Source organism: Actinocrinis sp., from assembly GCF_035650855.1.
Classification (GTDB): Bacteria; Actinomycetota; Actinomycetes; order Streptomycetales; family Catenulisporaceae; genus Actinocrinis.
The window spans coordinates 1-51,445 of record NZ_DASRGV010000288.1 but is presented as its reverse complement, the minus strand read 5'-3'; the positions used below and the strand labels follow the sequence as shown (position 1 = coordinate 51,445).

42 protein-coding genes and 1 pseudogene are annotated in these 51,445 nt (G+C 70.0%); 17 read left to right on the top strand and 26 right to left on the bottom strand.

All coding sequences use genetic code 11. The features are described from left to right. The 4 genes and pseudogenes from VFB40_RS20640 to VFB40_RS20625 form a co-directional block, all read left to right on the top strand. Positions 1 to 200 (top strand): annotated as a pseudogene (locus VFB40_RS20640) (protocatechuate 3,4-dioxygenase subunit alpha); the annotation flags it as partial. After that, a complete protein-coding gene (locus VFB40_RS20635; RefSeq protein WP_324853142.1) occupies positions 154 to 1,185 on the top strand; it encodes a lyase family protein in 1,032 nt (343 codons plus the stop codon). The pseudogene VFB40_RS20640 and the gene VFB40_RS20635, both read left to right, overlap by 47 nt. Then, positions 1,178 to 2,428: a bifunctional 3-oxoadipate enol-lactonase/4-carboxymuconolactone decarboxylase PcaDC gene (gene pcaDC / locus VFB40_RS20630; RefSeq protein WP_324853140.1), complete on the top strand. Its 1,251-nt coding sequence runs from the start codon at positions 1,178 to 1,180 to the stop codon at positions 2,426 to 2,428. The genes VFB40_RS20635 and pcaDC overlap by 8 nt, the downstream gene beginning before the upstream one ends. Positions 2,429 to 2,448: 20 nt before the next feature. Continuing rightward, positions 2,449 to 3,621, top strand: a complete 1,173-nt coding sequence (locus VFB40_RS20625; RefSeq protein ID WP_324853138.1) for a 4-hydroxybenzoate 3-monooxygenase — start codon at positions 2,449 to 2,451, stop codon at positions 3,619 to 3,621. Positions 3,622 to 3,634: 13 nt separating this feature from the next. On the opposite strand, the gene VFB40_RS20620 is transcribed toward VFB40_RS20625, so the two are convergent. From VFB40_RS20620 to VFB40_RS20610, 3 genes are all read right to left on the bottom strand, one after another. Beyond that, complete coding sequence (locus tag VFB40_RS20620; protein WP_324853136.1) at positions 3,635 to 4,465, bottom strand: alpha/beta fold hydrolase; 831 nt, start codon at positions 4,463 to 4,465, stop codon at positions 3,635 to 3,637. 223 nt (positions 4,466 to 4,688) lie between these two features. After that, the gene (locus tag VFB40_RS20615) at positions 4,689 to 5,462 is read right to left on the bottom strand and encodes a TetR/AcrR family transcriptional regulator (RefSeq protein ID WP_324853134.1); all 774 of its coding nucleotides are present in this window, start codon (positions 5,460 to 5,462) and stop codon (positions 4,689 to 4,691) included. Further along, positions 5,459 to 6,202: a 4'-phosphopantetheinyl transferase family protein gene (locus VFB40_RS20610; protein ID WP_324853132.1), complete on the bottom strand. Its 744-nt coding sequence runs from the start codon at positions 6,200 to 6,202 to the stop codon at positions 5,459 to 5,461. The genes VFB40_RS20615 and VFB40_RS20610 overlap by 4 nt, the downstream gene beginning before the upstream one ends. 192 nt (positions 6,203 to 6,394) lie before the next feature. Here VFB40_RS20610 and VFB40_RS20605 point away from each other — a divergent pair, with 192 nt between their 5' ends. Beyond that, positions 6,395 to 8,044 carry an FAD-binding dehydrogenase gene (locus VFB40_RS20605; protein ID WP_324853130.1) on the top strand — a complete coding sequence of 550 codons (1,650 nt, stop codon included), beginning with the start codon at positions 6,395 to 6,397 and terminating at the stop codon, positions 8,042 to 8,044. A gap of 132 nt (positions 8,045 to 8,176) precedes the next feature. Here the strand turns inward: VFB40_RS20605 and VFB40_RS20600 are convergent, their stop codons facing one another. The 4 genes from VFB40_RS20600 to VFB40_RS20585 all read right to left on the bottom strand — a co-directional run bounded on the left by VFB40_RS20600 (position 8,177) and on the right by VFB40_RS20585 (position 12,153). Next, positions 8,177 to 9,112, bottom strand: coding sequence for a hypothetical protein (locus VFB40_RS20600; protein ID WP_324853128.1), 936 nt, complete (start codon positions 9,110 to 9,112; stop codon positions 8,177 to 8,179). After that, on the bottom strand, positions 9,109 to 9,681 hold the full coding sequence (locus VFB40_RS20595) for a SigE family RNA polymerase sigma factor (protein ID WP_324853126.1): 573 nt from the start codon (positions 9,679 to 9,681) through the stop codon (positions 9,109 to 9,111). The genes VFB40_RS20600 and VFB40_RS20595 overlap by 4 nt, the downstream gene beginning before the upstream one ends. A 228-nt stretch (positions 9,682 to 9,909) precedes the next feature. Beyond that, the gene (locus tag VFB40_RS20590; RefSeq protein ID WP_324853124.1) at positions 9,910 to 10,815 is read right to left on the bottom strand and encodes an alanyl-tRNA editing protein; all 906 of its coding nucleotides are present in this window, start codon (positions 10,813 to 10,815) and stop codon (positions 9,910 to 9,912) included. Positions 10,816 to 10,848: 33 nt separating this feature from the next. Further along, a complete protein-coding gene (locus VFB40_RS20585; protein ID WP_324853121.1) occupies positions 10,849 to 12,153 on the bottom strand; it encodes a cytochrome P450 family protein in 1,305 nt (434 codons plus the stop codon). A 142-nt stretch (positions 12,154 to 12,295) separates the two neighbouring features. Between VFB40_RS20585 and VFB40_RS20580 the strand changes: the two genes are divergently transcribed. From VFB40_RS20580 to VFB40_RS20570, 3 genes are read left to right on the top strand one after another with little or no spacing between them, the layout of a single operon-like run. Beyond that, positions 12,296 to 12,832: an NUDIX hydrolase gene (locus VFB40_RS20580; RefSeq protein ID WP_324853119.1), complete on the top strand. Its 537-nt coding sequence runs from the start codon at positions 12,296 to 12,298 to the stop codon at positions 12,830 to 12,832. A 40-nt stretch (positions 12,833 to 12,872) separates the two neighbouring features. Beyond that, a complete protein-coding gene (locus VFB40_RS20575) occupies positions 12,873 to 13,673 on the top strand; it encodes a LamB/YcsF family protein (protein ID WP_324853117.1) in 801 nt (266 codons plus the stop codon). Between the two features lie 13 nt (positions 13,674 to 13,686). Beyond that, a complete protein-coding gene (locus tag VFB40_RS20570; protein ID WP_324853115.1) occupies positions 13,687 to 15,267 on the top strand; it encodes a 5-oxoprolinase subunit B/C family protein in 1,581 nt (526 codons plus the stop codon). An 82-nt stretch (positions 15,268 to 15,349) separates the two neighbouring features. Here VFB40_RS20570 and galK read toward each other — a convergent pair whose 3' ends face one another. The 3 genes from galK to galT all read right to left on the bottom strand — a co-directional run bounded on the left by galK (position 15,350) and on the right by galT (position 18,763). After that, positions 15,350 to 16,528 (bottom strand): galactokinase, encoded by a 1,179-nt coding sequence (gene galK / locus VFB40_RS20565; RefSeq protein WP_324853113.1) that lies wholly within the window; start codon positions 16,526 to 16,528, stop codon positions 15,350 to 15,352. Between the two features lie 151 nt (positions 16,529 to 16,679). Continuing rightward, entirely contained in the window at positions 16,680 to 17,669 is a 990-nt protein-coding gene (galE, locus tag VFB40_RS20560; RefSeq protein ID WP_324853111.1) for a UDP-glucose 4-epimerase GalE, read from the bottom strand. After that, positions 17,666 to 18,763 carry a galactose-1-phosphate uridylyltransferase gene (gene galT, locus VFB40_RS20555; RefSeq protein WP_324853109.1) on the bottom strand — a complete coding sequence of 366 codons (1,098 nt, stop codon included), beginning with the start codon at positions 18,761 to 18,763 and terminating at the stop codon, positions 17,666 to 17,668. The genes galE and galT overlap by 4 nt, the downstream gene beginning before the upstream one ends. 169 nt (positions 18,764 to 18,932) lie before the next feature. Between galT and VFB40_RS20550 the strand changes: the two genes are divergently transcribed. Then, the gene (locus tag VFB40_RS20550) at positions 18,933 to 19,748 is read left to right on the top strand and encodes a DeoR/GlpR family DNA-binding transcription regulator (protein ID WP_324853107.1); all 816 of its coding nucleotides are present in this window, start codon (positions 18,933 to 18,935) and stop codon (positions 19,746 to 19,748) included. Between the two features lie 96 nt (positions 19,749 to 19,844). Here VFB40_RS20550 and VFB40_RS20545 read toward each other — a convergent pair whose 3' ends face one another. Both VFB40_RS20545 and VFB40_RS20540 read right to left on the bottom strand, forming a co-directional pair. Next, positions 19,845 to 21,824: a beta-galactosidase gene (locus tag VFB40_RS20545; protein ID WP_324853105.1), complete on the bottom strand. Its 1,980-nt coding sequence runs from the start codon at positions 21,822 to 21,824 to the stop codon at positions 19,845 to 19,847. A gap of 54 nt (positions 21,825 to 21,878) precedes the next feature. Next, positions 21,879 to 23,987 carry a beta-galactosidase gene (locus VFB40_RS20540; RefSeq protein WP_324853103.1) on the bottom strand — a complete coding sequence of 703 codons (2,109 nt, stop codon included), beginning with the start codon at positions 23,985 to 23,987 and terminating at the stop codon, positions 21,879 to 21,881. 216 nt (positions 23,988 to 24,203) lie between these two features. On the opposite strand from VFB40_RS20540, the gene VFB40_RS20535 reads away from it, so the two are divergent. The 4 genes from VFB40_RS20535 to VFB40_RS20520 all read left to right on the top strand — a co-directional run bounded on the left by VFB40_RS20535 (position 24,204) and on the right by VFB40_RS20520 (position 28,588). Then, complete coding sequence (locus VFB40_RS20535) at positions 24,204 to 25,517, top strand: ABC transporter substrate-binding protein (RefSeq protein ID WP_324853101.1); 1,314 nt, start codon at positions 24,204 to 24,206, stop codon at positions 25,515 to 25,517. A gap of 124 nt (positions 25,518 to 25,641) precedes the next feature. Next, entirely contained in the window at positions 25,642 to 26,616 is a 975-nt protein-coding gene (locus VFB40_RS20530) for a carbohydrate ABC transporter permease (RefSeq protein WP_324853099.1), read from the top strand. After that, a complete protein-coding gene (locus VFB40_RS20525; RefSeq protein ID WP_324853097.1) occupies positions 26,613 to 27,494 on the top strand; it encodes a carbohydrate ABC transporter permease in 882 nt (293 codons plus the stop codon). Before VFB40_RS20530 ends, VFB40_RS20525 begins: the two co-directional genes overlap by 4 nt. A gap of 50 nt (positions 27,495 to 27,544) precedes the next feature. Continuing rightward, a complete protein-coding gene (locus VFB40_RS20520; RefSeq protein ID WP_324853095.1) occupies positions 27,545 to 28,588 on the top strand; it encodes a LacI family DNA-binding transcriptional regulator in 1,044 nt (347 codons plus the stop codon). Between the two features lie 253 nt (positions 28,589 to 28,841). Here VFB40_RS20520 and VFB40_RS20515 read toward each other — a convergent pair whose 3' ends face one another. From VFB40_RS20515 to VFB40_RS20480, 8 genes are all read right to left on the bottom strand, one after another. Then, positions 28,842 to 29,396 (bottom strand): GNAT family N-acetyltransferase, encoded by a 555-nt coding sequence (locus tag VFB40_RS20515; RefSeq protein ID WP_324853094.1) that lies wholly within the window; start codon positions 29,394 to 29,396, stop codon positions 28,842 to 28,844. Between the two features lie 494 nt (positions 29,397 to 29,890). Then, complete coding sequence (locus VFB40_RS20510; RefSeq protein ID WP_324853092.1) at positions 29,891 to 30,289, bottom strand: hypothetical protein; 399 nt, start codon at positions 30,287 to 30,289, stop codon at positions 29,891 to 29,893. A gap of 31 nt (positions 30,290 to 30,320) precedes the next feature. Next, entirely contained in the window at positions 30,321 to 30,686 is a 366-nt protein-coding gene (locus VFB40_RS20505) for a hypothetical protein (RefSeq protein WP_324853090.1), read from the bottom strand. A gap of 20 nt (positions 30,687 to 30,706) precedes the next feature. After that, positions 30,707 to 31,666 carry a carbohydrate ABC transporter permease gene (locus VFB40_RS20500; protein WP_324853088.1) on the bottom strand — a complete coding sequence of 320 codons (960 nt, stop codon included), beginning with the start codon at positions 31,664 to 31,666 and terminating at the stop codon, positions 30,707 to 30,709. Further along, a complete protein-coding gene (locus VFB40_RS20495) occupies positions 31,663 to 32,670 on the bottom strand; it encodes a carbohydrate ABC transporter permease (protein WP_324853086.1) in 1,008 nt (335 codons plus the stop codon). The genes VFB40_RS20500 and VFB40_RS20495 overlap by 4 nt, the downstream gene beginning before the upstream one ends. A 55-nt stretch (positions 32,671 to 32,725) precedes the next feature. After that, positions 32,726 to 34,021, bottom strand: coding sequence for an ABC transporter substrate-binding protein (locus VFB40_RS20490; RefSeq protein ID WP_324853084.1), 1,296 nt, complete (start codon positions 34,019 to 34,021; stop codon positions 32,726 to 32,728). 397 nt (positions 34,022 to 34,418) lie between these two features. Continuing rightward, positions 34,419 to 36,260, bottom strand: a complete 1,842-nt coding sequence (locus VFB40_RS20485) for an ABC transporter ATP-binding protein (protein WP_324853082.1) — start codon at positions 36,258 to 36,260, stop codon at positions 34,419 to 34,421. Then, complete coding sequence (locus tag VFB40_RS20480) at positions 36,257 to 38,146, bottom strand: ABC transporter ATP-binding protein (protein WP_324853080.1); 1,890 nt, start codon at positions 38,144 to 38,146, stop codon at positions 36,257 to 36,259. The genes VFB40_RS20485 and VFB40_RS20480 overlap by 4 nt, the downstream gene beginning before the upstream one ends. A gap of 145 nt (positions 38,147 to 38,291) precedes the next feature. Between VFB40_RS20480 and VFB40_RS20475 the strand changes: the two genes are divergently transcribed. Together VFB40_RS20475 and recD2 are read left to right on the top strand one after the other, a co-directional pair. Beyond that, positions 38,292 to 40,385 (top strand): ArnT family glycosyltransferase, encoded by a 2,094-nt coding sequence (locus tag VFB40_RS20475; protein WP_324853078.1) that lies wholly within the window; start codon positions 38,292 to 38,294, stop codon positions 40,383 to 40,385. An 87-nt stretch (positions 40,386 to 40,472) separates the two neighbouring features. Continuing rightward, complete coding sequence (gene recD2, locus VFB40_RS20470; protein ID WP_324853076.1) at positions 40,473 to 42,755, top strand: SF1B family DNA helicase RecD2; 2,283 nt, start codon at positions 40,473 to 40,475, stop codon at positions 42,753 to 42,755. 46 nt (positions 42,756 to 42,801) lie between these two features. Here recD2 and VFB40_RS20465 read toward each other — a convergent pair whose 3' ends face one another. The 6 genes from VFB40_RS20465 to srmL all read right to left on the bottom strand — a co-directional run bounded on the left by VFB40_RS20465 (position 42,802) and on the right by srmL (position 49,767). Then, positions 42,802 to 43,563, bottom strand: coding sequence for a hypothetical protein (locus VFB40_RS20465; RefSeq protein WP_324853074.1), 762 nt, complete (start codon positions 43,561 to 43,563; stop codon positions 42,802 to 42,804). Between the two features lie 130 nt (positions 43,564 to 43,693). Continuing rightward, a complete protein-coding gene (locus tag VFB40_RS20460) occupies positions 43,694 to 45,166 on the bottom strand; it encodes a sensor histidine kinase (RefSeq protein ID WP_324853072.1) in 1,473 nt (490 codons plus the stop codon). After that, complete coding sequence (locus tag VFB40_RS20455) at positions 45,163 to 45,933, bottom strand: response regulator transcription factor (RefSeq protein WP_324853070.1); 771 nt, start codon at positions 45,931 to 45,933, stop codon at positions 45,163 to 45,165. The genes VFB40_RS20460 and VFB40_RS20455 overlap by 4 nt, the downstream gene beginning before the upstream one ends. A gap of 291 nt (positions 45,934 to 46,224) precedes the next feature. Continuing rightward, entirely contained in the window at positions 46,225 to 46,920 is a 696-nt protein-coding gene (locus VFB40_RS20450) for an ABC transporter ATP-binding protein (protein ID WP_324853068.1), read from the bottom strand. 23 nt (positions 46,921 to 46,943) lie between these two features. After that, entirely contained in the window at positions 46,944 to 48,419 is a 1,476-nt protein-coding gene (locus VFB40_RS20445) for an ABC transporter permease (RefSeq protein ID WP_324853066.1), read from the bottom strand. 178 nt (positions 48,420 to 48,597) lie between these two features. Continuing rightward, positions 48,598 to 49,767, bottom strand: a complete 1,170-nt coding sequence (gene srmL, locus VFB40_RS20440; RefSeq protein ID WP_324853064.1) for a PheS-related mystery ligase SrmL — start codon at positions 49,765 to 49,767, stop codon at positions 48,598 to 48,600. 333 nt (positions 49,768 to 50,100) lie between these two features. Here srmL and VFB40_RS20435 point away from each other — a divergent pair, with 333 nt between their 5' ends. Both VFB40_RS20435 and VFB40_RS20430 read left to right on the top strand, forming a co-directional pair. Further along, a complete protein-coding gene (locus VFB40_RS20435; protein ID WP_324853061.1) occupies positions 50,101 to 50,457 on the top strand; it encodes a YciI family protein in 357 nt (118 codons plus the stop codon). A 76-nt stretch (positions 50,458 to 50,533) separates the two neighbouring features. Next, positions 50,534 to 51,445: RNA polymerase sigma factor (locus VFB40_RS20430; RefSeq protein ID WP_324853059.1), on the top strand; the 912-nt coding region annotated here is incomplete at its 3' end.

Sequence of the window (51,445 nt, the reverse complement as noted above, 5' to 3'; positions counted from 1 at the left end):
ACAGCCGCGTCTACTTCTCCGACCTGGAAAGCGCGAACGCCGCCGATCCGCTGCTGGCATCGCTGGAACCGCGCCGTCGCGCAACGCTGATTTCGCAGGCGGAGGGGACGGGCACGTACCGCTTCGACGTGCGTATTCAGGGAGGTGATGGTGATGACGCCGACGCCGAGACGGTATTCCTCGCCTTCTCCGTGGGATGACGATCCGCTGGGCACGCTGCTGGAAACCGAGGCCGCGCTGGCCAAGGCCAAGGCCGAGCTCGGCCGGATCCCGCAGGCCGCCGCCGACGCGATCGTGCGCGCGACCCAGCAGGGATACGACTACAACGAAATGCGCGATTTCGGCGAGGAGCACGCCACCATCGTCGTGCCCTTAGTCGAGCGTCTGCGTTCGCATCTGTCCGAGGAGTACCACGAGTACCTGCACAAGCCCGCGACCAGCCAGGACATCATCGACACGGCGCTGATGCTCCAGGCCTCGCGGAACATCGGCCTCACGATGCCCCTCCTTGATCGATGCATCGCGGCCGTCCGCGGCTTGGCGAGCGACTTCGGCGAGACGCCGCAGCGCGCCCGCACACTGCTCCAACCCGCCCTGCCCAGCACCTTCGGCAATCTCCTGGCTTCCTGGCAATCAGCCATCGAAGACGCCCGCGCGCGCATGGCGACCGTTCACGAGCAATCTCTCGCGGTGCAGCTCGGCGGACCGATCGGCGACCTCGACGATCCCGAACTGGTTCGCGCCTTTGCCGCCGAACTCGGGCTCACGGCTCCGGAACGCCCCTGGCACACCGTGCGTACACGCATCGTCGACCTGGCCACCGCGCTCGGCCTCACCACCGGCGCGCTGGCCAAGATCGGCGTCGACGTGATCATGCTGTCGCAGCCCGAGATCGGCGAGCTGGAAGAGGGCGCCGCGGGCTCCTCCTCATCGATGCCTGACAAGCGCAATCCGGCCCGTTCCGTCCAGCTGGCCGCGCTCGCCCAGCGCAGCCCCGGCCTGGTCGCGACCGTCTTCTCCGCGCTGCCGCAGGAACTGCACCGCGCCGCCGGACGCTGGCAGTCCGAAGACGCCGCTGTCAGGGAACTGCTGGCCCTCACCGGCAAGGCCGCACATCACGCGGTCAGGTTGCTCGAAGGCCTCAACGTCGCTGCGGACCGAATGAAGGCGAACCTCGATGGCTGACCGCCCGCTGCTCCACTACCACCGCGACGGCCGCGAGGAGGAAGGCGAGATCGAGCGGCCGCCGCTGATCCTCGGCCCCTCCATCGGCACGAGCATGCGGCTCTGGGATGAGGTCGTTCCCACGCTCGCGGCCGATCACACGGTGATCCGGTACGACCTGCCCGGCCACGGCCGCACGCCCGCGAGCGCGCTGCCAAGCCTCAAGCCCGACGCGATCACCATCGCCGACTTGGCGCAGACCGTGCTCAACCTCGCCAACACACTCGGTATCAAGCGCTTCCACTACGCGGGAGTCTCGCTCGGCGGCGCGATCGGGACTTGGCTCGCGATCCACCGGCCGGAACGGATCGCCTCGCTGGCCGTGGTCTGCTCCTCCGCGCACTTCGGCGACCCGCAGTACTGGCAGGCACGCGCGAAAGCCGTCCGGGACGAGGGCATCGGCCCGGTCGCCGACGCGGCATCAGGACGCTGGTTCACCGCGCGCTTCGCCGCTTCCGGCGCGCCGATCGCCGAGGCGTTGCTGGACGACCTGCGCGGCGCCGACCCGGCCGGATACGCAGCCTGCTGCGACGCACTCGCCGGGCTCGACCTGCGCGGGCAGCTGGGCGCGATCAGCGCTCCCACGCTGGTGATCGCAGGCAGTGAGGACATCTCGACGCCGGTGGAGCACGCCCGCGAACTCGCCGGCGCGATCCCCGACGCCAAGCTGCTCGAAGTGGCCGAAGCCGCCCATCTCGCCTGCGTCGAGCAGCCGCAGATTGTCGCGGAGGCACTGCGCTCCCACTTGGCCGTCGGGGCCGTCGCCGCGCCGATTGCCGAGCAGAATGCCGAGTCGTCTGCCGAGCCGAATGCGAAGCCCGGCACCGGCCGCGACGCGGGAATGGCGGTGCGCCGCGCCGTACTCGGTGACGCGCACGTGGATCGCGCGATCGCGAACACCACCGACTTCACCGCCGACTTCCAGGACCTCATCACGCGCTACGCGTGGGGCGAGATCTGGACCAGGCCCGGACTCGACCGCCGGATGCGCAGCGCCGTCACACTGACCGCGCTCGTAGCGCACGGTCATCTCAGCGAGCTGGCCATGCACCTGCGCGGAGCGCTCAACAACGGGCTGACCCGCGCGGAGGTCGGCGAAATCCTGCTGCAGACCGCCGTGTACTGCGGGGTCCCGGCGGCCAACTCGGCCTTCGCCGTCGCGCAGCAGGTGTTCGCGCAGCTCGACACCGAATCAGAAGCCTGAACGCAGAGGGGGATGGCGACGTGCGTACCAGCGTCGGGATCATAGGCGCCGGACCGGCCGGCTTGCTGCTCGCACATCTGCTGCGCCAGGCCGGGATCGAGAACGTGGTGCTGGAGAACCGGACCCGCGACTACGTCGAGCACCGGCAGCGCGCCGGAGTGCTGGAGCAGAACACCGTCGACGTGCTGCGCTCCAGCGGCGCCGGCGAGCGGATGGACCGCCTCGGCCTGCGGCACGACGGCATCGAGCTGCGCTTCGCCCGCGAAGGGCACCGCGTGGACTTCCCGTCGCACACCGGCGGCCGCAGCGTCATGGTCTACGCGCAGACCGAGGTCGTCAAAGACCTGATCGCGATCAGCGAGCAGCAGGGCGGCACGATCCGGTTCGAGGCCGAGGCGCTCGCCATCGAGAAGGCGGACACCGGCAGCCCCCTGATCCGCTACCGCCACGAGGGCGCCGAGCACACCCTCGAGTGCGACATCGTCGTGGCCTGCGACGGCTTCCACGGCATCGGCCGGCAGTCGATGCCGCAAAGCCTGCTGCGCACGTGGTCGCATGAATATCCCTTCGCCTGGCTCGGAATCCTCGCCGACGTGCCGCCGTCCTGCGACGAGCTCATCTACGCCAACCACGAACGCGGATTCGCGCTGCACAGCATGCGCTCGCCTCAGGTGAGCCGGCTGTACCTCCAGGTCGCCCCGGACGAGGACCTGAACGCCTGGCCGGACGATCGGATCTGGGCCGAACTCGACGCCCGCTTCGAGCTGCCCGGCTGGAGCCTCGAACACGGCCCGATCACCGAGAAGGGGATCACGCCGATGCGCAGCTTCGTCGCCGAGCCGCTGCGGTACGGCCGCCTGTTCCTCGCCGGAGACGCCGCGCACATCGTCCCGCCGACCGGGGCGAAGGGCCTCAATCTGGCGGCCGCCGACGCGACGCTGCTGGCCGCCGCGATCATCCAGGCCCATGACAAGGGCGACGAGAGCCTGCTCGACGCCTACTCGGAGACGGCACTGCGGCGGGTCTGGCGCGCAGAGCACTTCTCGTACTTCATGACGACGATGCTGCACCGGGACCCGCACGCCGACGACTTCGCGCACCGGCTCCAGCTTTCGAACCTGCGCTACATCGCGTCGTCCGAAGCCGCGGCCGCCTCGCTCGCCGAGAACTACGTCGGACTTCCGGTCGGGTGAGCCGGGCGCGTCGTTACGCGGACTGTCCCGTTTCTTGGGACGCAGTTCCCTGATACGCACTTACCGTGCTGGTCTGGACGAACTCGACCGCGCTGCGGACCACCTGCGCATCGCGCAGGATCCGGTTGTGTCCGAGGCCGCGCGTGCCCAGCAGTTCGGCTCCCTGCCACGCCGCGGCGATCGCCTTGCCCATGCTGTACGGGATCTGCTTGTCCTCGCGGTCGTGAATGACCAGCATCGGGGGCATCGGCTCGTCGTTCGGCGGTTCGGCGTTGGACAGCGCCTGCGCCCGCCCGACCGCGTCGAAGTCTGACATCGGTCGGCCGGTCCGCAGCTCCAAACGCCGCATGAGCCCGATCCGGATGCGATCGCCGAAGCCGAGCATCGCGGCGAATCCCTTCATGAACTGAGTCGGATCCGTCATCGGCGAAATGAGCACGAGCCGGCTCGTGGGCAGCCTGTCGAGCACCGCGAGGGCCGCGGACCCGCCGCCGAGTGAGTGCCCGATGATCGCGTGCGCGGGCCCGAAGGCACGGACCGCGGCGGCGAGCGCGGCCGTGAACTCCGTGATGAGACTGCGATTGGCGCCGAAGCGGCCGGGACCGGAATCGCCGTGGCTCGGCGCGTCGATCGCGACGACACGGAACCCGGCGGCGGTCAGCGGCGCGACGAACGCCCCGAACTGACTTCGATGACCACCCCAGCCGTGCAGCAGATAGACCACCGGCCCGCCGACGCCCCAGACCTCAGCGACGAAGGCCGGCCCCGGGCCCTCCTGAAGCGGGAGCGTCACGAGGCGGCCCGGCGCGGCCGGGGTGGAGCGCGACCGGTCCGCGTGCTGCACGGTGCACCAGACTCGTTCGGCCCAGCGCGCACCAAGACGTGGCGCGCAACGCTCCAGCGTCCCGAAGGCGGCACGGGTCGAGCGCCGTCGGAGGGACAAAGAAGAACGAACGATCGTGCTTTTTTGAGCGGTCGAATCGGCCATTGGAATCTCCCGTTGATTAGCGGTCGGTGGCTGAAGCGAGGCGGTTGATGCGTTAGCGGGTCGATCGGTCAGGCGGCGGCTACGTAGCGCGTGGCAGCACGCGTACCGCGTCGATCAGTGCGTCGAAGGCGTGCCGGGCGCGGCTCTCCGCCTGTGGGTCGTTGAGCAGCCGACAAGCATGGAAGAAGCCGAGCATGACGGAGTGAAGGTCGTGGGCGAACTGTTCCGCGTCGGCGTCCGGCCGGAACTCTCCCTCCGCGATGCCGGTGCGGAACATCTGGGCCACCGAGTCCGCGAAGTCCCGGTGGTCGCGCACGAGCTGGTCGCGCACGGGTCCTGGCTGGTCGTCGAACTCCGCGGAGGCCGAGACGAACAGGCACTCGGAGCCGCCGTCCATGATCGTGTGCAGCCAGTGCTCGAACAACGCGCGCACCCGCTGCTCGCCGCGCGGCGCCTTGAGCGCGGGCCGCACGACCTCCTCGCTGAACAGGTCGCGGGCCCGTTCGAGCACCTGCAGCTGGAGCGATTCCTTCGATTTGAAGTGCGCGAACAGCCCGCTCTTGGACAGTTCGAGCCGAGCCGCGAGCGAGCCGATGGTGAGACCGGCCAGACCGAGACGCGCGGCTGTCCTGGTCGCCTCATCCAGCACTGCCTGCCGGGTCGCCTCGCCCTTAGGGCGACCGGAACGTGGGGGCCGGGCTCTCGGGCCGATGGCTTTCGCCTGGCTGCGTTGTCGTCGGTCGACGGCCAACACCGGGCCGCCTCCCTCCTGCGCCTTGCCGGACTCGGCCCTCGACCCGCTCGCTGATCCGGCCCCCACGTTCCGGTCGCCCTTGCTCACCCGACTAGTCATAGCACGATCGTTCGTTCTGCGGAAGATCCGTTGGCCGACACGGCGATCGCGGTGAAGAGCAGGCCATCGCGCACCAGCCAGCGCCCGGCGAAGCCGAGCAGCGTGATTCCGTTCACGACCGGACCCGGGACCAGCAGCCGCGCGTAGAAGGAACCGGATTCGCCGCTGCCCGCTCCCCGTGCTTCCGCTCGATGCGCTTCCGCTCGATGCGATTCCGCCTCGAAGTCGATGCTCGCCTCCTCGAAGTCGAGCCAGCGGCCGGTCAGCGGAAACCACGCCTTGTACACCGACTCCTTCGCGCTGAACAGCAGCCGGTCCCAGTGCACCGCGGGCCGATCCGCCGCGAGCCGCTTCAGGCGCTCGCGTTCTTCCGCGACGGTGACCGTGGTCAGCACCTCCGGCGGCAGCGCCTCGTGCGGTTCCGCGTCCACGCCGATTGTCGCCAGTTGCGAGCTGCGGGCGACAACGGCCGCGCGGTACCCCGTGCAGTGCGTCATGCTGCCGACGATCCCGGCCGGCCACTGCGGGGCGCCGCGGTCCCCGGGCAGAATCGCCACTGGCGCGATGCCGAGCCGGGCCAGCGCCGTGCGCGCGCAGTGCCGGACCGTGGTGAACTCGAGCCGCCGCTTTTCCACCGCCTGGGCGAGTTCCGCCTCCTCCTCGGGGAACAGCACGGCGTCCAGGGGATCGGACCGCGCCTCGACGGCGACCACGCCGGGCGGCAGCAGCTCCTCGATCACACCCGCTCCTCGATCATGCTCGCAGTGTGTCAGGCGGAGCGCCGCTACCTCAAACAGCTGAGCCCGCCCGCACCGATCAGCACAGTGCAGGCGCACCAAACGTTCGTATGCTTCATTGAGGAATGATCGCGCCGCGCCCTACGATCGGCTGCGACCTGCCTAACAGACACGTAGAGACGAGGTGCGGTCGTCGTGGACGCGGATGTCATCGTGGTCGGAGGCGGGCTGGCCGGGCTGGTGGCGACCGCCGAGCTCGCTGACGCCGGGCGCCGGGTGATCCTGGTCGAGCAGGAGCCGGAGGCCTCGCTCGGCGGCCAGGCGTTCTGGTCCTTCGGCGGGCTGTTCCTGGTCGACTCGCCGGAGCAGCGCCGGATGGGCATCCGCGACTCGCACGAGCTGGCCTGGCAGGACTGGATCGGCAGCGCGGGCTTCGACCGCGAAGAGGACTACTGGCCGCGCCGCTGGGCCGAGGCCTACGTGGATTTCGCCGCCACCGAGAAGCGGTCCTGGCTGCACGCCCAGGGCGTACGCCTCTTCCCGATCGTCGGCTGGGCCGAGCGCGGCGGCTACCTCGCCGACGGCCACGGCAACTCGGTCCCGCGCTTCCACATCACCTGGGGCACCGGCCCCGGAGTCGTCGAACCCTTCGAGCGGCGGGTGCGCGCGGCGGCCGTCGAGGGGCGGGTACGGTTCGCGTTCCGGCACCGCGTCGACGAGCTGATCCTGAGCGACGGCGCCGTGACCGGCGTGCGCGGCACCGTACTCGAACCCAGCGACGTACGCCGCGGCGCGCCCAGCTCGCGCACCGCGGCCGGCGAGTTCTCCTTCACCGCGCAGGCGGTCATCGTCACCTCAGGCGGCATCGGCGCAAACCACGAGCTGGTCCGGCGAAACTGGCCCGCGCGGCTCGGCCAGCCGCCGCGCAACCTGCTCTCCGGCGTTCCCGCGCACGTCGACGGACGCATGCTGGAGATCAGCGACGCGGCCGGCGGCCGGGTGATCAACGGCGACCGGATGTGGCACTACACCGAGGGCGTCACGAACTGGAACCCGATCTGGCCGCTGCACGGCATCAGGATCCTGCCGGGCCCGTCCTCGCTCTGGCTCGACGCGACCGGCCGCAGGCTGCCGGTGCCGCTGTTCCCGGGCTTCGACACGCTCGGCACGCTGGAACACATCATGCGCACCGGGCACGAGTACACCTGGTTCCTGCTCACCCAGAAGATCATCGAGAAGGAGTTCGCGCTCTCCGGCTCTGAGCAGAACCCCGACCTGACCGGGAAGAGCATCAAGCAGCTGCTCGGGCGGATCGGCCCGGGCGCCCCGGCCCCGGTCGAGGCGTTCAAGCGGCACGGGGTCGACTTCGTGGTCGCCGACGCGCTGCCGCGGCTCGTGGACGGGATGAACGCGCTGACCGACAAGCCGCTGCTCGACCTGGCCGAGGTGACCCGGCAGGTGGAGGCGCGCGACCGGGAGATCGGCAACAAGTTCACCAAGGACCTGCAAGTTACCGCGATCCACGGCGCGCGGGCCTATCGCGGCGACCGGCTGATCCGGGTCGCCTCCCCGCACCGGCTGCTCGATCCGAAGGCCGGGCCGCTCATCGCGGTGAAACTCCACATCCTTACCCGCAAGTCGCTCGGCGGCCTGGAGACGGACCTGTCCGGCCGGGTGCTGCGCGCCGACGGGCAGCCGCTGCCCGGCCTTTACGCAGCAGGCGAGGTGGCGGGCTTCGGCGGCGGCGGCATGCACGGCTACCGCTCGCTGGAGGGGACCTTCCTCGGCGGCTGCCTGTTCTCCGGGCGCACCGCCGGACGCGAGGCGGCGAAGGCCGTCAGCTAGCGCCCGGTGGCACCAGCGACCCGTCACGTCGGCAGGACTCTGATATGTTCGGGCAGATATTACAGAGTTCTGACTCTTGCCCCGGCCGTGAAAGTTACATGCCGGCCGGGCGCCGATCGCTCGGCGCGCGGCTCAGAAGCCGCCCTGGGCCGACCCTGAGGTCGAGCCGTGCGCCGGATCGGTCGTCGCGCTCAGGGAATACGTGTCACCGCTCGTGTCGTGCGGGCTACTGTGCGAATACTGAGCCGCGAAGGTGAAGGTGCCGGGCTGGACGGTCTGGCCCGGTTTGAGCGTGAACGTGTAAATCAGCCCGCTCGCGTCCGAGTTCACCGACACGTCGAACACGGACAGATCGTGGGTCGAGTAGTCGCGTTCCTGCGAGTAGCCCGCATTCGGCGTCGCCCGGATGATCACCTGGAGCGCGGTGACCGGGTCCGGGAGCGTGACGTACACGTCCTCCTCGGTCCACTGCGCGTTGCTGCTCGGGGCGACCGCACTCGTCGCGCTGACCACGGAACCCCCTGCAGCCTGGTGCGACGCCGATGCGGACGCCGACGGGCTCCCGGTCGGGCTGGCGGGCTTCGTGGCCGTCTGAGCGCCTTGACCGGTGACCGAGCTATGCGTTCCGGGGGCAGGTGAGCCCGCCTGCGACGGGCCGCCTGCGCCGGACGGCAGCCCGCTGGCCGCAGGAAGGCCGCCGTTGTTTGTCGCGGCCCTCGGGGGAGTGTTCGGCTGGTTGTTCGTGACCGTCGCCGTCACCGCGACGGCGACCGTCGCGCATACGGCTGCAGCCGCGATACCTGCGGGAATGCCTGCCAGCCGCAGTCCCAGCACCGGGATGCGCACCCGACCGGCACCACGTGCCCCGCCGCCGTCCACCAGCCGCTCGTCGAGCAGCGTGCGGATGCGGTCGGTGTCCGGCTCGTAGCGGGCGTACTCGGTGTCCAGGACCTCGGTGAGCCACTCGCCGCCGTGCGTATCGGTCGCGTGCGTGACGCCCGCGCCGTCGTACCCCGTTCCGCTGCCTGCGTCGTCCTTACGCGCCTTTCCTCGCACTGGATGCATCATCGCCGCGCCGCCCCGTCCCCGGCGGCTTGCCCGCTCGGGCGCGCGCCCAGCAGGGTGGCCAGCTCGGCCACGCCGCGCGAGGTCTGGCTCTTGACCGTGCCGACGGAAATGCCCAGCGTCGTAGCGGTCTCCTGCTCGCTCAGTCCGTAGTAGTGCCGCAGCACGACGCAGGCCCGCTTACGCACCGGAAGCCGCCGCAGCGCCTCGCGTACGTCCGCGCTCGCGGCCAGGTCGGGCCCGTCCATCCGGTCCGTCCACGCCGCGCCGAGCAGCCGCCAGCCGCGCCGCTCGCGCACCAGCCGCCGAACCCGGCTGGCCGCCAGGTTCACCACGATCCGCCGCACGTAGGCCAGCGGCACGTCCGAGCGGGTCACCTGGTCCCAGCGCTTCCACGCCTGGGTGAAGGCCTCCGCGGTCAGGTCCTCGGCCGCGTCCGGGTCACCGGACAGCAGGAACGCCAGGCGGGCAAGGTCGCGGTGGTGCGCGTCGAAAAACGCGTCGAACCTGGCCCGGTCCTCCGCGTTGAAGGTCCGCGCCGCGCGCATGTGAGTCACTGTGGTCGCCGCCACGGTAGTGGACCGTAGCAGCCGCATTCGGATCGCGACAGGGTACGTGACCTTATCTCGCTGTATTCGGACGCTGATGAAGGGCTCCGCGGCCGCGAGTTCGACAGTTGATTCGAGTCGGCGACCGGGCGGCCGGCGGGCGCGCGGGCCGTGCGGATCACGCCGTCCGCCGCGCTTCCCGGTCACATCTTCCCGGCCGTGCGCGGTTTCACTCAGGGCTCGGAGATTCCGTCAGATCCGTTTGGGCACAGTCACCGCGACCAGCTCGGTGCCGTCCTCGTTCAGCGAAAGGCTGGTGGTCAGCGAGGCGAGCTCGCCGAGCCGGGCCAGGTGGGTGCCGCCGCAGTCGATCGACGCGGCGCCCTCGGGCAACGCGCAGATCCAGCGCCGGCGCGCGGTCAGCTCGGGCCCCGGCGCCTCGACGCGGACCGGCGCGTCAGCAGCGATCCACTCGGCCAGCCGCGCGTTCACCCGCGCCGTGATCTCGCCGAGCGCGTCGGCCAGGCCCTCGGGGTCGAAGCCCTTCTTGCGCAGCGATTTGCCGATCCGGTACCGGTCCGTGCTGGCGTGCTCGTCCATCCGCGAGCTCTCCATCGCGAGCGCGTCGAAGTCCGGCGAGCCGAGCGCGTCCAGCCGCGCCTCCTTGCGCCAGCGGTCGGCCAGCGCCGCGTTGAGCGCGAAGGCGAGCAGGTGGCAGCCGGTGTGCGCGGCGGACAGGGCGGTGCGGCGGGCCGGGTCGGCGCGCAGTACGACCGCGCGGCCGAGCAGCGCCTCGGGCTCCGCGGGCGCGCAGGCGAACTCCACCAGGTGCACCGCCAGCCAGGCCCACTGCGGATGCCCGCGCCGCACCGGGATCTGCTCGCCGAGGGCGAACTCGCCGTCCGGACCGACGGCGCCGGTCGCGCAGTCCACCACCGGGCAGCGCGTGCCGCCGAAGTCCGTCGCGTCGACGAACTCCATCGTGCCGGTGTCGCCCGGCTGGTCCGGCCAGCTGTGGTCGAGCGGGTGGAAGGGAGTGGTGTCCGTCACGACGCCGATGACGCCACCGGGTAAGGGCACTGCGGCGACGATAGTCGAGCTGCCCTCCGTGGTGCCGCTGGGAAACGTCACCAGCGTCGTGGTGTTCGGAAACGCCATGCCCCCCAGTGTCGCATCTACATCGCGCTGGGATCAGTCGTTCGCGTGGACAGGGGACTTTCGGACCGTGAACCGCACCGGCAGCGCCTCAAGGCCGCGCATGATGGTGCTCGCCCGGTATTCCAACTGCTCGACGGGAACCGCGAGCCGCAGTTCAGGCAGCCTGCGCAGCAGCGTCTCGAACGCGATGCGCCCCTCGAGCCTGGCCAGCGGCGCGCCCAGGCAGAAGTGGATCCCGTGTCCAAACGCGAGGTGGCCGCGCGGGGTGCGGGTCACGTCCAGCCGATCGGGCTCCGGATAGACGGCGTGGTCGCGGTTGGCCGAGTTCAGCGCCACGTACACGGCGCTGCCCTCGGGAATGACCGTGCCCGCGATCTCCAGCTTCTCGGCCGCGAAACGCAGCGTCGCGCGCTCGACCGGGCCGTCGTAGCGCAGGAACTCCTCCACCGCGTCGGGGACCAGCTCGGGCCGTCCGCACAGCGCCGCATACTGGTCAGGATGGGTCAGAAGGGCCAGCAGACCGTTGCCGATCAGGTTGACCGTGGTCTCGTGCCCGGCGAGCAGCAGCAGGACCGCGGTGCTGAGCACCTCCTGCGGGTCGAGCCGCTCCTGGTCCTCGCTGCTCAGCAGGTCGCTGAGCAGGTCCGCGCCTGGCTGCGCGCGCTTGCGCTCGATCTGGGCCGCCAGGTAGTCGGTCAGCGCCTCGGCGGCCTCAGCCTGGCGCGGATCGTAGGTCGGGCGCAGGAAATCCTGCGACCAGGCCCGGAACCGCTGGCGATCGTCCGCGGGCACGCCCAGCAGCTCGGCGATCACGAGGGAGGGCAGCTGGTTGGCGAACGCGGCCATCAGCTCGGCCTGCCCGGTCTGCGCTATTCGTTCGTCCTGTTCCGTCGGGGCGTGCCCTGCGCCGGCGAAGTCGTCGATCAGCTCGTCCGCGATCTGCTGCACGCGCGGCGCGAGCTCGGCGACCCGGCGCGGGGTGAACTGCGCGGCGACCACCTTGCGCAGCCGGGTGTGGTCCGGCGGGTCGGCGGAGAGCATGTGGTGCGAAAGGCTGGCCCGCTCGCCGAAGTACAGGTGCTCGAACCCCGCCTCGACCAACGCCTGCCTGCCCACCTCAGGGTCCTTCGACAGTCGCGGATCGGCCAGCGCGGCCCGGGCCTCCGGGTACGTGGTGACGACGAAGGGCCGCATCCCGCAGACCTGGTCGAGCTGCGCCACCGGGCAGCGGCCGCGCAGCCGCTCGTAGTGCGGATACGGGTCGATCGACGGGTCGTCCTTGAAGTCGGGCGGCAGATCGGGCGGCGGGTTGTCGGTGCGGATGCCGGTGTCGGCCACAGGTTCAGCCTTCCTCGCAGGTACTTTGGCAGTGGTCTCATACGCCCTTCGGCGCCTTCTGACATGCTTGCGGCAGCGGCGCGCCGCGGGAAGCCCCGAAACGGAGGATTTGTCACGCCTTTGACCGGGATATGATCGGAGCGTGGCGGACGGGACACGAGGGGAAATCGAGGCAGGTCCGGCGCCCGGCCTTCCGGTGCGGCGCACCGCGCGCATCGTTCTGGCGGACGACGCGGACCGGATCCTGCTGTTCCGGTTCGTCGACCCGGACTCGCTGACGCCGGGCGGCGTCTGGTGGGGCACCCCCGGCGGCGGGGTCGACGACGGGGAGTCGCTGCCGCAAACCGCCGCGCGTGAGCTGTTCGAGGAGACCGGGCTGCGCGTGCCCGCGGAGCGGTTCGATCGGATCGTCGGCGGCAACCGGGGCGTGGCCCGGTTCGCCGGCCGGGAGCGCTGGTTCGAGAACCACTACTACTTCCTGCGCGCCGAGGGCTTCGTCCTCAACCCCTCCGGTTGGCAGGAGATCGAGCGCGGCCTCATCGCCGAGCACCGCTGGTGGTCGGCCGGGGAGCTGGCCGCCACCGACGCGATCATCCACCCGCCCGGCCTGGTGCGCGTCCTGCCGGAGCTGCTCGCCGGGCGCCTGCCCGCCGAACCCGTCGACCTCGGCCGGGCCTGACCTCCTCGTTTCGCGCCGCACCGGCGGATACAGTGCGGTCATGGCGTACGGCACACCGCCAGGCGAGCCCCGGCCCGCGGACCCCCGCTCGATCGACCTGAACGCCGATCTCGGCGAGGGGCTCGGCGGGCGGCAGCTCACCGACGACGAGGCGCTGCTCACGATGGTGACCAGCGCGAACGTCGCCTGCGGCTTTCACGCCGGGGACCCGTCCACGATGCGCAAAGTCTGCGCGCTGGCCGCCGCGCGCGGGGTGCGGATCGGTGCGCAGGTCTCCTACCACGACCTGCCCGGCTTCGGCCGACGGCCGATGGACGTCCCGTCGCGGGAACTGGCCGACGAGGTCGCCTACCAAATCGGCGCGCTGCGGGTCTTCGCGCAGGCCGCGGGCACCGACCTGGCGTACGTCAAACCGCACGGCGCGCTGTACAACCGGATCGTGTGGGACGAGGGGCAGGCCGACGCGGTCGTCGATGGCATCCTGCTGGCCGGCGGCGAGCTGCCGGTGCTCGGCCTGCCCGGCTCGGCGGTGCACCGCTCCGCCAGTGCCGCGCGTCTGCCGGTCGTCACCGAGGCGTTCGCGGACCGCGCGTACCGGCCGGACGGGACGCTCGTGCCGCGCACCGAGCCGGGAGCGGTCATCAGCGACCCGGAGCAGGTGATCAAGCGCTCGGTGATGATGGTGACCGAGGGCTCCGTGTTCGCGGCCAGCGGTGAGCGTGTGCCGGTCGCGGCCGAATCACTGTGCCTGCACGGCGACACGCCGGGGGCCGTAGAGCTCGCGGTACGCGTGCGAGAGGCGCTGCTCGCCGCGGGTGTCAACATCCGACCGTTCGTCTAGCCGGGCCGGCGCCATGATTCCGTTGCGATACGGCTCGCACGCCCTGCTCGTCGAATGCGCGGACCTGGACGAGGTCGCCGCCCTGCACGCCGAACTGTTGCGCCGTGCCGAGCGGGGCGCGCTGCCGCCGGTGCTGGATCTGGTGCCCGCCGAGCGCACGGTCCTGATCGACGGCCTCGACGATCCGGCCGACCTCGCCGCCGACCTCGCGACCTGGACGCTGCCGCCCGCGCGCACCGAACCGGGCCGCACGGTCCAACTCGCGGTGCATTACGACGGCCCCGACCTCGACGAGGTCGCCGACGCCTGGGGCGTAAGCAGCGACGAGGTGGCGGCGATTCACTCAGCGCACGAATACCGCGTCGCCTTCTGCGGATTCGCGCCGGGCTTCGCATACCTGACCGGGCTTCCCGAGCGTTACCACCTGCCGCGCCGACCGACGCCGCGCCCGAGCGTGTCCCCGGGTTACGTGGCTGTCGCCGGCCCGTACACCGGGATCTACCCGACCGGTTCGCCTGGAGGCTGGAACCTGATCGGCGCGACGGACGCACAGCTGTGGGACCTGGAACGCGACGAGCCCGCGCTGCTCGTCCCGGGCAGCAACGTCCGCTTCATCCCCGCTCCGGCCGCGCCCGTCCCAACGCCCGCGTCCGCAACTGTGTCACCTCCACCCGCCGCACCAGAAGTCGACCCCGCCATCCAAATCCTCCGCGCCGGCGCGCTGACCACGATCCAAGACCTCGGCCGTCCCGGATACGCACACCTGGGCGTCCCGCGCAGCGGCGCGCTGGACCAGGCCGCACATCGGTTGGCGAACCGCCTCGTCGGAAACGATCCAAATGCCGCGACGCTGGAGACGACACTCAGCGGCCTGACACTGCGCGCCCTCGCCCCAATCGTCGTCGCGGTGTGCGGCGCGGTCGCTCCGGTGCGCGTGGACGGCCGGCCCGCGCCGTGGGCCGCACCGGTCGAACTGCGCGCAGGACAGACCCTTGACGTCGGCATGGCCAGCCGAGGCGTCCGGAACTACGTGGCGATCGCCGGGGGAGTGGCCGTCCCACCGGCTCTGGGAAGCCGGTCCACGGACCTGCTCTCCGGGCTCGGCAGCGGAGCACTAGGAGCCGAACAGCCGCGCGACCCCCGGCTCCGCGACGGCGACCTGCTCCCGCTCGGCGTTGTCTCCAGGCCGCCGCAGCCCGCTGATACGTACCCGGTCACCGTCACCGCGCCGGCCGCAGCCGGATCAGCCATCGAACTCCCGATCGCCCGCGGCCCGCGCCCCGACGCCTTCCCGGAAACCGCATGGCGTGCACTCGCGACGCACGAGTACACGGTCTCGCCCACGTCGAACCGGATCGCCCTGCGCCTCGACGGTCCGTCCCTCGCGCGCACCGGACCCGACACGATCCCGAGCGAGGGCACGATCCTCGGCGCGATCCAGGTTCCCGCCGACGGCCGCCCGATCATCTTCCTGGCCGATCACCCGCCGACCGGCGGCTACCCGGTGATCGCCGTCGTGCCGCCGGACGCACTCGGCCCCGCGGCCCAAGCCCCGCCGGGCACCCGCATCCGCTTCCGGGCGCACAGCCTCTGACGCTGCCAAAAGCCGGCCTGCGACCTGAGCTTATTTATCGCAGAACGCTGTGTCCCGCTCAGCCGGACAACCTTAGGACCGCCTAGGCCACGCGGTGCGCTCCGCGGGCCGGGATCGCGCGGAAGATCTCGGCCTGGGGAAGCGCCGCAAGCACACTCTCGGCCACGCGCTCGGCGTCACCCACGTCGACGAGTGCGATGGCGCTGCCGCCGAACCCGCCGCCGGTCATGCGCGCGCCGTGCGCACCTGCCGCCAGGGCTGCCTCGACGACCACGTCCAGTTCCTCGCAGGAGACCTCGAAGTCGTCGCGCAGGGACGCGTGCGACGCGGTCATCAGGTCGCCTGCCGCGCGTAGGCGCTCGCCCTCGAGCGGTCCTTCCGTCAGCAGGCTGACGAACTGCTCGACCCGCTCGTCCTCCGTCACCACGTGCCGCACCCGGCGTGCGGTGACCTCGTCGAGCTCGCGTTCCGCTCGTTCCAGGTCGGCCGCGGTCAAGTCGCGCAGCGCCCGCACGCCGAGCACCGCCGCCGCCTTCTCGCAGCTCGCGCGGCGTGCCGGGTAGCCGGACTCGCCGTGGTCGTGGCTGACCTTCGTGTCGAACACCATCAACGTGAGGCCCGCCGCGGCCAGGTCGAAGGGGTGCGGGGCGATCTCGAATGAGCGGGTGTCGATGAACAGCACCCTGCCGTCCTCGCCGAACGCCGAGGCGAGCTGGTCGAGCGGCCCGCAGGGCACGTTCGCGTAATTGTTCTCAGCGTACTGCGACAGGCGGGCGAGGTCGGCCGTGCTCAGCTGCGCCTCCGCCCCGGCCAGCCCGGCCAGGGCCAGGCCGGTCGAGCACTCCAGCGCCGCCGAGGAGGACAGGCCCGCGCCGACCGGGACGGTCGAGACGAAGGCCAGGTCCGCGCCGGTGAAGCCCTCCTGCAGGATCCCGGCTCCGCGCAGCGCCCAGGCCACGCCCGCCGGGTACTCGGTCCAGCCCTGCGGGAAGCCCGGGGTGAGGTCGTCCAGCGCCACCTCGATCACCCGCTGGTCGCCCGCCGAGGAGACCACGCGCAGCCGCCCGTCCGTGCGCTTCGCCGCCGCGACCACCGTGTAGCGGTCGATCGCCATCGGCAGCACGAAGCCCTCGTTGTAGTCGGTGTGCTCGCCGATGACGTTCACCCGGCCCGGCGCGGCCCACAGACCCTCGGGCCGGCCGCCGTATACGGACTCGAACAGCTTGGTCGCCTCGGCGGCGATCGGGTCGACGACGTTCATGGCTGCCTGCTTCCCAAGGGCTGAACGGGCGGGAGGAAAGAAGAGGTCTGACGGGGCTGAACTTGCGGCTGCGGCCGGCTGTGGCTGCGGTCGGAGCCGGAGCCGGAGCCGGAGCCGGAGCCGGAGCCGGAGCCGGAGCGACGCGGCTCGGCTACGCGCGCTCGGCCTGGGCGAAGCTCCAGGCGTCGGCGACCATCGAGTCGAGGTCCACGTGCCGCGGGCGCCAGCCCAGCTCGGTCTCCGCGCGCTGCGCGCCGGCCACCAGCGTGGCCGGGTCTCCGGCCCGGCGTTCGGCCTCCACCTGCGGGATGTCCCGGCCGGTCACCCGGCGCGCGGCGTCGATCACCTCGCGCACCGTGAACCCGCGGCCGTTGCCGAGGTTGCAGATCAGGTGCTCGCCCTCGCGGGCGCGGTGCAGCGCGAGCAGGTGCGCGTCGGCGAGGTCCGCGACGTGGATGTAGTCGCGGATGCACGTGCCGTCAGGGGTCGGATAGTCGGTGCCGAACACGGTGATCGCGGGCCGCTCGCCGAGCGCCGCCTTCAGAACCAGCGGAATCAGGTGCGATTCGGGATCGTGCCGCTCGCCGTAGCCGTTGTAGGACCCTGCGACGTTGAAGTACCGCAGCGACACCGCGGCCAGGCCGTGCGCTACCGACTCGGCCGAGATCATGTGGTCCACGGCCAGTTTCGTCGCGCCGTACGGGCTGGTCGGCGCTGTGCGCGCGGTCTCCGGAATCGGCACCGACTCCGGCTCGCCGTACACCGCTGCGGTCGAGGAGAACACCAGCTTGCGCACCCCGGACTCGCGCATCGCGTCCAGCAGCAGATGCGTGCCGACCACGTTGTTCGCCCAGTACTTCTCCGGCTTCGCGACCGACTCGCCGACCTGTGAGAACGCCGCGAAATGCAGCACCGCGGCGAATGAGGGGTCGAGTACCTTCGCCGCGGTGTCGTGGATGCGGCCCTCGACGAACTCCGCGCCCTGCGGTACGCCGACCCGGTGCCCGGTGGACAGATCGTCGAGCACTGTCACGCGGTACCCGGACTCCAGCAGCCGCGCGGCCACCACCGAGCCGATGTAGCCGGCGCCACCCGTCACCAGAACCCGCGCGCCGTCAGCCGGATCGGGTGTCAGAGTCATCCCGCAACCTCTCGCAGTCTCGCGGCCGCCCGCTCGGGCGACACGTCGTTCATGAAGGCGCCCATCCCCGATTCCGTGCCGGCCAGGTACTTGAGCTTGTCCGCGGTGCGCAGCACGGTGAACAGCTCAAGGTGCAGGGCCAGCTCGGGCCGGGTCCCGGTCGGGGCGACCGGAGCCTGGTGCCACGCCGCAATGTACGGGGTCGGCGCTGAGCGTCCGGTGAACAGCCGATCAAAACGTCCCAAGAGCTCCAAGTACACGGCCGGGAAGGTCGCGCGCTGCGCGTCGTCCAGCTTGGTGAAGTCGCCGACCCGGCGGTTCGGGTACAGGTGCACCTCGTACGGCCAGCGCGCGGCGAACGGCACGAACGCCGTCCACTCCTCATTCGCCAGCACCACCCGGCTGCCGGCCCGCTCCGCCGCCAGCACGTCGTCGAAGAGATTGCGGCCCGTGCGCTCCCGGTGCGCGGCGGCGCTCTCGACGGCGCGCGCGGTCTTCGGGGGCAGATACGGGAAGGCGTAGATCTGTCCGTGCGGATGAGTCAGCGTGACGCCGATCTCGTTGCCCCGGTTCTCGAAGCAGTACACCTGGCGGGTGCCCGGCAACGCGGAGAGCTCGGCGGTGCGGTCGGTCCACGCCTCCAGCACCAGCATCACCCGCGCTTCGTCGAGCGCTGCGAAGGTCGCGTTGTGGTCCGAGGTGAAGCAGACCACTTCGCACCGCCCGCCGCCCAGGTGCGCGCGATGCGGCAGCGGGCCGACCAGGGTGTCCTCGGCCGCCGGGATCCCGCTCAGCGACGGGAACCGGTTCTCGAAGACCACGACCTCGTAGTCCGGGGCCGGGATCTCGCTTTGCCACTCGGCGGTGGAGGGGCACAGCGGGCAGCTGTTGGTCGGCGGAAGGTAAGGCCGGCCCTGGCGGTGCGCGGCCACCGCGACCCACTCGCCCTGCACCGGGTCGAAGCGGGTTTCGCTGGTCGTGTCGACGGGCTCAAGCGGCCGCTGATCGGCGAACGCGGCCCGCGTCTCGGCGTCGCCGGCGTCGTAATAGATCAGCTCACGGCCGTCCGCCAGCTGCGTGACTGTCTTCTTCACCGGTAGCTCCTTCATCGAACATATTCAAACACGGTTGAACGTTAACTCACAAGGGCTAGCATGGCTTCGAACGTTCGACACAGCAGGTCGTCCCGGACGAGAATTGGGCCGCAGCCGCACCGCGAACGAGCCGGAACGCGGGGGGTCGCGAAGGCGATAAGGAGCAGCGATGGCGCAGGTCGAGACCGACGACGGCCGCGGGCTGCTGGCGGAACAGCGCCGCGCCGCGATCGCGGCCGAGGTGCGCGCCCGCGGCGGCGTGCGCGTGACCGACCTGGTGCTGCGCTTCGGCGTCTCCGACATGACGGTCCGCCGCGACCTCGACGCGCTGGCCCGCGACGGGCTGTTGGAGAAGGTGCACGGCGGCGCGGTCGCGCTCGGCGAGTCCAGCGCGCACGAGCCGGGCTTCGAGGCCAAGCGCACCCTGGAGACCGCGGCCAAGGAGGCGATCGCCGAGGCCGCCGCCGCCCTCGTCCCGCGCGGCGGCGCGGTGGCGCTGTCGGCCGGGACCACAACCTTCGCCCTGGCCCGCAGGCTCACCGACGTCTCCGACCTGACCGTGGTCACCAACTCCATGCGCATCGCCGAGCTGTTCGCGCAGCGGCTGCGCCCGCCGGGCGCCAGGCACGGCGCGACCGTCGTGCTCACCGGCGGCATGCGCACCCCGTCGGACGCGCTGGTCGGCCCGGTCGCCGACCAGGCGATCCGCTCGCTGAACTTCGACCTGGCCTTCGTGGGCTGCCACGGCATCTCGATCGGCGCCGGCCTCTCCACGCCGAACCTGGCCGAGGCGGAGACCAACCGGGCGCTGATCGCGGCCGCGCGCCGGGTGGTGGCGGTCGCCGATCACAGCAAGTGGGGGCTGGCCGGGCTGGCCACTTTCGCCCCGCTCGCCGCGGTGGACACGTGGGTGACCGATGCCGGCCTGCCTGAAACAGCCCGCGCCGAAGCCTCCGAGCACATCCGCCACCTCCTCATCGCCTAGCCGGCCGCCCGGCGCGCCGGCGTTCGCAGTGCGCAGCGCGCCCGGGCGTGTTGTGTGTCCGCCGGAAACGGACACTGGTTTCATACACTCCGGTTGTTACATTTCTGAGTGATCCAGCACAAACGGATACACCGAGCCGTCCGCGCCGATCCGCCGCACTGTTTCGAGCGTGTCCGGCGTTTCCGTGTCGAACGCGACGCCGGCGTCTGCCGCGGCGCGCCGCAGGACTTCCCGCAGCGTCGCCGGGTCAAGCCGCGTGGAGACGTACCAGGCGTGCCCCTCGCCGAAATGATGCCGCGTCACCGCCGGGTGCCCGGCTGCCGGGCCGTCCGCGTACGTGAGCACCGCCTCGGCCCCGCGCAGTTCGACCGGCTCGCTCCACACGGTGCCGGTCCCGGTCCCCGTCGGCTCGGTTTCGCCATCGCCGCTTCCACCGCCGTCGCCTGCGGCTCGCACCGACACCGACTGTCCCGCTGCCAGCGGCAGGAACTCGTCCACGCGCACGCCGAGCACCTCCCGAAGCGCGCCCGGGTAGCCGCCGAGGTACACCGCGTCGTTCTCGTCCACGATCCCGGAGAAGAACGAGACGACCAGCGTGCCGCCGCCCTCCACGTAGCGCCGCAGGTTCGCCGCTTCCTCGGCACGCAGGAGGTAGGACTGCGGCACCACGACCAGCCGGTAGCGCGACAGGTCCATGCTCTGATGCGCGAAGTCGGCGGTCACGTGCGCCCGCCACAGCTGCTCGTAGTAGGCGAACTGCAAGTCGAGGAACCGCACGTCCACCGAGGGCCGCGAGTCCAGCTCCAGCGCCCACCACGACTCCCAGTCAAACAGGATCGCGGTGTCCGCCTCGATCCGCGAGCCGCGCACCTCGCCCAGCTCCCGCAGCCGCCTGCCGAGCTCGACCACGTCACGCCAGATCCGCGAGTCGGTGCCGGCGTGCGGAACCATCGCCGAGTGGTACTTCTCGGTGCCCGCCCGCGAGGCCCGCCACTGGAAGAACAGGATGCCGTCCGCGCCGCGCGCCAGGTGGGCCAGCGAGTTGCGGATCATCTCGCCGGGCAGCTTGGCGACGTTGCGCGGCTGCCAGTTCACCGCGCCGGTCGAGTGCTCCATCAGCAGCCACGGCGCGCCGCCGGCCAGCGACCGGCACAGGTCGGCGGCCATCGACAGCTCGATGTGCCGCACCGGCGAGCCGGCGGTGGTGTAGTGGTCGTCCGAGACCAGGTCCATCTCGCGCGCCCACGACCATAGGTCCATCGGCTTGTTCATCACCGCCATGAAGTTCGTGGTCACCGGCACGGCCGGGTTGTGCGCCTTCACGATGTCGCGCTGTGCTTTGAACAGTTCGAGCATCGAGGCCGAGCTGAAGCGCGCGAAGTCGAGTCGCTGCGCGTTGTTCGCATCGGCGGGAGCGTCGCGCGGCGCGTCGATCTCGTCCCAGGCGGTGTAGGTCTGGCCCCAGAATGCGGTACCCCACGCCGCGTTGAGCGCGTCCAGCGTGCGGTACTTCGTCTGTATCCACTCCTGGAACGCGGCAACGGAAGCCGGGCAGTAGCACTCGGACACGTGACAGCCGTACTCGTTGTGGATGTGCCACAGCACGACCGCAGGGTGGTCGGCGTACCGCGCGGCGAGCTGCTCAGCGATCCGATTGCACGCGGCAATGTACTCGGGCGCGTGCGGGCAGTACGTCTGCCGCGACGCACCGCCGAGCACCTTGCCGTCACGGGTCACCGGCCGGATGTCCGGGTGCGCCTTGAGGAACCAGGCCGGGGGAGCGGCGGTCGGCGTGGCCAGGTCGATCGCGATGCCGCCCTCGTGCAGCAGGTCGATGATCCGGTCCAGCCAGCCGAACTCGAACCTGCCCGGCTCGGGTTCGAGCTTGACCCAGGAGAAGATGCCGAGGCTGACCAGGTTCACCCCGGCCTCGCGCATCAGCGTGACGTCCTCGGCCCACACCTCCTCGGGCCACTGCTCCGGGTTGTAGTCCCCGCCGTACGCGATGCCGTCGAGCCGCGGCCAAGCCGTCCGCGCTGTGCCGTACCCCGCTGCCACCCCACCCGTGCCAGCCATCCCGATCTCCTTAACCGATCTTCCGCTTTCACCCGATCTTCCGCGCCGTTCGTATCACGCTTCCCGAACGACGCGCACGCTGCCAGCCGGTATGTGGACAGATCCGATGAACGCCTCACCAGTCAGCATGTCGACGCCTGAAGCAGCTACTGCAGCCTCTTGCTGCCCGTGATTGATCGCGAAGAGATATGACGTCTCATCGGATGCCTTACGGCGGACCAGTTCCAGCGTGTCGGGTGTCTCGGTATCGAAGGTGACGCCGGCGTCAGCCGCCGCAAGCCGCAGGATCTCGCGCAGCGTCTCCGCGTCCGGCCGCGTTGAGACGTACCAGGCGTGCCCGTTCCCGAAGCCGTGCCGCGTTACCGCAGGCTTGCCTTCCGCCGGGCCGTCCGCGTATGTGAGCACCGCCTCGGCCCCGCGCAGCTCGATGTCCTCAGCCCAGACCGTCGCCATGCCCGGGTACGGCTCCTCCAGCCGTCCCGCCAGCCGGACCGTCCAGTCCGCCCGCAGCGGCAGGAATTCCTCGACCAGCACGCCGAGCAGGTCGCGCAACGCTCCCGGATAGCCGCCGAGGTACACCGAGTCGTCCTCGTCCACGATCCCGGAGAAGTAGGAAACGACCAGCGTCCCGCCGCCGCGCACGTACTGCCGCAGGTTCTCGGCCCACTCCTCGCGGCACAGGTACATCTGCGGCACAACCACCATCCGGTACCGCGACAGGTCGGCGCTCGGGTGCGCGAAGTCGGCGCTGACGTGCGCACGCCACAGCGCCTCGTAGTAGGCGATCTGCCGCTCCTTGAAGTCCAGATCGACCGACGGCCGGAAGGTGTGCCCGAGCGCCCACCACGACTCCCAGTCCCACAGCAGCGCGGCCTCGGCCACCGTCGTGGAGCCCTGGACCGGGCGCAGCGCAGCCAGATCCGTGCCCAGGCCGACCACCTCCCGCCAGATCCGCGAGCCGGTCCCGCCGTGCGGAACCATCGCCGAGTGGAACTTCTCCCCGCCGCCGCGCGAGGCCCGCCACTGGAAGAACAGCGCCCCGTCCGCTCCGCGCGCCACGTGCGCCAGCGAGTTGCGCCGCATCTCGCCGGGCCGCTTGGCCAGGTTGCGCGGCTGCCAGCTGACCGCGCTGGTCGAGTGCTCCATCAGCAGCCAGGGACCGCCGCCGCCGACCGAGCGGGTGAAGTCCGCGCACAGGGCCAGCTCGATGTGGTTGTCCGGACGTTCCGCGGACAGGTAGTGGTCGTTCGCCGCGACGTCGGTCTGCGCCGACCAGGCCCAGAAATCCAGCGACTTGCAGTTGATCAGCTGGAGGTTCGTCGTGATCGGCACCTCGGGCCGCCCGGCGGCCGTCGTACGGGTCCTGATGACATCGCGTTCGGCCGTGTACAGCTCCAGCAGCGACTCGGAGGTGAAGCGCTGGAAGTCGAGCCGGTGCGTGGGATTCACATCGGCCATCGGCGCGCGGCGCGGCGCGTCGATCTGCTCCCAGGCCGAGTACTGCTGGCCCCAGAACGAGGTGGTCCACGCGGCGTTGAGCGCGTCAAGGCTGCCGTAGCGAGCCCGCAGCCACTCCCGGAAGGCAGCCGCGGAGACCGCGCAGTAGCACTCGGCGGTGGGTGAGCCGTACTCGTTGTGCACGTGCCACATGACTACCGCGGGATGGGCGGCGTACCGCGCCGCAAGCTGCTCAGCGATCTGCCGGCTGGCCGCGCGGTACTCGGGTGCGTGCGGGCAGTAGGTCTGTCGGGCTGAGCCGCCGAGCACGACGCCCTCGGACGTCACCGGCCGTACGTGCGGATACTGCGCGAGGAACCAGGCCGGTGTCGAGGCCGTCGGCGTCGCCAGGTCCACGGCGATCCCGGCCTCGTGCAGCAGCCCGATCACCCGGTCCAGCCAGCCGAACTCGAACCTGCCCGGCTCGGGCTCCAGCAGCGCCCAGGAGAAGATGCCGAGGCTGATCAGGTTGACCCCGGCCTCGCGCATCAGCGCGACGTCCTCGGCCCACACCTCCTCCGGCCACTGCTCGGGGTTGTAGTCCGCTCCGTAGGCGAGCGCGTCGAGTCGCGGCCATCGCGCAGCCGGAGACTGTGCGGCCGCGCTGCCCGTCGCGGCACCCGCAGCCGGCCCCGCCGCAGCCGCCTGCTCGACCTGGAGAGTCATCGAATACCTCTTGCTTCTACCCATACGACGCACTCGGTTGGGAGCGCTCACGGAACGGTAACGGACGAGTCTCGCTCTGTTCTAGCCCCGGGCGACCTCTTGACAGGAGAAGATCCTGTCATGAATCTGGGAGCGTTCACAACGCCGTAACGGGAAAGTTACCGCTCACCGCCCGGCTCATCCACCGCCCACCCTCATCCCCTCCCTGGAGTGGCAATGAAGCTCTCCCGCGCCGCCACCTCGGCTGCGTGCGCCGTCGCCGCGGTCGCCCTCGCGGCAGGCTGCTCGTCGTCAGGCAACCCATCCGCCACGGCCTCCACCGACTCGAATCAGAAGGTGAACCTGACCTTCTGGTCCTGGGTGCCGAACATGGACAAGATCGTGGCCGCCTGGAACAAGACGCATCCCAACATCCAGGTCACCTTCACCAAGGCGGCCGGCGGCGACCCGGAGCTTACGAAGCTGCTCACGTCGGGCAAGGCGCACACGATGCCGGACCTCGCGCAGGTCGAGTACCAGTCGCTGCCGACCCTGGTGTCCAACAACTACCTGGCCGACATCTCGCAGTACGTGAACAACATCAAGAGCGACTACCCGTCCGGCCTGTGGAACCAGGTCACGCTCGGTACCAGCTCCGTCTACGGGGTACCGCAGGACGCTGCTCCGCTCGCGTTCTTCTACCGCACCGACCTGTTCAAGCAGTACGGACTGACGCCGCCGACCACCTGGGCCCAGTACCAGACCGAGGCGGAGCAGGTGCACAGGGCACACCCGAACGTTTACATCGGCGACACCGCCACCACCGACGGCGGCCTGTTCTCCGGGCTGACCCAGCAGGCCGGGGCCAAGTGGTGGTCCGCCTCAGGCGACGCGTGGAGCGTCGGCATCGACTCGGCGGCCTCGCAGAAGGTCGCCTCCTACTGGGGCAGCCTGGTCAAGGAGGGCGCGGTCGACAACAAGACCGCGTGGACCGCGGACTGGAGCAAGGCGCTGGACAACGGCACGTACCTGTCGTGGATCGCGGCCGTGTGGGCGCCGGGCACGCTCGCCTCCGAGGCGGCGGACACCTCGGGCAAGTGGGCGATGGCCCCGCTGCCGCAGTGGAACGCGGGCGACCAGGTGACCGGGAACTGGGGCGGTTCGGCCACCTCCGTCACCTCGGACTCCAAGCACCCGCAGCAGGCCGCCGAGTTCATCACCTGGCTCAACCACGAGACCGACGGCGTCAACCTGCTGGTCTCCGACGGTAACGTCTATCCCGCCTCGCTCGCCGCGGAGGGCAGCTCCGCCCTCACCGTCCCGGCCTTCGTCGGCGGCCAGAGCGACTTCTACACGCTCGCGAAGCAGTACTCGCAGCAGGCTGCGACCGCGACCTGGGGGCCGGACGTGAACGTCGCCTACAGTGCCTTCTCCGACGCGTTCGGCGCGGCCGCGACCAACAAGGGCGACTTCCTGGCGGCGCTTGCCACCGTGCAGCAGAAGGTGGTCGCGGACATGAAGAGCAACGGGTTCACCGTCAGCGGCAGCTGACCGTACGGGAGCTTCCGCTCCTCATTACCACCGGCTCGTCAATTACCACCGGGTCCTGCGATCCGCCGCACCGGTCGCAGGGCCCGGTTTCAAGCCCGTATACCCAGATCCGAGGAGAAGCAACATGACGGCGACCGCTGTCGTCGACGCGCTCGGCGAGACCGGCAGCGCGCCGCGCCGGGCGCGCTGGAACCCGGCTCCGCGCCGCACCCCGTACGCCTTCCTGGTGCCGGCGATGGTGCTGTTCACCGCGGTGTTCCTCGTGCCACTGGGCTACACGGTGTACCTGTCCACCCAGAAGACGCAGATCCAGGGCCTGGGCCTCGGCCGGAACGCACGCAAGCAGGTGTTCACCGGTTTCGGCAACTACACGGCCGTATTCCACGACTCAGAGTTCTGGCACAGCATCCTGCGCGCGCTGCTCTACGGCTGCATCCTGATTCCGCTGATGCTCGGCCTGGCCACGGTTTTCGCGCTGATCCTCGACGCCCAGCGGGTCCGGTTCCAGCGTTTCGGCCGCATCGCGATCTTCCTGCCCTACGCGGTGCCCACGATCATCGGCTCGATGCTCTGGGGCATGATGTATCTGCCCTCTGTCTCGCCGTTCGCGTCCGTCATGCACACGGTCTTCGGGACGACGAGCGTCAACTTCTTCGGCGCGCACGCGGTGTACCTGTCCATCGCCAACATCGGCATCTGGGGCGGCACCGGCTTCAACATGATGGTGCTCTACACCTCGCTGCGCTCGCTGCCGCAGGAGGTGTACGAGGCCGCGCGGCTCGACGGCTCCAGCGAGCTGCAGATCGCGCTGCGCATCAAGCTGCCGATGATCCGGCCCTCGCTCATCATGACCGCGATCTTCTCGACGATCGCCACGCTCCAGGTCTTCAACGAACCCAACACCCTGCGACAGGTCTCCTACGGCGTGGTCTCGGCGACCTGGACGCCGCTGATGAAGGTGTATCACGACACGTACACCGGCGACGACGTGTTCGCCGGGTCGGCCGAGTCGATCATCATCGCGGTGCTGATGTTCGCCGTCTCGATCGCCGTGCTGCGCCTGACCAACCGCCACACCTTCGGAGGCGAATCCAAGTGACCACCCTCACCGCCTCCCCGCGCGGCTACGGCGCCCGCCGCGACCGGCGCCCCCGCCGCACCGCCCTGGTCCCGACCGCCGTGCTGCTCCTCGGCGCGCTCTACGCGCTCCTGCCGGTCGCCTGGGTCGTCGTCGCCTCGACGAAGAACAACACAGAGCTCTTCAACCTCTCCGCCTTCAAGCCGGGCTCCGCCCTGTTCTCCAACCTCAGTACCCTGACGTCCTATCGCGGCGGCATCTTCTGGAGCTGGATGTGGAACACGGCGATCTACGCCGGCGGCGGCGCGATCCTGTCCGCCGGGCTGTCCGCGCTGACCGGCTACACCTTCGCCAAGTACCAGTTCCGCGGCAAATCAGCCCTCTTCAACCTCATCCTGATCGGTGTGCTCGTCCCGGCCGTGGTGCTCGCCGTGCCGCAGTACCTGCTCGTCGCCAAGCTCAACCTGGCCGACACGTACTGGTCGGTGCTCATCCCCTCCATCGTGTCCCCGTACGGGATCTACCTCGCCCGGATCTACGCCGGCGCGTCCGTGCCCGACGAGGTCATCGAGGCGGCGCGGATGGACGGATCCAGCGAGTGGCGCACGTTCCTGCGCATCGGCGTGCCGATGATGGCGCCCGGCCTGGTCACCATCTTCCTGTTCCAGTTCGTCGCGATCTGGAACAACTTCCTGCTGCCGTGGCTGATGCTCAGCAGCGACACCAAGTTCCCGATCACCGTGGGCCTCTATACGCTGCTGAGCCAGGGCACCCAGCAGCCCGCGCTGTACACGGTCGTGATCACCGGCTCGCTGCTGTCGATCCTGCCGTTGGTCATCCTGTTCTTCCTGCTTCAGCGGTTCTGGCGGGTCGATCTGTCAGCGGGGTCGGTCAAGTGACAGACTGCTGGCACCAAGTCGGGTTGCGAACGGGAACAGGTGGGAGTGCGGTGAGCGGCAACGGCGTCGGCAACGGAGCGCCGCCGCGGCGTGCCCGGCCCACCATCGAAGACGTCGCGGCCGAAGCCGGAGTCTCGCGCGGCACCGTCTCGCGCGTCCTCAACGGCGGAGTCAACGTCTCGCCGGCCGCTCTCGCCGCCGTCAACAAGGCGATCAAGCAGACCGGCTACGTGGTCAACCACCACGCCCGCTCCCTGGTCACCCAGCGCTCGCGGTCCGTGGCGTTCATCCTCTCCGAGCCGCAGGAGAAGTTCTTCGAGGACCCGAACTTCCCGATCCTGCTGCGCGGCTGCACGCAGGCCCTGGCCGAGCACGACATGCCCCTGCTGCTCTCCATCGCGGGCACGGAGGAGGACCGCGAGCGGGTCGTGCGCTTCATCGCGGCGGGCCACATCGACGGAGCGCTCCTGGTCTCCACGCACGCGGGCAACCCGGTGGTGGACCGGCTGACCGGCCTCGGCGTCCCCGCGGTCGCGTGCGGCCTGCCGATCGGCCACGAGTACGACCTGGCCTACGTCGCGGTGAACGAGGCGGAGGGCGCGCGCCAGGCGACCGCGCACCTGGCCAAGCTGGGCAGGCGCCGGATCGCGACCGTGACCGGCCCGATGGACACGCCCGGCGGCCGTGACCGCCTCAAGGGCTACCAGGACGCGCTGCGCACGGCCGGCCTGCCCGCGGACGACTCGCTGGTCGCGCACGGCGACTACACCCGTGCGTCCGGCGAGGTGGCGATGATCAAGCTGCTGCAGGCGAACCCCGACCTCGACGCGGTCTTCGTCGCGTCGGACCTGATGGCGGTCGGCGCGATCGACGCGCTCACCGAGGCGGGCAAGCGAGTGCCCGAAGACGTGGCCGTCGTCGGCTTCGACGACTCCCCGGCGGCCCTCACCGCGCGCCCGCAGCTGACCACGGTCCGCCAGCCGTTCCGCCGGATCTCCCAGGAGATGGTCCGCCTGCTGCTCGCCCGCCTCGACGGCCAGGAACCGGCCGCGGTGATCCTCCCGACCGAGCTGGTCATCCGCGCGTCGGCCTGAGCTCCGGAACGGTCCTGTCCGCCCCTGCTGGCTTGGCGCTGAGCAGCTCCGCTTTATGACGCCTGCGGCTGGCCCGGCTCCACCTGATGACGCCTGCGGCTGGCGCGCTCCGCGCGGAAGATCACCCTCCCGCCCACCCTGCTCCGCGTCCTCGCTGGCGCTCGGCCGCTGCGCGAACCAGGGCGCCGCCGCGCACGCGCTGCGCGCTGAACGCTGCGCTGACCCTCCGGGCCGCTCCGCTACTAGCCAATGGTCACGTCGGATGGGCGTGTGCCCAGATCAGGCAGTCGTGCCAGGTGTCGTCTTCGGGCTCAGGTGACGTCCGCGTTCGACAGTGGTCCGCGATTCGCTGCTCGTACCGGTAACCGGCGCGCTCAGCCAGGCGCTGGGAGGCGACGTTGTCGGGGTTGATCTCCAACCAAATGCGGGTCAGTCCCGCGTCCCGGTGCGCCCACTGCGTGATCTCTTGGACCCCACGCAGCGCCAGGCCCTGCCGGCGGCTTTGCGGTCGTACCCAGTAGGCCAGTTCAGCGCTTCGCGGGCCATCGGGCATCAGTCCGAGCGCGCCGAGCAGTTCGCCGTCGTCGAGGATGCCGTAGGACGTCTGCGCTTCGGCGTCGGGATCCCAGTCGCGCAACGCGGCCTGCGCGTCGTTGAGCGTGTAGGGCCCGGCCGGGTGCGGTGACCACAGGGCCGGACCTGTTTCAGCGCTGGTGGCGCGCACCACGAGTTCGGCGTCGCGGCGGGTCAATGTGCGCAGTCGAAGGCCCGCGCCGAGGTCGAGGTCGAGGTCGGCGATCAGGTTCACGCGAACAGATCGTAGCTTTGTGGCTAGCGCCAAGCGAGGTTGGCGAGTTTGAGGCGCGAGGGTGACGGGGTGGTCGGCACTCAAGGCAACCCTGCGATGACATCTCCGCGACGCGGCCGGGCCGCCCACTAGCGTTTCGTTTTGAGCAGCGCACGGCCACAGACGCCCTTGAGCGCTGGGCGTCTCGCGATAGCTTTGCCGACGGCAGTCGCGGCAAGACCAGGACACGCGGCGTTGGTTTTCCTCACAGCCAAAACCGTGCACGCACGGGCCGGTCTACCCTCATCCGCCGTCGCCAAAGCTATCGCGAGACCGTCGAGGCAGCACGAGCGTCTGTGGTCGGCCACACGACGAGCGTCGCTACGGGTGGTTCCAGCAGCGCGACGAGGAATGTCATCGCGGGTTTTCGGGAGAGCGGAGCGGCCCGGAGGGTCAGCGCCGGTGCGAGTGGAAGTGCCGGTGCGAGTGGAAGTGCCGGTGCCGCCGGACCGTGCTCAAGCGCCCGGCTTGAACTCCTCGCCCGGCTTCAGCATCCGGAAGCGCAGCGCGGACCAGGTCTCATCGACGGCGACCTGGCTGATGGGGCGCATGCCGCGCTCGGCGAGGATCGGCCAGAGCGTGTCGCGGTTGATGTCCGCCTTGTTCGCCTTCGGATACGCGACCCAGAACACAGGCGGGGCCGCCAGTTCCGCATCGGCGTGCTTGCCGAGCAGCTGGCGCAGGTCTGACGCGCTGTCGGCGAAGAGCATCGCTGCGGTCGCCTCGCTCAGTGCCGGGACGAGCGTCGCGCCGTCCGGGAGCGGCGCGATGAGCGCGAGCCTGTCCTCGTGGGAGAGCCAGAGCGTCGTCTCCGGCTTGACGAGCAGCTTCTCGGCTACTGACTTGGCGGGCATGCCGCTCCTCGCTTCGTTCGCTTCACTTGCTTCACTCGGCCCAGTCCAGCTGCTTCTCCGGAACGCCCACCGTGCGCGCGTACTGGGCCGCGCGGGCACGGCCGGAGCGGTCGCCGCGGTTGTAGCGGAAGACGCGGTCGGCGAAGACCACGAAGACCTCGTCCCCGGCGGTGAAGCTGGCATACCAAGGGCCTGATTCGAGGCATTGCGCCAGCGCCGCGGCCAGGTCCGGGGCCTGCTGCTCCTCGGCCCCGAACTCCAGCAGCGTCCAGTGCGGCGGCTGACCGGGCGCCGGGTCGAGCACCTCGACGCCGGTCACCCGGTACAGCCGCAGCTCCAGTCCTTCCAGCGCCGCGCCGGTCCGCACGCTCTCGCCGACCAGGATTCCCGTCAGCATTCCCGGCCGCCTGCCTCAGATCAGCCCTTCACCGAGCCAGCCAGCAGGCCGCGCACGAAGTAGCGCTGAAGCGAGAAGAACACCGCGAGCGGGATGACGATGGACACGAACGCGCCCGCCGTCAGCAGCTCCCAGCGCCCGCCGAAGGAGCCGACCATCTGGGAGAGCCGCACGGTGAGCGGTTCCACCTGCGGCGTGCCTCCCGCGAAGGTCAGGCCGACCAGCAGGTCGTTCCACACCCACAGGAACTGGAAGATGGCGAACGCGGCCAGGGCCGGGGTCGCCAGTGGCAGCACGATCGTGCGGAACACCCGGAAGTGGTTGGCTCCGTCGACCAGACCGGCCTCGATCAGGTCCCGCGGCAGCTGCGCGATGAAGTTGTGCAGCAGGTACACCGCCAGCGGCAGCGCGAACATCGTGTGCGCCGTCCACAGCGACACGTAGGTGCCGCTGACGTTCAGCGCCGGGACGAGTGCCACGGTGCCGATGTGCGCTCCGCCGGAGAACAGCTGGAGCAGCGGCACCAGCGCCAGCTGCAGCGGCACCACCTGCAGCGCGAAGATGAAGAAGAACAGCGCGTCGCTGCCCCGGAACTTCACCCACGCCAGCACGTACGCCGCCATTGCGGCGATCGTCAGCGGGAACAGCGTGCCCGGGATGGTGATGGCGAGGGAGTTGACCAGGAACGGCATGATGCCGCTCGAGCCGCCGAAGTTGGCGCTCTGGAAGAGCACCGTGTCGTAGTTCGAGACGGTCAGGTGCGGGTGCGCGAACGCGGTCCACCAGCCGGAGGTGGCCGAGGCCCCGCCCGGCCGGAACGAGGCCACGAACAACCCGAAGGTCGGCACCGTCCACAGCACCGTGAGCACCAGGACGAGCACGGTGGCGATCGGGGAGGAGAAGGAGCGGCGCACCGCCTTCACCGCCGGCCCGGTCGGAGCGGTCTTGATCGGGGAGACGACTTCGGCGGGGGTACTCACCGGATCTGCCTTTCCCTGCGCAGCAGCACGATGTTGTACGCGACCAGCGGAAGGACTCCGGCGAACAGGATGACCGCGAGCGCGCTGCCCTTGCCGGTGTCGAAGTTCACGAAGGTCTGCGAGTACATGTCGTTGGCCAGCACCTCGGTCCCGAAGTTGCCGCCGGTCATCGTGCGGATGATGTCGAACAGCTTCAGGGTGATGATCATGACCGTGGTCAGCACCACGATCAGGGTGCTGCGGATCATCGGGAAGGTGATCCGGAACGCCATCGCCAGGCCGCGCGCGCCGTCCACCTTCGCCGCGTCGATGATGTCGTCCGGGATCGCCTTGATCGCGGCCGAGAGCACCACCATCGCGAACCCGGTCTGCGACCAGATCATGATCACCATCAGCAGGAAGTTGTTCAGCGGATGGCTCAGGATCCAGTTGGGCGGATTGCTCCAGCCCAGCTTGATCACGACCTGGCTGAGCAGTCCCGTCTGCGGCTGCCCGGGTGCCCGGTAGTCGTAGACGAACTTCCAGATGATCGACGCGCCGACGAACGAGATCGCCATCGGCATGAAGATCAGCGACTTGTACACCGCCTGGAACTTGATCCGGTCGACCAGGACGGCGAGCAGCAGCCCGAGCGCGGTGGCCACGATCGGCGCGATCAGGATCCACAGCAGGGTGTTGAGCAGTGCCTGCTGCGCCGAGCCGTTGGTGAAGGCCCAGCCGAAGTTCTTCCCGCCGACGAAGGTGGAGGAGTCGTCGCTGTAGAAGCTCAGGTAGATCGTGCGGATCGCCGGGATGACCAGCCCGACGGCCAGCAGGACCAGCGCGGGGCCGAGCAGCACCACGATGGTCAGCGGCCGGTGCAGCCGGCCGGTCGCCCGGCCGGCCGCGACGAAGATGATCAGCCCGATGCCGAAGAAGACCAGCAGTGCTTCACCGGTCTGGCCCAGCTTCGAGAAGGCGTCGCTCGCGGTGCTCGCAAGGATTACCTGCGTCTGCGCGGCCATCATCCGGCCTCCGAGGTGCGGAGGCCGGACGAGGCACTACTGGTTGAGCCGTACGTCACGAGCTGGGCCAAGCGCCGTCGATGTCGGAAGCGACCTGCTGGATGCTCTGGCCCTGGCCGAACCAGGCGGTGAACGACTTCCACTCCTGTCCCGCGCCGACGGCGGCGGGCATCAGGTCGGAGGCGTCGAACCGGAACGTGGCGTTCGGGTCGGTCAGGTACTTCGCGGACAGCTTGTCGATCGGGTCGGTGTACAGGGTCTGATCGACCTTCTCGTTGGCCGAGACCCAACCCGGGGCGACCTTGATGCGCGAGTCGGCCCACTGCGGGGTGGACAGGTAGTTCTGCACGGCCTGAACCTCGGGCCGCGAGGAGAACGCGGTCACGAACTCGCCGCCGCCCTCGACCGGGGTCTGGGTGTTGCCGGCGGCCGGCAGGTAGAACGCGAACGCGTCACCGTCCGGACCGACGTTGGTGCCGGTGGGCCACTGGGCCTCGTAGAAGGAGGCTTGCTGCAGCATCCAGCACTGGCCCTTGAGGATCGGCTTGCCCGCGTCCTGGAACGTGGTGGTCGCGATGGTCTTGACGTCGCCGAAGCCGCCGTTGACCCACGCCGGGTTCTGCATCCAGCCGGCCACGGTCTGCATGGCGGACTGGATCTGCGGGTCGGAGAACTTGATCTTGTGGCTGACCCAGTCGTCGTAAACCTGGCCGCCGTCCTTGCCGAGCACGATCTCCTCGAGCCAGTCGGTGGCCGGCCAGCCGGTCGCGGTGCCCGAGCTGATCCCGCCGCACCACGGCTTGCCCTTGCCCGCGGCCGCGATCTTCGCGGACAGCGACATCAGATCGTCCCAGGTGGTCGGCACGGTGTAGCCGGCCGCCTTGAACGCCTTGGGCGAGTACCAGACCAGCGACTTCATGTTCGCGCTCATCGGCGCGGCGTAGAAGGTGCCGTTGACGGTGGCGTACTGCTTCCAGATCGGCGCCCAGTTGTTCTCGTTCGAGACGGTCTCCGCCGGCGGCTTGACCACCTTGTGCGTCTTGACCATCTGGGCCAGCAGGCCGGGCTGCGGGATGACCGCGAGGTCCGGCGCGTTGCCGCCGGAGACGCGGACCGCCAGCTGCGACTCGAAGTCGTTGGAGCCCTCGTACGAGATCTTGATGCCGGTGCACTGGGAGAACTGCGCCCAGGACTTCTGCAGAGAGTCCGACTCGGGGCTGATGATCGAGGCGAACATCGTGACCGTGGTGCCGGAGTGGCCCGCGTAGGCCTGGTACTGCGCGCAGTCTCCGGTGAGGGTCGGAACGGCCTGCGCGCCCTTGGAACTGCTACTGCATGCGGCCGCTAACAATGAAGCGGAGGCGGCGGCGGTCAGCAATACGCGGCGCTTGGTCCGCGACCGCTTGCGATCGTCGTGGCTCCGGGTCGTGAGCCCCCGTGTGCCAGAGCTTGTGAACATCATCGTCCTCGATCCCTGACTCGCTGATTACCGGTGCGTCCTCAGGAAAGTCGTTGACTCGGCCCGAGAAACGACACCTGAGATGCAACCTTGCTTTTGTTGTCCCGTCCAGCGTTACTGGTGGATCAACCCGGTAACGATTCGGCCAACCCGTCCGGTGGTCGCGAGATCAGGCGAGGGGCGGGCCGGCGGCGGCCTCCTGCCTCTGAAAGTTTCACGAAAGGCGGTCCGATGGCTGCTTTTACCTGCTGAATTGGGCCGAACGGGTGGAAGTTGGGAATCTCGGCGGTTAATCGGAGTAAGCGGTCGCCTGGAGGGAGTAAAGCGAGGCATAGCGGGCGTCGGCGGCGAGCAGCCGCTCGTGGGTGCCGTGCTCGGCCAGCCGGCCGCCCTCCATGACCAGGATCAGGTCCGCTCCGGCGACCGTGGAGAAGCGGTGCGAGACCACCAGGGTGATGCCGCCGGAGTGCTCGGCGACCTCGCGAGCCCGCCGCATGTAGCGCTCGAAGATCGCGTGCTCGCTCGGCGCGTCGAGCGAGGCCGTGGGCTCGTCGAGGACGAACAGCAGCGGCGCCGGGCGCATGGAGGCGCGGGCCAGCGCGATCTTCTGCCACTGGCCCTCGGAGACCTCGACGCCGCCGAACTGCCGGCCGAGCCGGGTGTCCAGGCCGTCGGGCAGGCGGCGCACCAGTGCCTCCGCGTCGGCGTCGCTGACGGCGCGTCGGATGCGGGTGAGGTCGTCGACGGCTGCGATGTCACCGAACCCGACGGCCTCGGCGAACGAGGTGTGATACCGGCCGAAGTCCTGGAACGCGGCGCTGGTGACGGACCGCCAGGCCGCCGTGTCCAGATCGGCGAGGTCAGTGCCGTCGACGAGGATGCGGCCGCTGTCCGGGCGGTAGAGCTTGGTCACGAGCTTGACGAGCGTCGTCTTGCCGGAGCCGTACTCGCCGACCACGGCGACCACCGACCCGGCGGGCAGATGGACCGTCAGGTCGCGCAGTGCGGCCCGATCGGTGCCCGGATAGCTGAAGGTGACACGGTCGAAGGTGATGCCGGACGCGAGGCGGGCCGGCGGTTGCAGGCCCGGGCCGGCCAGCGCGCGCTGATCGTCCCGGTAGCGGCGCAGCCAGCGGAAAGGGCGCAGCAGGCGCGTATATCCACCGGTGTCCGCCGAGCGCCGGACGGCCTGCTCGACGATCATCCGCAGCTGCGTGCCTACCGTGACCGTGAGCACGATGTCGCCGATGCGCGCCGGGTCGTTCGCGGCGCTGTGCACGACGACCGTGAGCCCGCTGACGAAGCAGAGCGAGAACAGGCACCAGCCGGCCGCCTTCCACCCCGCCGCGCGGATGCGGGCCCTGATCCAGATCGCCTCGGCCCGGTCCGCGGCCGCGCGCTGGCGGCGCACGAGGTCGGGCCCGGCGCCGGTGACCCGCAGTTCCTTGCCGGCGGCCGGGGAGACGGCCAGCTCGAACAGGTCCCGCTGCAGCCTGCGGTCGGCCGAGCGGGCGACCTCCGCCGCCTTGACGCCCATCCGGCCGCGCCGCTCGAAGAGCACCGGGATCGCCCCGGCGGCCAGGATCAGGAAGAGCAGCGGGCTGACGCTGCCGAGCAGGCCGAGGGTGAGCGCGAGCCGGGCGATGAAGCCGACCGCCTCGACCGCCGCCCAGGCCGAGTCGACGATGCCCCAGGCGTTGTCCTCGACCAGGGTGAGCCGGTCGAGGTAGGCGGAGCGCTCGAGGTGGTCGACGGTCTCGATGCCGATCGCGCCGCGGCGCACCTCGGGCACGATCCGCCGCATCGCGACCACCTCGGCCAGTTCGATGCGCATCATGCCGCCGATCTCGCCGATGCACAGGTTCACCGTGTAAGCCAGCGCCGCGCCGAGCGCCCCGACGACGACGGCCGTGGCGGCGTGGTGCACCGAGCCGGAGACGACGGCGCGCAGGCCGACGCCGATGAGCGCGATGGCGCAGGTGTCCAGGACGAGCGCGCCGATCACGGTGAAGTACAGCACCTTGCTCTGCTGCCAGCTCGCCCGCATCAGCTCGCGCCAGAGCGCCAGCCCGGCTCGCAGATCCGGGCCGGAGACGTCGCCGGATCCGGCTGTCGTCGAATCGGCGGTCACAGCAGCTCTCCCTCTTCCAGGACGTCCTGGTAGCCGCGCACGAAGCGCTCGGCCTGGATGGCGAACATCTCGGCGTACCGGCCGCCGAGCGCGATCAGCTCGTCGTGCGAGCCGGATTCGACGGTCCGGCCGCCGTCGAGCAGCACGATGCGGTCCGCCTGGCGGACCGTGGAGAGGCGGTGCGAGATCAGCACCACGCTGACCTCGCCGGCCGCGTTGGCCAGACGCTGGAAGACCTCGAACTCGGTGCGCACGTCGAGGTGCGCCGTCGGCTCGTCCAGGACGAGAATGCGCGCGCCGGTCCGCACCGCGTAGAGCGCGCGGGCGAGCACGACTTGTTGCCACTGCCCGCCGGACAGGTCGACGCCGCTCTCCCGCGACTTGGATAGCGGCGTGTCCCAGCCGAGCGGGAGCCGTTCGAGCACGTCGACGAGGCCGGAGTCGCGTGCGGCGCCCTCCAGCACGTCCTGCGCCGCGGGGGCGTCGACCGCGCCGACGCCGAGCAGCACGTTCTCGCGGGCGGTCAGCGGATACTTCACGAAGTCCTGGAAGACGACGGACAGCTGCCGGCGCCACGCGGCGTAGCCGAGTTCCTCGATGTCGACGCCGTCGGCGGTGACCCGGCCCTCGGTGGGCTGGTAGAGCCCGGACAGGATCTTGGTCATGGTGGACTTGCCCGCGCCGTTCAACCCGACCACCGCGAGCAACTCGCCGGGCCGGATCTCGAAGCTAAGGCCGTCGAGGATCTTGCGCGTCGTATCGGGATAGGTGAAGCCGACCGACTCGAAGCGGACCAGAGGCGCCGGGTGGCCGTCCGGCGCGGCGGGGGCGGAGGCGGAAGGAGCGGGAAGGGCAGGCGCAGAGGCGGCGGAGGCGGACGCGAGCGGCATCGCGAGAATCCGCTCAAGCTCTTCGTAGGCTTCCATCACCGGCGTGGCGCCCTCGATCGCCATCGCGTCGTAGGTTCCGCCGATCGCCGCGAAGACGGACCAGGCGGACGTGAGCACCACGGTCTCTGCGGCGAGCGTGCCGTGCCCGTGCGCCGTCGCGAGGCCGACCCCGGCGAACACCACGGCCAGCGGCGCGAAGGTGAGGACCGCGATCAGCCACTTCGAGCGGGCCACCTTGTGGTGGCTGGCCCAGACCGGGTCGAGGTGCGCGTGCATGTGCCGCTGACCGCGGCTGACGAGCCAGCCCTCCAGGCCGAAGATGCGCAGTTCCTTGCCCTCCGACGGCGAGGTGGCGACCTTCCCCCAGTACTTGAACTGCCGGTTCTCGGCCAGGCCGCGCCGCCAGACCCGGAAGTGGGCGAGCCATTCGCGCCGGCCCAGCGCCCGCACCGCGAAGGCCGGCGCCACGATCACCGGCACCAGCCACCAGGAGAAGCGGGCGATGACGAGCGCGGAGGCGGCCATGCCCACGTAGCGCAGCATCAGCTGCAATTGGCTGAGCGCCCCGTCGGCCGGGGTCTTCTCGACCCAGGTGGTTGACTCCGCCGAGGCTGCTTTGATCAGGTCCTGCACGTGCGGCCGCTCCAGCTCGGTGATGGTCGGCGTGCCGAGCGCGAGCAGGGCCAGCCGCTCCCGGTGGGTCGCGTTGATCCGCGAATACACCACGTCGAGCACAGGCCAGTGCGCGGCCGCGATGAGCTGCGCGCCCACCAGGGTGGCGGCGAGGAAGATCAGCGGTGGCACGGCGTACGAGAACGCCCCCGGCTGTCCGGCGTGCGCCTCGATACGGCTGACAACGCCGGCGGTGGCGAGCGCAGTGGCGGCAGGCAGCAGCACGCTGACGACCAGTTGCGCGGTGTACAGCGTGGTGATCGGGTATCCGGCGTCCGGCAGCAGCTTCAGGAGCCTGATCCGGACGGCGAGGCTCGACGTCATACCGTCCTACACGGGTTCAGTGGGGGGGAAGGGACCCCACCCTGGTTTCGAACGCGACACCCGTCAATTCGATTTTGCGCGGTTCGAAACCGGATCCCACGCACGTCTCATGAACCGCTCATCGCGGTGATGCAGCGTGGACGCCATGACAGCGACTCTGGAGCACAGCGCGAACCTAGCGACGCAAGGCGCCCGGCCGCCCAAACGCTTCCCCTGGGAGCGAAGAGCCGTATTGATACTGCTCGCCGCGACCGCCGCGCTCTATCTGTGGAACCTTTCGGTGTCCGGGTGGGCGAATCCGTTCTACTCGGCGGCGGTCCAGGCGGGCACGAAGAGCTGGAAGGCGTTCTTCTTCGGCTCCTCGGACGCCTCGAACTTCATCACCGTCGACAAACCGCCTGCCTCGCTCTGGCTGATGGAGCTGTCCGCGCGGCTGTTCGGCGTGAACTCCTTCGCCATCCTGCTGCCGCAGGCGCTCGAAGGGGTCGCGGCGGTCGGCGTGCTGTACGCGGCGGTGCGGCGCACCTCGGGGCATGCGGCCGGGCTCATCGCAGGCGCGGTGCTGGCGGTCACCCCGGTCGCCGCGCTGATGTTCCGGTTCAACAACCCGGACGCGTTGCTCGTGCTGCTGATGACCCTCGGGGCGTACTGCGTCGTGCGCGCGGTCACGAGCGTCGAATCGGCGCGGGCGCAGACCCGCTGGCTCGCGCTGGCCGGCGCGTGCATCGGCTTCGCCTTCCTGACCAAGACGCTGCAGGCATTCCTGGTGCTGCCCGCGTTCGCGCTGGTGTACGTTGTCGCCGCGCCGACGACGCTGTGGCGGCGGATCAGGCAGATCGGCGTCGCGACGCTGGCGATGGTGGTGGCGGGCGGCTGGTGGGTCGCCGTCGTGGAGCTGATCCCGGCCGCCGACCGGCCGTACATCGGCGGGTCGCAGGACAACGACTTCCTCTCGCTCACCTTCGGCTACAACGGCTTCGGCCGGATCACCGGCGACGAGACCGGCTCGGTCGGCGGGGGCGGCGGCTGGGGCGCGACCGGCTGGACCAGGATGTTCGGCTCGGAGGTCGGCTCGCAGATCGCCTGGCTGCTGCCGACGGCGCTGGTGCTGCTCGGGTTCGGGCTCTGGGCGACCCGGCGCGCGCGGCGGACGGACCCGGAACGCGCGGCGCTGCTGCTGTGGGGCGGCTGGCTGGTGCTGACCGGCGCGGTGTTCTCCTACATGGCAGGGATCTTCCATCCGTACTACACGGTCGCGCTCGCCCCGGCGATCGGCGCGGTGGTCGGCATCGGCGCGATGATCCTCTGGCGGCGCCGGGCGAACGACAAGGCGGCCGTGGCGCTCGGAGCCGCGATCGCGGTCGGCGCGGTGTGGTCGTATGTCCTGCTGAACCGGACGCCTGAATACGTGCCCTGGCTGCGTTACGTCGTGCTGATCGGCGGCCTCGCAGCGGCCGGCGTCATCGCGCTGGCCGCCCGGACGCCGAAGACGGTCGTGCGTTGGGCAGGCGCAGCCGGACTGGTAGCGCTGCTGCTCGGGCCGACCGCGTACACGCTGGACACCGTCAACACGGCGCACACCGGAGCGATCCCGAGCGCCGGTCCTGCGGTGGCTGGCGGGTTCGGCGGACCGGGCGGTGGTGGCGGCCGGGGCGGCTTCGGCGGTCCAGGTGGCGGCAACTTCGGCGGTCCCGGCACCGGTCAAACCCAGGGCTCCCCGTTCGCCCAGGGCGGCACCTCCCAAGGCGGCACCTCCCAGGGCTTCGGCGGCTTCCGCGGCATGGGTGGTCCCGGCGGTAGCGCTACCGGCGGCGGCGCTGCCGGCGGCGGGTTGGGCGGAATCGGCGGCCTGCTGAACGGCTCGACCGTCAGCTCCGCACTGACCCAGCTGCTCCAGGCGAATTCCGGCAAGTACACCTGGATCGCCGCGACCGTCGGCTCCAACAACGCCGCGAGCTACCAGCTGGCCAGCGGCGATCCGGTGATGGCCATCGGCGGGTTCAACGGCACCGACCCGACGCCGACGCTGGCCCAGTTCGAGCAGTACGTGAAGGAAGGAAAGATCCACTACTACATCTCCGGCTCGACCGGCGGCTCGAGCTCCAGCGCCGCCGAGATCGCGAACTGGGTCAGGTCGAACTTCACCGCGCAGACGGTGGGCGGCGTGACCGTGTACGACCTGACCTCCGCGACGAGCAGCAGCACCGCCGCAGGCTCCTCCTCCGCCGGCACCACCTGATCAGCGCTCGACGCGCTGTCCACAGCCCCGGCCCGGAACCCGCATGTTCCGGGCCGGCCTGTCGTATCCGCCCGATAAGCTGCGGTCATGGCGGCGACTAAGGATGCGGAGGCTGAGGGCGAGAGCCCGAACTTCCATCTCGCCGTGCTCGAAGGCGTACTTGAGCGCATCACCTACGCCAACGAGGAGACCGGTTACACGGTCGCCCGCGTGGACACCGGGCGCGGCTCCGCCGACCTGCTGACCGTCGTCGGCGCGTTGCTCGGTGCCCAGCCCGGCGAGTCGCTGCGGATGCGCGGCCGCTGGGGCTCGCATGCGCAGTACGGCCGGCAGTTTCACGTCGAGAACTACACGACGGTCCTGCCCGCGACGATCCAGGGCATCCAGCGCTACCTCGGCTCCGGGCTCATCAAAGGCATCGGGCCGAAGCTCGCGGAACGCATCGTCGAACACTTCGGTACCGACACTCTCACGATCATCGAGACCGACCCGCAGCGCCTGGTCGAGGTGCCGACACTCGGCCCGAAGCGCACGAAGCTGATCGCGGACGCGTGGGTCGAGCAGAAGGCCATCAAGGAAGTGATGGTCTTCCTCCAGTCCGTCGGCGTGACCACGTCCATCGCGGTACGCATCTACAAGGAGTACGGCGACACGGCGATCGACGTTGTCAAATCAGAGCCCTACAAGCTGGCATCGGACGTATGGGGCATCGGGTTCAAGACCGCGGACGCCATCGCGAAGGCCGTCGGCATCCCGCACGACTCGCCGGAGCGGGTGAAGGCAGGTCTCCAATACACCCTCTCTCAGGGCTCCGACGCCGGAAACTGCTTCCTGCCGCGCGAGAAACTGATCGAGGCCGCCGTCAAAATCCTCACCGTGGACGCAGCGCTCTGCGAATCCTGCCTCGAGGAGCTGATCGCGGCGGAGGGCGCCGTGCGCGAGACGCTGCCGGGGGAGTGGTCCGACACCGAGGCGATCTACCTCGTGCCCTTCCACCGCGCCGAGGTGTCACTCGCGGCACAACTGCTGCGCCTGAAGAACGCCGAGGAGGACAAGCTCGCGCAGTTCCGGCAGGTCGACTGGGACAAAGCCCTGAGCTGGCTGCGCACCCGCACCGGCAACGACCTCGCCCCCGAACAAGAACAGGCCGTCCGCCTCGCGCTCACCAGCAGACTCGCCGTCCTCACCGGCGGTCCCGGCTGCGGCAAGTCGTTCACCGTCCGCTCCATCGTGGAACTCGCCCGTGCCAAGCGGGCCAAGGTCGTGCTCGCCGCACCGACCGGCCGCGCCGCCAAACGGCTGGCCGAGCTGACCGGTGCCGAGGCCGCGACCGTGCACCGGCTGCTCGAACTCAAGCCCGGCGGCGACGCGGCCTACGACAAGGACCGCCCGCTCGAAGCAGACCTCGTCGTCGTCGACGAAGCGTCCATGCTCGACGTCCTGCTCGCCAACAAACTCGCCAAGGCGATCGCGCCCGGCACCCACCTGCTGCTGGTCGGCGACGTCGACCAGCTGCCGAGTGTCGGGGCCGGCGAGGTGCTGCGGGACCTGCTCGACGCCGAGCCGATCCCGCGCGTCCGGCTCACCCAGGTGTTCCGGCAGGCGCAGCAGTCCGGCGTGGTCGTCAACGCACACCGCATCAACGCAGGTAAGCCGCTGCTGCTGCGCGAGTTCCCGGACTTCCACCTGTTCGCCGAGGACGACTCCGAGAAGGCCGCGGACCTGGTCGTCGACCTCGCGGTCACCCGGGTCCCGCGCCGCTTCGGCCTCGACCCGCGCCGCGACGTGCAGGTACTAGCCCCCATGCACCGCGGACCCGCCGGCGCCGGCAACCTCAACGTGCTGCTCCAGCAGGCTCTCACCCCGCACCGCGACGGCGCACCAGAACGCCGCTTCGGCGGCCGGGTCTTCCGCGTCGGCGACAAGGTCACCCAGATCCGCAACAACTACGACAAGGGCGCGAACGGCGTCTTCAACGGCACCGGCGGCATCGTCACCGCCATCGAGCACGACGACCAGAAGCTCACGGTCCGCACGGACGAGGACGAGCTGATCCCGTACGACTTCGCAGAGCTCGACGAACTCCAGCACGCCTACGCGGTCACCGTGCACCGTTCACAGGGCTCTGAGTACCCCGCGGTGGTCATCCCCGTAACGACCAGCGCGTGGACGATGCTCCAGCGCAACCTGCTCTACACGGCGGTCACCCGCGCCAAGAAGCTGGTGGTCCTGATCGGCTCGGAACGGGCCCTCGCCCAGGCCATCCGCACCGCCGGCTCCGGCCGCCGGCACACCGCGCTGGACCTGCGCCTGGAAGGAACGCTGAAGCCGACGGCAGGACGCGAAGCTTCGTCCGAGGTAAGAACCTGAAACGCAGACTATGCGGCGCGGAATCAGCGCTGCAGAGTTGGACGAGTCAGGCCACTGCGGCCGGAAAAACATCTCTCGGCCAATTCCCCAGCCAGAACGCGATGCGCGACGGCTGCTCGATGCCGAGCGTCGAGCCGTCATGCGGCACGAGTTCTGTAGGCGCGACATAGCCCTCTCCCGGCCCGAACCGGATGCGCACGCACCGCAGGTTTCCGCCCTTGCGCACGAAGTCGCGAACATGCCCGGTACGGGGGAATGGTGCGTCGATTGGGTACGCCGCGTGCAGATCTCGCACGTCCAGGGTCGCGAGTAACACGTACCGATCGCCCGGCCCGAGGTTGACTGCGAGACGCCGTCGGCTGTGGTGACGCTCCGGCAGCGGCAGCTTGTCCCAGTTGTCGAGGTGAATCCCGGTACGCCGATTCACACTCTGATCGACTGTCGTAGTACGTTGCCCCGCCAGGCTGTCGGTGTGACCGAGGAAGATACTCGGGTGCCGGCCCTCGAAGGGATCAAGCAGGCTGGACTGACTCCCGGTAGCGAGATCGAACTCGACACTGAGCTCCCGGACCCGGGCCAGCTCTTCCGGCTCGAACGGCAGCCGAACCACCTCGTGCACCGCACTATCCGGCGTGTCTGCATCGGGTCGCAGCGCCGCGACATCCGCGGCAGTGAGCGGTTCCCAATCGTCCTCAGGCAGCAGGACGAGCGGGTCATAACCCGGCTCGTTCTCGGCAAGCCGCGCCGACGCGATCTCACAGCGTCCCTTCGCGTTCAAAGCGTCGACGAACGCGATGCGCGTGCTCATGGGTCCGTCCAAAGATCACCGGGGCGCGTTGCTGGCTCGTCGCGCCATGGTCTCACGCGTGAGCTGGGTTCTTGATTTCAGCCACACCGGCTGATGGTCGACGTCTCGCGGTGCGGCGCAGTCGGGCGTTCTACGCTGCGCCCGGATCGCCGGGGAGCCAGAGCCGGGCCACGGTGCCGCCGCCGGGTGCGGGCTGGAGGCTGACCTTGCCGCCGGACTCTTCGGCCACCTGCGAGACGATGGCGAGGCCGAGGCCGGAGCCGGGCAGGGAGCGGGCGCTGTCGGAGCGCCAGAACCGCTCGAAGACGTGGGGCAGGTCGGAGGGGTCGATGCCAGGGCCCTGATCGACGACGACGTACTCGCCGCCCTTGAGCCGGACCATCACCGTGCCGCCGGCCGGGGAGAACTTGACCGCGTTGTCCAGCAGGTTGACCACCGCGCGGTCCAGGGCCGTCGGGTCGCCTTGGACGTACCAGGGTTCGACCTCGATGTCGAAGTACAGGCCGGGGCCGCGCAGTCTCGCCCGCTCGATCGCGCGTCCGACGCTTTCGTGCAGCGCGACGCGCATCGTGCGCCGCGCGCTGCCCTCTTGGCCGCGGGAGAGTTCGAGCAGGTCGGTCACCAGGCCGCTGAGTTCGTGGAGCTGCTGGTCGACGCTCGCCAGCATCGTCTCGCGGCGTCCGGGCGGCAGTTCTCGGCCGGTGCGTTCGCTGCGGAGTAAGAGGTCGACGTTGGTGCGCAGCGAGGTGAGCGGCGTGCGCAGTTCGTGGCCTGCGTCGGCGATCAGCTGGTGCTGGCGGACGCGCGAGGTGGCCAGCGCCTTGGTCATCTTGTTGAACGCCGCGCTGAGCCGGTTGATCTCGTCCCTTCCCTCGACCGGCAGTTTGATCGACAGGTCCTCGGTCTTGGCCACGTGCTCGACCGCGCGGGTGAGCCTGCGCACCGGTTTGACCGCGGACCGCGCGACGATGAGTCCTGCGATGGTCGCCAGCGCGACTCCGCCGACCGCGGCGGCCGCAAGCCAGAGGGTGAGTTTGCTGAGAGAGGAGTCGACGACGCTCAGCGAGCCGATGCTCGAGAGCGCGATGTTGTCGCCGACGTAGATTGTGTAGACCCTGACATGCTCGCCGGTGGTCGAGTAGGTGTCGTAAGAGACTCCCTGACCCGGCAGGGCTTCCACCATTCCGGCGGCCACGGCCTTCTGCGTGTCTGACACGGCGACCTGGAGCTGGCTGTTGGTGGCGCAGTGCTGCCCGTCCGCACTGACGAACTCCTGGTTGAACGGGGCGCCGGAACCCGGGCCCGGGCCGGAGTCCGGGCCGGAACCCGGGCCCTGATCCGCGCTGCCCGGGAACCGCATGAAGCCGACGCTGCACAACTGGGCCAGCTTCTCCGCCGTGGTGCCGGTCAAGTTGTGGGCGTTCGGTTCACGCAGCCGGGTGAGGGTCTGGTTGAGCTGGTTGTTCAGCTGGTCGGAGACGAGGAAGTAGGAGGCCAGGGCGGCGACGATGATGGCCACCGAAACCGCGACGGCGGAGAGCAGGGCGAAGCGGCCGCGCAGCGAGAGGCCCCGGAAGAAGCCGCGCGCGTGCCGGTGGGTCACGGGGTGCCGCCCGGAGCTCCGGAACTGTTGACGGCGGCAGTGGTGCTGCTGTCAGCGCGCAGCACGTAACCCACACCGCGGACGGTGTGCAGCAGCCGCGATTCGCCGCCGGACTCGGTCTTGCGGCGCAGGTACATGACGTACACGTCGAGAGAGTTGGACGTCGGACCGAAGTCGAAGCCCCAGATCGTCGAGAGCAGCTGATCGCGGGCCAGCACCTGGCGGGGATGCCGCAGGAACATCTCCAGCAGGTTGAATTCGGTGCGCGTCAGCTCGATGCTGCGCTCGCCGCGCGTGACCTCACGCGTCAGCACGTCCATACGCAGGTCCGCGTACGTGAGCACCTCCTCGTCAGCGATTGCCGGCTGCGACGCCTCGGCCAGCAACGCGCCGCGGCGAAGTAACGCACGCAGCCGTGCGTACAGCTCGTCGAGGTCGAAGGGCTTGGCGAGATAGTCGTCCGCACCGACGTCCAGTCCGGTAACCCGGTCGCCGACAGTGTCACGAGCGGTCAGCAGGAGCACGGGCAGAGCGGCGTTGAACGAGCGGAGCCGGCGCAGGACGGTTAGCCCGTCCATCCGCGGCATCATCACGTCCAGCACGATTGCGTCTGGAACCTGTTTGGCGATCGCCTCGAGTGCGCCGAGCCCGTCGGCGGCCATGGTGACCTCGTAACCCTCGAATTCCAGGCCCGCACGCAGCGCCTCGCGCACCGCGGGTTCGTCGTCCACGACCAGGATCCGGCTGTTCGGCTCGTTCGTGGACATGTCTGCTCCAGGGGTTCGTTCGGGTGGGTAGGTAGGCGCTTTCCATGGACTTGCGAATTTGGCGCGGCGCCCGCGTCGTTGGACCCACCCTCGCAATCTCTCATGAGAAAGCTGTGAGAGAAGGATGTGACGTGGACAAATACCTGGCGGTGGGGGGGAGGGCGGAAGGTGGGGGAGGGAGTTGGGGGCGGGGAGGGCGACGGGGTGGGTGAGGGTGGATGTGCGGCGGCCGGGACGGGTCGTGGGGACCCGTCCCGGCCGCTATGGTCGGAAGGTGACGGTGGCCGCCGATCAGGAGGTGACGGCGGACGGCGCCTCGCGCTTGATGGTCAGCTTGCCGTTCTTGATCTGGGCCAACCGGGGGACTCGGTTCGCGATTGCCGAGTCGTGGGTGACCATGATCACGGTCAGGTTGCGCTCCCGCCAGAGCTTCTCCAGCAACCCGAAGATCTCGTCGCGGGTGTCCTCGTCCAGGTTCCCGGTGGGCTCGTCGGCCATGATCACCTTGGGTTCCTTGACCAGCGCGCGGGCGATGGCGACGCGTTGCTGCTGGCCGCCGGACAGCTCGCCTTGCAGGTGGCCGACCCGATCGCCCAGGCCCACCTCGGCCAGGGCGCGGGCCGCGCGCTCCTTGCGTTCGGCCGCTGAGATCTTCAGCGGGACCAGCGCTGTCTCGACGTTCTCTTGGGCGGTGAGGGTCGGGATGAGGTTGAAGGACTGGAAGATGTAGCCGAAGTTCTGCGAGCGCAGCTTCGTCAGCTGCATCTCGTTGAGCTTGGCCATGTCGCGGCCGTCGAAGAGCAGGCTGCCGGACGTGGGGCGGTCCAGTCCGCCGAGCAGTTGGAGCAGGGTGGACTTGCCGTGGCCGGTGGGTCCTTGGATGGCGAGCATGTCGCCGTCCGGGATCAGGACATTTACGCCGTTGAGGGCGTTGATGGTCTCCTTGCCGCGCTTGTACTGCTTGGTCAGGTCGCTGATTTCATACATCGGGGCCTCTTTCGCGGGTGGGGTCAGGCGACCTTGCGCAGGGCGTCGGCCGGCCGCAGCGAGGAGGCGCGCCAGCCGCCGAAGCCGCCGGCGATCAGGCCGCCGAGCACGGCCAGGGCCACCGCGAGCAGCAGCACGTTGAACGCCACCGGCGCGGACAGGTGCACGGTCACGGACTGCGACGCGGCTTGACGGAAGCCGCCGCCACCGCCCGCGCCGCCCGGTCCGCCGTTCGGCAGGCCGTTGCCGGTCGGGCTGGTGATGCCGCCGGTGGACGCGGTGAGGCTCGGCGCCACCTTGTCGATCGCGAATGCCGCCGCGAAGCCGAGGCCGATGCCGAGCGCGCCGCCGATCAGGCCGGTGACGATCGCCTCGCCCATCACCTGGCGCACCACCCGGCGCGAGGTCCAGCCCAGCGCCTTGAGCGTGCCGAACTCGCGCACCCGCCGGCCTACCGCAGACATGGTGAACAGCGCGGCCACCGCGAACGCAGCGATCAGCACCGCGATCGAGAGCCACCGGCCCAGGTTGTTCGCGAGGGAGGCGGCCGAGGAGATCGAGCCGGTGACCGACTTGGCCAGGTCGGCCGAGGTGGTCACGGTCGCGGTGGAGTCCACCTTCTTGATCGCGGCGGCGACCGCGTCGATCTGCGTCGAGTTCCCGGCCTTCACGTAGATCGTGGTCACCGCTCCGGTCTGGCTGGCGAGGGTCTGCGCGATGCCGAGCGGGATGTACGCGTTGCTCGACGTCGAGCCGGAGACCAGGCCGACGATCTTGAAGCTCTTGCCGCCGAGGGTGATCGTGCCGCCGAGCTTGAGGCTCTTGGACGAGGCGTACGACTGGGTGAGCACCGCGACGTACGACTTGGCGTCCGCGGCGGTGAGCATCCGGCCGGAGGCGAGCGTGAGCGTGGAGGTCGGACCCACCGTCAGGTTCGAGGTGTCCACGCCGGTGACCGAGGTGGAGTTGAAGTTGCCGCCGCCTGCGGCCGGTCCGCCGAACGCCGGTCCGCCGTTCGAGCCGCTGCCCCCGCGTTCGGCGTTCCCGCCGGAGTTAGTGCCCGGCTGCTGGGTGACCTGCTGGGTAACCGTGGTGCTGATGTTGAAGTCGTTGAGCGCCAGCGAGCCGACCGCCGTGGACACCCCGGACACGTTCTTGATCTTGGCGAGCGTGGCCGAGGTGATCGCGGTGGTGCCGGGGGAGAGGGTGAGGTTGTCCGAGGTCGTGGTCGACGACTTGGTGCCGGTCGTCGAGCCGGCGTCGGGGCCGCGGAAGCTGAACGAGCGCTGGCCGTTGTTCGCGGCGGCGGCGCTGGTCACGGTCATGTCGGTGCCGACGCCGTAGAGCGAGTGCAGCACGGTCTTCTGCGCCGCGTTGACGCCGGCCGAGGCGGCAGTCACCGTGATCGTCAGGCCGATGCCCAGGGCCAGGCCGAGCGCGATCACGAACGCCTGCCGCCCTCGTCTGCGCAGCTCCCTGGTCAGGTAGGTGAAGAACATCAAGCGTCCTTGGGGCTCGGTGGGTCGAAGTGATGGTCGCGACGACTCTCCGGCCTCCCCTTGACCAGGGGATGAGGCGAGCATGAGAACGGAGTGAGTGATGGGATCGTTATCTTTCCTGGTCAGCGGCCGATAGCCGGCAGGTTGGATTAACGGTCCCGGGGGTGACGGTTCCGGATTACCAGCCGCGCCGCGTCGGCGAGCCGGCGGCTTGCGGCTTCGCGGCCCACTGATGAACCGTGCCGCGATGTACGGCCGCGTATACCCGGTCGCGCAGCACGTTCGCGTCGTGGTCGGTCAGCGTGCGCTCCAGATCCCGCAGCACGACGCGGACCAGCACGTTGTCCTGGTCCTCGCGCGCACCCAATCGGTCGCGGGCGGCCGCGGGCAGCGCGGCCAGCGGCGTGCGCGAGAGGATCTGCACCGACTCGACCTTCGCGGCGTCCGGGCCGAGGGCGTCGCGGATCCGGTCGCCCAGATCCTCGGCGGTGTCGCCTCCGTCCACGGCGACGGAAAGGTCGCGGCGGATCGGCGGCATCGCGGAGACGGCACGGTACGGCTCAAGGTCGAGCATCTGTCCGGCGATCCGCGGATCGGTCGCGCGCAGCAGCCGGATGTCCGGCACGCCCTTCACCAGCATCAACAGCCTGTCGAGTCCGGGGCCGAGGGCGAGACCGGAGTACGAGCCGTCGAGTCCGGCGCGGGCGAGGACGTCGGGATGCGCGAGACCTCCCTCGCCAACCTCGATCCACTCGCCGTCGACGAGCACATCCGCCTGCTGGCCGTTGAGCGTGTAAGGGTGCACGCGCGATTCGAGGCGATGCTCGGCTCCGGGGAGAAGCGCCTGGAGGATCAGCTCGATCATCTCGCGCAGATCGGCGTCGCCGAGGCGCGGCGTCTGACGGCTAATGCGCCAGAGGTCCACCTGGTGCGGTGTGCCCGTGTGCAGCCGGTCGATCGAATCGCGTCGGTAGACGATGCCAGGGCAGACGAGAAGTACGTCGTCGGCGGGGCTGGCGGTTAACGCGCGCAACGCCGCCGGGACGAGGGCGCTTGAGTGGCTACGCAGCATTCGATGTTCGTCGACGTAGCGCGTATACCGGGCATCGCGCGTTACGTCGCTCGGGTCGTAGCCAAGGGCGTCGTAGTTGTCGGTGATCGGCACGATGCGGTCACCGCGACACCAGCGAACCTCGCAGCCCCACGCATCGGCGAGGGCGCGTACCGCACGGTCAAGCACAAGCTGAATGGCGTGCGGACCCTCAGCCGGGTCGGACAGGTCACGGATCGTCAGGTCGCGCGCGAGCTGGTCGCCGGAGAGCGAGGACTGCGAAAGCAAGGGGTTCACGAAGGGACTTCCTGTCGGGTTGGGGGGACGGTCGGGGAAACCCCTGGTCCGTCGGGCCTAACCCGGTGGAAGTCGCTAGCGGCCTGAAGCGGCCGAGACGTGGCGAAGCGCGACCCCTGCGGTTCCCGGACGGGACCAGGGGCCGGTAAATCGGTACGTCACGACTACCGAAGCCACGTGTCCAGCATACGGGATCGGACGGGCGCGGGGGCGGCCGAAAAAATCTTGAAGCCGATGTCGAAGTGCGGCCCGTCCCGATCGACGCCTAGATGGAAAGGGCGCGAGGCGCCCCGAACCCGACTCGTGAGCGAACCGGAAACGGAAGGAACCACCATGCGTTACATGTCCCTGATCAAGATCGACCCTGCCGGCGTGCCCGAGGGCGGCCCCAGCGAAGAGCTGATGACCGAGATGGGCAAGCTGATCGAGGAGATGACCAAGGCCGGCGTGCTGCTGGACACCGCGGGCCTGGCGCCGCTTGAGGAGTCGACCCGGGTGCAGCTTTCCGGCGGGAAGCTGACCGTGATCGACGGGCCGTTCACCGAGGCCAAGGAGTTCGTCGGCGGCTACGCGCTGACGCAGTGCCGGTCGAAGGAGGAGGCGATCGAGTGGGGGAAGCGGTTCCTGGCCATTCACGGCGACCAGTGGGAGATCGCGCTGGAGATCCGCGAGGTGCAGGAGGCGGCGTAGCCTCGGCGCTGGCCCGTCCGCGCATGCGGCCGCCCGGAGTTTTGCGCGGGCGTCGCCGCGGCGGTGAGATGGGGGCGTGAACCAAACCGACGAGCGGGCCAGGCGTGCGGTCGAAGCCGTGTGGCGCATCGAGGCGCCGCGGCTGATCGCGGGGCTGGCCCGCATCGTCGGCGACCTCGCGCTGGCCGAGGATCTGGCCCAGGACGCGCTGGTCGCGGCACTTGAGCAGTGGCCCGGCGAGGGCGTGCCGCGCAATCCCGGCGCCTGGCTGATGACCATCGGCAAGCGCCGAGCCGTCGACCTGATCCGCCGCGACCAGACGTACGCGCGCAAGCTCGAACTGATCGGCGCGGACCTCGACGCCGACGAGCCGGAGCCAGACGCGATCGAGGACGACCTGCTCCGCCTCGTGTTCACCGCCTGCCATCCGGTGCTCGCCCCGCAGGCGCGCGTCGCACTGACGCTGCGCCTGCTCGGCGGCCTGAGCACGGCGGACATCGGCCGGGCGTACCTCGTTCCCGAGCCGACGATCGCGCAGCGCATCGTCCGCGCCAAACGCCTGCTCGCGCAGAAGCAGGTGCCGTTCGAGGTCCCCGCCGGCGCGCAGCTGGCCGAGCGGCTGGCTTCGGTGCTCGAGGTCGTCTACCTCATCTTCAACGAGGGCTATTCCGCTACGGCCGGAGACGACTGGATGCGCCCGGCATTGTGCGAGGAAGCGCTGCGGTTGGCCCGGGTCCTGTCCGGCCTCATGCCGGCCGAGCCGGAAGTACACGGCCTGACCGCGCTGCTGGAGATCCAGGCCTCGCGCGTCGCGGCCCGAACCGGAGCGAAGGGCGGCGTGGTGCTGCTGGCCGACCAGGACCGCGGCCGGTGGAATCAACTGCTGATCCGGCGCGGGTTCTCGGCGCTCGCCAAGGCCGACGCCGTGGCGAAGGCGCGGCGCCAGGCCCCCGGACCGTACGCGCTGCAGGCCGCGATCGCCGCCTCG

Coding starts and splice junctions, on each gene's coding strand:
- VFB40_RS20535 (WP_324853101.1), top strand. CDS start 24,204: ATGAAGCTCTCCCGCGCCGCCACCTCGGCTGCGTGCGCCGTCGCCGCG.
- VFB40_RS20545 (WP_324853105.1), bottom strand. CDS start 21,824: ATGGCTGGCACGGGTGGGGTGGCAGCGGGGTACGGCACAGCGCGGACG.
- VFB40_RS20550 (WP_324853107.1), top strand. CDS start 18,933: ATGGCGCAGGTCGAGACCGACGACGGCCGCGGGCTGCTGGCGGAACAG.
- VFB40_RS20510 (WP_324853092.1), bottom strand. CDS start 30,289: ATGCCCGCCAAGTCAGTAGCCGAGAAGCTGCTCGTCAAGCCGGAGACG.
- VFB40_RS20435 (WP_324853061.1), top strand. CDS start 50,101: ATGCGTTACATGTCCCTGATCAAGATCGACCCTGCCGGCGTGCCCGAG.
- galE (WP_324853111.1), bottom strand. CDS start 17,669: ATGACTCTGACACCCGATCCGGCTGACGGCGCGCGGGTTCTGGTGACG.
- VFB40_RS20505 (WP_324853090.1), bottom strand. CDS start 30,686: ATGCTGACGGGAATCCTGGTCGGCGAGAGCGTGCGGACCGGCGCGGCG.
- VFB40_RS20455 (WP_324853070.1), bottom strand. CDS start 45,933: ATGTCCACGAACGAGCCGAACAGCCGGATCCTGGTCGTGGACGACGAA.
- recD2 (WP_324853076.1), top strand. CDS start 40,473: ATGGCGGCGACTAAGGATGCGGAGGCTGAGGGCGAGAGCCCGAACTTC.
- VFB40_RS20480 (WP_324853080.1), bottom strand. CDS start 38,146: ATGACGTCGAGCCTCGCCGTCCGGATCAGGCTCCTGAAGCTGCTGCCG.
- VFB40_RS20445 (WP_324853066.1), bottom strand. CDS start 48,419: ATGTTCTTCACCTACCTGACCAGGGAGCTGCGCAGACGAGGGCGGCAG.
- VFB40_RS20495 (WP_324853086.1), bottom strand. CDS start 32,670: ATGGCCGCGCAGACGCAGGTAATCCTTGCGAGCACCGCGAGCGACGCC.
- VFB40_RS20530 (WP_324853099.1), top strand. CDS start 25,642: ATGACGGCGACCGCTGTCGTCGACGCGCTCGGCGAGACCGGCAGCGCG.
- VFB40_RS20600 (WP_324853128.1), bottom strand. CDS start 9,112: ATGATGCATCCAGTGCGAGGAAAGGCGCGTAAGGACGACGCAGGCAGC.
- VFB40_RS20615 (WP_324853134.1), bottom strand. CDS start 5,462: ATGACTAGTCGGGTGAGCAAGGGCGACCGGAACGTGGGGGCCGGATCA.
- VFB40_RS20575 (WP_324853117.1), top strand. CDS start 12,873: ATGGCGTACGGCACACCGCCAGGCGAGCCCCGGCCCGCGGACCCCCGC.
- VFB40_RS20475 (WP_324853078.1), top strand. CDS start 38,292: ATGACAGCGACTCTGGAGCACAGCGCGAACCTAGCGACGCAAGGCGCC.
- VFB40_RS20590 (WP_324853124.1), bottom strand. CDS start 10,815: ATGGCGTTTCCGAACACCACGACGCTGGTGACGTTTCCCAGCGGCACC.
- VFB40_RS20570 (WP_324853115.1), top strand. CDS start 13,687: ATGATTCCGTTGCGATACGGCTCGCACGCCCTGCTCGTCGAATGCGCG.
- VFB40_RS20540 (WP_324853103.1), bottom strand. CDS start 23,987: ATGACTCTCCAGGTCGAGCAGGCGGCTGCGGCGGGGCCGGCTGCGGGT.
- VFB40_RS20635 (WP_324853142.1), top strand. CDS start 154: ATGACGCCGACGCCGAGACGGTATTCCTCGCCTTCTCCGTGGGATGAC.
- pcaDC (WP_324853140.1), top strand. CDS start 1,178: ATGGCTGACCGCCCGCTGCTCCACTACCACCGCGACGGCCGCGAGGAG.
- galK (WP_324853113.1), bottom strand. CDS start 16,528: ATGAACGTCGTCGACCCGATCGCCGCCGAGGCGACCAAGCTGTTCGAG.
- VFB40_RS20450 (WP_324853068.1), bottom strand. CDS start 46,920: ATGTATGAAATCAGCGACCTGACCAAGCAGTACAAGCGCGGCAAGGAG.
- VFB40_RS20465 (WP_324853074.1), bottom strand. CDS start 43,563: ATGAGCACGCGCATCGCGTTCGTCGACGCTTTGAACGCGAAGGGACGC.